This is a genomic window from Rhodanobacter sp. sgz306013 (assembly GCF_057031145.1).
The window spans coordinates 727,593-778,179 of sequence record NZ_JBXCIJ010000003.1; the positions used below are offsets into that span (position 1 = coordinate 727,593).

The following is a 50,587-nucleotide window of genomic DNA, read 5'->3' on the forward strand; positions in this document are numbered from 1 at the left end:
GTGGCGCATCACTGGGGTACCCCCGTGGCCCACGACCTGTCGGGCCGTGGCAAGCCTGACAGGGAGGCATCCCTCGGGCTGGGTCGCCTTCGAGAAAGAGCCGCCCGCCGCGAGAGGCGGTTTGGCTTTTGCCCACTGGTTTGGCTGGAAGCGAGGCGTAGTAGGCGGCAAGGTTGCGCATATCCGTGTCGCCCAGTGCTGCGGCTTGGCCGCTCATGACCAGGTCGCTGCGCTGGCCACCCTTGAAGGTTCTCAGCTGCACGTAAAGATAGGTCGCCGACTGTCCGGCCAGGTTCGGAAAGTTTGGCGCTATGGCCAGGCCTTGTGGCCCGTGGCAGGCCGCGCAGATGGTCGACTTCGCCTGGCCGGCCCGGGCGTCCCCGCTGATCGGCGGCTGCCGGCGCAGGTCGACCCACGCCGCCGGTTGGCGGGCCGACGTGCCGTCTGTCGCGACCGACGAAAACGCGGACGCCGCCAGTACGGCGGCCGCCAGTAGATGGAAAAAACGATGCATGGAAAACATCGTGATACTTCCCTCAGAGCTTCACAGTCACGAAGGCACCTACCAGCAAGACATGCCAATGCGGTTGCGGGCCGAGTTCGGTGAAGACGCGATTGCCGACAATCAGGTCGGCAGGCGTGTCGAAACCCGCGTAATGCCAGTCGGCGTAATTGCCGAACTCGTATTTCCCGTACAGGGCCAGACCCAGCTTCCGGGTCAGTGCCAGGTTCAGGCGAGCCGTGAGCGTCTGCATGCGATAAACGTTGGCGGGAAAACTGTTACCGACATCCGCCGCGGTCAGGATGGCCCGGTACACCGTGGAGATCGCCGCCAGGCTGGCGTAGTCGTAGCTGTTGAGGCCGCGCGACCAGGTGTAGTCGTAGTCGAGGTCTAGCCGGACCCGCGGCGAGAAGCTGTGCCTGAGCTGCGCGCCGGCGTCGACATCACGCTCGTTGTCAGTTGCCGTCCAGAAATTGGCGTACGGGAAAAACGGACCACCAAATTGCGGGTCTGCCTGCTGCGGTGAGGAAAAGGTCAGCGCCTCGTTGTCGTTGACGTTGCCCTGCTTGAGCCGGCTCGATGCTATGCCCGCGTAGGCACTCATCGAGGTCGCCGCACTCGGCGCCCAGTCCCAGGACAGGTCTGCGCCGGTGGTGTCGAAGGATTGCCGCCCGATGTCCGCACCGTAGCGGCTGCGATTGCCGTACAACGTGGCGCTGAAGGTTGCCGTGGTCCCCAGCGGCATGGTCAGGATCGCCTTGAGCTTGCCCGCCTCGAGGTTGCTCATGTCGTACTTGTACATCTGCGCGACGGTGAATGCGGTATAGCCGACCGCAAGCTGCACGTAGCCGGGCATGGAGGGCGAATACGCGGCGAGATACGGATCGGGGTTGTAGGCCCCTCCCGTCCGCTTCTGGTACTCGTAGCTCAGGCGCAGGGTCGCGTTGCCAAGGGCTTTCGTGTCCCAGCTCAGCTTGACGTGCTGGTCGTTGATGTAGCTGCGTTCGCGCGGACGTGGCGTCTGATAGTCGAGGAGGTAGCTCGCGCCCAGCGTGTTGTCCCAGTTTATCCGGTAGCTGCCGCCCAGTTCCGTCTTGCGGTCGTTGTAGCTGAAGGGGATGCTGGCGATCTGCGCGAAGTTCGACTGGTAGAGCGGACTGCCGGGCTGGAACAGTGCGGTCCCGCCGGTGACGAGCGGTTCCGCCCCGTTTTCGGGAACGTAGCCGTACTGCCCCGTCAACGGGTTGTACATGGTGTAGTGCGTCATGTTGTTCTCGTCGCGCTGACGCAGGCTGACATGCCAGCTGAGCTTCGCGGTGGGACGGAAATCCAGGCGAAGGTTCAACAGGCCGGCGTCGATGCGCGCGTCGCCGTCCTGCCGCGATAGCGCGGCGGTGGTGTTCCAGTCCGCGCAGGCAATGCCGGTGGTGCCGAGGTACTGCCCGCTCGGGCAGTACATGGGATTGAGCGGCGCCTGCAGCGCATCGTTCTGCCGTGTGCTGCTGTAGGCCGCCGAGACGGACAATTCGCCGCGCCACAGCTTCAGCGGATGCGACGCCTCGATCCGCACGTTGTAGTAGTTGTTGTCCGGCTCCAGCGACCAGCTGCCGCCGGTGATGGCCGAGGTGAAGCCAGGCGATACGGCGAACGGCACGGCATAGTCCAGCGTGCGCTTGTGGTTGCGGAAGAACGAGCCGGTCATGGTGAAGTTGACCAGCCAGCCCGAGGCGCCTCCCTTGTTGCGCAAGCCCAGGTTGATGTCCGTGGTGGTGAAGTCGACTGGGCGCACGGTTTCGTACTGCCCGCCGAACGTGCCTGGCAGGCTGGGCGTGCCCGCTCCGCCTGGCCCTGGGCCGACGAAGAAGTAGCTCAGGTACATCGGGCCGCCCCAGTCGCGGTCGCCCGTACGGTTTTCGCTGGTGACGCCGACGTAGCCGATCCAGTCGCGACTCAGTGCGCCCTCCCAGCTGACGCCCTCGCTCTGGCGTTTCACCGATAAGGTCCGGCGTGGCCGGTTCGCCTCCGCGGCCTGCACCTGTGCCGGCGTGCTGCCGGTGGCAAGGCCGTCGGGCAGCGTCAGGTCGGTGGAGCCCGCACCGTTCCACAGCGGATAGGCCGTCGTGCTCAGGGTATGCGGGATGTCCCGGTAGAACGCTTCGACATGATAGTCGCCGTAGCGGCCGGCGCGCAGGCGGTAGTACTGGTCTTCGCTGCTGATCCGGCTGCCGCGGAACTCGGCGTACTGGCCGGTCCGGTGGTTCAGCGCGGAGAACGCGAACATACCCAGCACGAGGCCATCCTTCCAGCCCGAATACATCCGGAAGAACTCGTTGTTGCGGTCGCCGCTGACATGGAGGTAGCCGAATTCGGCCAGCCCGGAGTATGTCCAGCCGCCGCTGTCTGGCCTGCCCTCGTCGGGTATCTGTCGCGGCCAGGGGTAGAGCACGCCGGTCGGCGTGCGCAGCTGGCCGGCGTGCAGCCAGGACATGCCGGCCGGATCCCGCGTGTCGAACATCGCCCAGCCGGTGGGGTCGAGGCTATTGCCGAACTGGCTGTTGCCCACGCGCTGGGTGTCGCTGGAATCGCTCTGCGCCAGCACCGGAGCGGGGCCTGCGACGCCGAGTGCCAATCCGAGCAGGGCAGCCAGGGGTTTGTGCTTGAGCATCGTTCTCCGCCCTTCGCCGGATGGCGGGTCACTGGTGGAACTTGGCACCGTTGGGGTTGTTCGAGCCGTGGATGTTGCTGTGACAGTTCAGGCAGCCGCGCTCCATCACGCGCTCGTCCGGAACCAGCCCGCCGCGCAGGCTCTGACGCGTCAGCAGGTCGTTGGGGTGATCGGTGTTCGTGTGGCATTGCTGGCACAGCATCGGCACCGGCAGGGCCAACAGGTTTTCCTGGTTCGAGCCGTGCGGGGCGTGGCAGTTGAGGCAGTTCTCGGCCACCGGTGCGTGCTCGAACAGGAACGGGCCGCGCTTCTCGGCGTGGCAGGTCGTGCAGGTCTCGTTGACGGTGTCGGTCTTCAGCAGCGGCTGGGTGATGGAGCCGTGCGGGTTGTGACAGTCGACGCAGGACATCTGCCCCTCCGGCAGCGGCATGTGCGAGCGACGGTTGAACTGGGCGCGGATGTCCTGGTGGCAGGTGGCGCACACCTGGTTGATGGATTCGTTCGCCAGCACACCCTCGGCCGACAGCCGCGTCATCGGGTTGTGGCAGTCGGTGCACGACAGGCCGCGCTCCTGGTGCACCGAGCCGATCCAGTGCTGGCGTGCGCCGCCGACGTGGCAACTCAGGCAGGTGCGCGTCTGTACATCGACCGGCGTCCTGGAGTCGTGCGTGAAGGCGATGATCAGGCCGGGTGCCGCGGGATTCTTCGCATGCTCCGAGCCGGGACCGTGGCAGGCCTCGCACGCAGCCTGCGGTCCCGTGTTGGCGCTGCCGGCGCGGAACGCAGCGACATGCAGGCTATGCGCGGCCTGCATGCTCTCCAGCGTATGGCAGGCTGCGCAACTCCTGGCACCGATCGCGTCCGCGTCCGGTGCCAAGGGATTCTTCGGGATCGAGGCCGCATCGAATGGGGTGGCAGGGCCGTCCTCAGACGCAAGGGCAGGGACAGCGCCGCGGTGCATCGCCGCGCCGGCGCCCATGTCGGTGGCCGGCAGCATGCGTGTGATGTCGCTCTCGGTCAGGCGGCTGGATGGCTGGTGCGCGGTGGCCTGGTCGGTGCCTGTGTCGTCACGCTGCTGCGCCTGCGCGACGGACGACCAGAGCAGCACGTTGCCGAAGCCAGCGACCACGGCCAGCAACGCCGTCAGCGACAGTGCCTTCAGGTGTACGGCTCGCCGCTCCCTCTGCAAATCCCGGATATCTTTGCGCGTCGTCGTCATCCAGCCGATCCCATGCACGTCCCCATGGCTTGCTTCCGTCGGAGCGAGGCTCAGGCGCGTGATGCTTCAGGGAGCCCTGCGATACGGAGTGCCGCTTGAACGACGAAAGGTTGCATCCGGCAACCGGCAGGTCCGGAATCGTCGATGGTCCGGTCGCGCGCTATGGCCGTGACCGGAGTCGGAGCGTCGTCACGAACGGAACCGGCACTTGGCCTCTCCCGAAGGAGGCACAACCTTTCGTCAGCCGGAAGACACTCAGGTGTCGTGGGTCATATCCATGAACGCAGGGGCGGGTCCGGTACATGGAAATCGAACGCATCCGGTTGCAGAAGCATGGTGACGATCGCGGCATGCTGATCGCCCTGGAGCAGGATCAGAACGTGCCCTTCGTGATCCGGCGCGTGTACTACCTGTTCGCCACCCATCACGGCGTGCATCGGGGCCGGCACGCGCACCGTCATCTCAACCAGCTGGCCGTGGCGGTGCGTGGCTCCGTCACCTTCCTGCTGGACGACGGCAGTGGCCCGGTGGAGGTCCTGCTCGACGATCCGTCGTACGGCCTGCACCTGGGCAGCATGGTGTGGCGCGAGCTGTACGACTTCAGCGAGGACTGCGTGCTGATGGTGCTGGCCGATCACCTCTACGACCCGGCCGACTACATCACCGACTACGACGCCTTCCTGCGCGAGGTCCGCGGTCCCGTGTACCAGGAGTGCATGGTGGCATGCCAAAGCCTCTAGTCCTCGTCGGCGCGGGCGAGTTCGCGCAGGTCGCCTGCGAGTATTTCGAACACGACAGCGGGCATGACGTAGCTGCCTTCAGCGTCGAGCGCGACTATCTCGGGCAGCCGCAACTGGCTGGCCGGCCGGTGGTGGCGTACGAAACACTAGAAGAACATTATCCGCCGGCCGAGTTCGACGTATTCGTCGCGATACCGGCCAGCCAGCTCAACCGCCTGCGCACGCGCTTCTACCGCGATGCGAAGAGCCGTGGCTACCGGCTCGCCACCTACGTCAGTTCGCGTGCCTTCGTGTGGCGTAACGCCCAGGTGGGCGAGAACACTTTCATCTTCGAGGGCAACGTGGTGCAGCCGTTCGTGCGCATCGGCAACAACTGCGTGCTGTGGAGCGGCAACCATGTGGGGCATCGCACGGTCGTGCACGACAACGTGTTCATTGCCTCGCATGCGGTCATCTCCGGCTATTGCGAGATCGGCGAGAGCAGCTTTATCGGCGTGAACAGCACCTTCAATGACCATGTGAAGATCGCCAACGACAATGTCATTGGCGCCGGCGCGCTGGTCACCCGCGATACGGAACCGGAGCGGGTCTACGTCGGCTCGCCGGCGCATGCGGTGCCCGGCCGCTCGAGTCTCGACGTGAGGCTTTGACCAACGCATGTTCACGTGGGCCAAGAAAGGGCTGGTCTTCGACACGAGGCGGCAGGGCGTCGGAGGCTGGATGTGTCATTCGGCGCTCACGCCGACGCCGTACCGGATCGGCGACGGGCTGATCCGTGTCTATGCCGGGTTCCGCGACGACGAAGGCATCAGCCGGATCGGCTATGTCGACGTGCGTGCGGACGATCCCGCGACCGTCGTGCGGGTCAGTGCCGAACCGGTGCTGGATATCGGCCGAGCGGGCTGCTTCGACGACAACGGCATGATCCTGGGCGATCTCGTCGATGCGCCCGGCGGCCTGCACCTGTTCTATGTCGGCTTCCAGCGCGTGGCCAGGGCCAAGTTCCTGGCCTTCACCGGCCTGGCCGTCTCCAGCGACGGCGGCAACAGCTTCCGGCGTACCCAGGAAACGCCCATCCTGGATCGCGCGCCCGGCCGCAGCACCATAGCCGCGGTGCATTCGGTCATGCACGAGAACGGCCGCTGGCGCCTGTGGTATGCGGTGGGCGACGACTGGGAGCGCATCGGTGCCCAGCCGTTTCCGCGCTATCACATCCGCCACGCCGAAACGGGCGATCTCGCGGCGATCCCGCGCACTGACCAAGTCTGTCTTCGTCCACAGGGCAGCGAATACCGCATCGGTCGGCCGCGCGTATACCGCCGCGACGGCGGTTATCTCATGCTCTTCACGCGCGGCAATATCACCGGCGAATACTTCCCAGGCGTCGCCACGAGCGACGATGGCATCGCCTGGGATCGCCACGACGAGGCGCTTGGCATCGCGCTGTCCAGCGACGGCTGGGATTCGCGCACGCTCTGCTATCCCGCGCTGATCCGCCAGCGTGACAAGCTACTTATGTTCTACAACGGCAACGACATGGGCGTGGACGGCTTCGGCGTGGCCGAAGCCGAACCGGCCGGGTTCGGCGGTGGCGCGCATGTTCTCAGTTAGGCCCTACGCCGCGACCGACGCGCACGCCTGGGATGCGCTGGCCGAACGGTCCCGCAACGGCAACCTGTTGCACCGACGCGGCTACATGGATTACCACGCCGACCGTTTCGTCGACCAGTCGCTGATCATCGAGCGGCATGGCGAGGCGGTGGCGGTATTCCCCGCGAACATCCACGGCAAAGTGGTGACCAGCCACAGTGGCCTCACCTATGCCGGGCTGATCGCCACGCATGACCTGCGCGCCGAATCGACGCTGGCCGTGTTCGGGCAGATCGCCGGGCACTACCGTGCGTTGGGTGTGGAGCGTGTGATCTACAAGGCGGTGCCGCACATCTTCCACGCTTATCCGTGCGAGGAGGACCTGTATGCCCTGCATCGGCTGGGCGCGCAGCTGCGGCGCCGCGACCTCTCCTCGGTCATCGCGCTACAGGAGCCATTTCACTTCACGTCCGGGCGCCGGCGTGCCGTCAACAAGGCGCGCAAGGCTGGCATCAGCCTGCAGACCGGCGCCGATCCGGCAGATTTCCACGCGTTACTGGCCGAAGTGCTTCACCAGCACAATACCCGGCCGACCCACAGCCTCGCGGAACTGCGCCTGCTGCAGGCGCGCTTCCCGCAGCACATCGTGCTGCACGAGGCACGATGCGAAGGGGTGTTGCTGGCGGGTGCGCTCGTCTACGACTTCGGTCGGACCGTCCACACCCAGTACCTGGCCGCCTCAGAGGAGGGGCGGCACGTGAACGCGCTCAGCCTGCTGCTGGCGGAGCTGATCGGCGGCGTCTATGCGAGCCGCAGCTATTTCAGTTTTGGCATCTCGACCGAGCACGAGGGCGGGGTGCTCAACGGTGGCCTGGTCACGCAGAAGGAATACTTCGGCGCGCGTGCCATCGTGCACGACTTCTACGAGTGGACGCTGTAATGGACGCCCGACGGATGGAGGTACCGTTCCTCGACCTCAAGGACGTCCATGCGGACTATGTCGACGAGCTGAAGGCGGCGGCCGCGCGGGTGATCGACTCGGGGCGTTACGTGCTCGGCGAGGAACTGGCCGCCTTTGAACGCGAGTTCGCGGCCTGGTGCGGCGTGCGCCATGCAGTGGGCGTGGGCAGCGGGCTCGATGCGCTGGCGCTGATCCTACGCGGCTACCAGGGACTGGGTGCGCTGGCCGAGGGCGATGAGGTGATCGTCCCCGGCAACACCTTCATCGCCAGTTTTCTCGCCATCAGTGGGAACCGGTTGGTGCCAGTGCCGGTGGAACCCGACCCGGCGACCTTCGACCTCGACCCGGCCTGCGTGGCGGCGGCGATAGGGCCGCGCACGCGGGCGATCATGGCCGTGCACCTGTACGGCCAGCTGGCCGACATGCAGGCGCTAGGCGGGCTGGCGCGGCGTCACGGGCTGCTACTGATCGAGGACGCCGCGCAGGCGCACGGCGCGGCTAGCGAAGGACGCAGGGCCGGCGCGTTCGGCGATGCGGCGGCCTTCAGCTTCTTCCCCGCCAAGAACCTCGGTGCACTAGGCGACGGCGGCGCCGTCGTGACCGGTGACGCACGGCTGGCAAGGCGCGTCGCGGCCCTGCGCAACTACGGCTCCGAGGTGAAGTACCACCACCTTTTCCAGGGCATCAATTCCCGCCTGGACGAGATCCAGGCCGCGCTGCTGCGGGTGAAGCTGCGCCACCTTGACGAAGACGTGGCGAAGCGCCGGTACGTGGCGCAGCGCTATCGCGAAGGCATCCGTCATCCGCAGATCGTCCTACCGAAGGTGGCGTGCGAGGAGCGGCACGCCTGGCACCTGTTCGTGGTGCGCTGTCGCCATCGCGACGCACTGAAGCAGCACCTGCAAGCACGGGGCGTGCAAAGCCAGGTGCATTATCCGGTGCCGCCGCACCATCAGCCGGCGTATGCCGAGCTGCACGAAATCCGGCTGCCCGTCACCGAGCGCCTGCACGAGGAGGTGCTGAGCCTTCCCCTTGGGCCAGCCCTCGGCGAGGTTGCGGTGGAGCGCGTGATCGACGCCTGCAACACGTTCGGATGCTCGCCATGAACATCGTCCGCGCCGGCTTCTACTCCTCGATCGCCACCGCGGCGCGCCTGCTGGCGGCGCTGGTGGTGATCAAGCTGGTGGCATGGTTCGCTGGGCCCGCGGGCGTGGGCAAGCTAGGCCAGTTCATGAGCCTGATGTCGTTGCTGGCGGTACTGGCTGGCGGCGGCATCAGTGCCGGCGTCGTGAAGTACGTCGCGGAATACCGGCACGACCCGCAACGCCTGGCGCGCCTGCTGGCCGCCGCGCTCTGGTACGCGCTGTGCGCCTCCGTGCTGATGGGGTGCCTGGCGCTGCTGTTCAGCCGGCAGCTGGCGCAATGGCTGCTGGACGACCCTGCCTATGCGGGCCTGATCCGCGTGCTCGCTGTGGCCCAGCTTGGCATCGCGCTGGTCAACTACATCCTGGCCGTGATCAACGGCTTCATGGACGTGCGCCGGCTGGCGCTGATCCAGGTGCTGGGCTCGTTGCTCGGCATCGTGGTGGCGATCTGGCTGGCGCGCTGGCTGCATCTGTACGGTGCGTTGCTGGCCCTGGTAGTGGGCCAACTGCTGTGGCTGGTGATCGGCCTACCGGCGTGGTGGCGTAGTTCGTACTTCCGGCGCAGCATGCTTCGGCTGCGTTTCGATCGCGAGATGACCTTGCGGCTGGCCGCCTTCTCGGTGATGACGCTCACCGCCGCGCTGGTCTCGCCGCTGGTGAACATCGCGGTGCGTGACCACCTCGCGCTGGAACTCGGCTGGCAGCAGGTCGGCTACTGGCAAGCGGTGAGCAAGGTGTCGGATGCCTACCTGCTGTTCCTCACCACAGCCATCAACATCTACTACCTGCCGAAGCTGGCCGCGATCCGGGAACGCGACGCGCTGGTGCGTGAGTTGCGCCATGCCTACCGATTTCTCCTGCCCACGGTGGTGGCTCTGGCCGCGGCCGTGTACCTGCTGCGGGGCTGGGTGACGCGCCTGCTGTTCAGTGCGGACTTCGCGCCGGCCAACGCGCTGTACGGGCCGCAACTGGCGGGCGACGTGGTCAAGATCGCCGCCTTCGTGCTCTCGTACGTGATGCTGGCCAAGGCGATGACGCGGCTGTTCGTGTTCTCCGAATGCGTGTTCGCGGCCAGCTACCTGGCACTGGTCTACCTGTTCACCGCGCGCTTCGGCCTGGTCGGTGCCATGTATGCCTTTGTGGCCAACTACCTCGGCTACCTCGCCTTCAACGTGCTCGTCGTACAGCGTTACCTGGAGACGGTGCGATGACGGCCCACGACACCATGCAAGGCATCGCGCCGCCGCTGGTGTCGGTGCTGATTCCCGCGTTCAACCACGAACGCTACGTGTGGCGCTGCCTGGACAGCGTGCTTGAAGACCCCTATCCGGCCAAGGAACTCATCGTCATCGACGATGGTTCGACCGACCGCACCGGCGCGCGCATCGCCGACTGGGTGGCCGCGCATTGCATGGATATCCCCATCGAGTACGTGCAGCGGGAGCACCATGGCATCGCCGCGACCCTGAACGAGTTGGCGGCGCGCGCGAACGGCGAGTTCCTGCGGCCTGGGGCGAGCGACGACTACCTGCTGCCCGGCGGTCTCGGCGCGCAGGTCCGCTACCTGCTGGAACACCCGCACAAGGTGGCGGTGATCGGTGACTCCATGGTCGTGGACGGAAACGGGCACAAGCTGCACGACAGCGGCATGTGCGACCTGCACGGCGCCGACAAGAACCTCTACCGCACCGACGATGGCATCCGCCGCGCGGTGATCCGGCAGTGGGCCATCGGCGGGCCTGTCGTGCTGATCCGCAAATGCGCGCTGGATACCGCCGACCGCTGGAGCGAGGGCCTCCGCATCGAAGACTGGGACCTGTTCCTGCGCCTAGCGGCCCGCGACGGGCTTGGTTTCATCGACGTCCACGTATGCGCCTACCGCCTGCACGAATCGAACGTGAGCAAGACGCGGCACAAGGGAACCCGCATTGCCAACCTGGCCGAGTCGCGGCAGGTGGCTGCGTTCAGGGCCAGCCTGTTCGAAGAGCCGTACCGGACCCTGCTGCGGGCGCAGTCGCATTACATCAACGCCAAGATCTCGTTCCTGGAACGACGACCCTGGCCGCTGCTGTGCCATCTGGCGGCGTACCTGACACTGGTCGCCAAGACCAGGTTGCCTTCCGCGGGACCGCATGCGGAGGGGACATGAACCGGCTGTTGCGATTGCCTTCCACCTGGCTGGGCCTCCCCATCCTGTTCGCCTGCGGCCTGACCTGGTTCACCTACGAGCTGCCGGCCGACTACCTCGAGGGCCTGGCTCTGCTGGCGGTGACCGCCTCGGCCATCGTGCTCTTCGACCTGCGGGCAGACGTGCGGATCCCGACCACGGTGCAGTTCCGTGCACGCCATTACATCGGCACACGCGATGCCTTCGTGGCACTGGTCCTCGCTGGCCTGATCCTGCTGTTCTGTCTGCTGGATCTCGCGCTGCTCCCGATCCCGTTGTTCGACAAACCTTCGGCCTACGCGTCGATGGAGGGCGGCCGCGAGCACATCCGGCACGTTTCCGACATGTGCTGGGTGTTGCCGCCGATCGGCCTGCTCTGCACCCGGCGTCGCTGGCTGCGCAACTTGCTGATGGTGGCCGGCTTCGTATTCCCGGTGCTGGTGATCGACCGCAACCGGTTGTTCGCCACGGTGTTCTCGTTCGCACTGCTGATCCTGCTGCGTCGCGACCAGCAGAAGCCGCTGCCATGGATGACCGTCGGCGCCCTGGCGCTGGCGGGCGTCAGCGTGTTCTCGATCCTCGGCATCGTGCGTTCGGGCACGCTGGACTACGTCACGCTGCCGTTTGGTGAGATGTACCGCGCCGCGCCGCAAGGCATCAAGTGGCTGCTGCTGTACGGCAGCGCTGGCCCCTACAACTTCAGCGCGATGCTGGCCAAGCACTACGTCAACGCGGACTTCCTGATCAACCAGCTGGTCCCCCTGCACGGTTCTGTGGCGACGGCCGGGACGGGTATTCCGCTCGATGCGCCGAACATCAACGTGGGTACCGAGTTCTTTCCGTTCCTGCTTGCACTGGGTCCCTACGGCGCGGTGGCTTCCGCGTTCATGCTGTACGCCATGCTGCTGTGGAGCGTGCAGCGGCTACGCCCGACGGTGCCGCTGTTTTCCCTGCTGATCTTCCTGCGCATGTCCTATGTGTGTGTGATGTCGCCGTTCGCGCCACAGGCTTTCACGTGGACGAATGCCGGCTTCATCGGCGTTTGCCTTTTCCTGCAGCTGTTCGCGGCATGGCTGCCGAACCGGAGGGCAGGGGGTGCCGCAATGGCCGCACAAGTCGCGTCTTCACGTTCTTTCCAGCGAGTACCGAACCATGGAACAAGATGAAATCTACCTGGTCGACCTGTGGCGGATCTTCGTACGCGAGTGGAAGTGGTTCGTGCTCGTGCTCGTGCTGGTCCTGGCCTGCACCTATGCGTTCGCGCATCTGGTGAAACGCCAGTGGGAGGCGACCGCCTGGATCCAGATCGGACAGGTCGGGGCGGTACCGCCAGGGCAGGATCCGAAGGTCGAACCCTTGCAGCGGGTACTGGAGCGGCTGCAGCTGGTGCCGTTCGAGAACGAGGTCCTGCAGGACGCCGGCTACGCACCGACGTCGGCCGTGGCCGGTCTCTACCGCAAGAGCCTGAAGCTGGACCCTCTGCCGTATGCGGGCCCGTTGATCCGGTTGAGCGTGCGCTCCTATTCCCGGCAGCAGGCCGGTGCGCTTGCCGACGCGACGGTGGCTCGGCTGCGCGCGATCCACCAGCCTCTCGAAGAGGTTCAGCTTGCATCGGCACGCGCGCGCCTCGCCGGGATAGAGAGCGACCTGCAGGCCGACCAGGCCGACCAGGCCCGCTACCGGAAAGCGGCTCTGCCAGACAGAGAGAGCAGTCCGAGCGGCAAGGATGTCGCCAATCCCATACTCGCGAGCCTGTTGCTGTCCGACAAGGAAAAGGATATCCGTAGCCTGCAGCAGATGAAGAACGATCTCGTCGAGCGACTCGGGCCTACCTACACCTACGAGACCTCGGCGATCTGGCCTGTCTACCTCCCCGAACATCAGGCTTTTCCGAATCCCGCACTGACGTGGGGCATTGGCCTGCTGCTGGGGATATTCCTGGGCGGGTCCGCAAGCGTTGCACGCAGCAAAGCGCGGCAATCTGCGTAGAGGTGGCACGGTTCCGCCGGGGAAGCGGGGCGCGGCCACCCGATCACGGGCGATTCGAAGGTCTGTCCGGCTGTATGAAGCCGGGCAGGGTGCAAAGGGAACCCGGGCAATACTCAGCGCCGGTCAACATAGAAGATGACTTGCTCGTCCTCGATCTTGCCCCGTCCATCGAGCCGATAGAGGCGAGCGGTCGGAAGCGTCCTCGCTGCGCCGAGGCCGAGAACTGCCTTCACAGTCACCATGATGAGTGCGTTGCGTTCGTCGCCGACGCTCGCGATCACGCGGGCGCTGGCCGGCACGACGGCCCGGGCGAAACGGACCAGGCTCGCCATGTAGTCATCGATGCCGACGAGGTTCGTCGACGGCACGGCGGGTTGCGTGCTCATTGCGGTGAAGTGGACGTCGGCTGCAAGGCTCTTTCGCGCCGTGGTGAAGTCATGGTTGCTCCATGCCTCGATATGGGCGTGGGCGATGGCGACGGCCGGTGAATCGGGCTCGGCCGATACCGCTCCCTGCCTCTCCGGTACGGGGCTGGCGGTGGATGGGTTGCGATACGCCATGGCCATTCCAGCGAATGGCAGCAGCGCGACGCCGGCCCCGACCTTTTGCAAGAACGCCCGTCGATTGAGCGGACCCACCGATCCGATTTCTGCGGCGCACCTGTCGCGCGATCCCGGCGCGGTCGGAGTCCTGGATTTCGCGGTCATTTCTTCTCCCGGATGCCTCACGAGTTGGTTTCGATGTCCGTGTCTTCCACCACGCGCCGGCTTCATGTCGCCGTGCGCATGACATGCGTGCCATCCCGTCGGCCAACGGTTGCGTCGACCCGACGCATGCGGGGAACGGCCCCGGAATTTCCGCCACCGCTCAACCAAATCCGCTCATGGCGGCACCCATCAGGCGGATCGGAACACCCATGGCCGTGACGGGCATCGCCATAGGCGACCGGCCTTGGCCGTGGTGGCAATCGACCCGCGGCACCGGACGCAATAGGGATCGACTCGATGAGTGGACAACACGGGCTTGAAACAGGGTGTCCGGTCGAATCCGGCGACGACGGCGTTCGCCGACGCCGGTCGGATGCACCCTTGAGCGAGGCGCAACTGCTTGACACGCAGCGTGCCTTCGACAGCGTGGCGGCCGACTACGACGGTCCCCGCGGCAACAACGAACTGATCCAGCGCATGCGCTCTACCCTTTGGGACACCGTGTGCAACAGATTGCCCGATGGCGGATGCCTGCTCGACCTGGGCTGCGGCACCGGCCTCGACGCGATTGAATTCGCGCGGCGCGGCTATCAGGTCGTCGCCACCGACTGGTCGCCGCAGATGGTCGCGCGGACACAGGTGCGCGCCGCCGCCGCAGGCATGGAGGCCTCTGTCGCCACCGCGCACCTCGGCATCCAGCAGCTCGACCGGCTGGACGATGCGTTCGACGGCATCTATTCGAATTTCGGTCCGCTGAACTGTGCACCGGACCTGCACGCGGTCGCAGCCGAATGTGCACGACTGCTGCGGCCAGGCGGCCAGCTGGTGTTCTCGGTGATCGGTCGCATCTGCCCGTGGGAGCTGGTGCACTACACGTTGCGCGGACGCTGGCGGCGGGCCGGCGTGCGCGCGGCCCGCGGCGCCACGGCGGTGGGCATGAACCGCCACACGATCTGGACCCATTACTACCTTCCACGCGAGTTCTATCGTGCCTTTGCCAAGCACTTCGCGCTGGCGGACTACCGCGCGCTGAGCCTGTTCTTGCCGCCGCCCTACCTGGTGGATTACTACCGTCGTCATCGCCGCCGCTGCGGAGGCCTGGGCTGGCTCGACGATCACCTCGGTGCGCTGCCGTTGTTGCGCGACATGGGCGACCATTTCCTGATCGTGATGCGACGGCGCTGAGCTCATGGACATCTTGCAGGCCGCGTTGGACATAAGCCTGTGCCGTGCGATCACGGTCGCGCCGGCCGGTGCTTCGCATGCGCCGCTGCCGGTCCGGGCTTCGCGCATCGGCGCCTCCTTGTCCGCGCGGGCCTGGCGCATCGATCTGCACGATCACCTGATCTTCCCCGGCCTGATCAACGCGCACGAGCACCTGCACGTGAACGCCGTGCCGCCCTTGCACGGGAACGCGCCGTTCGCCAACAGCTACGAGTGGATCAGGGCGTTCCGGGCACATTTCGCCGAGCCCGCTGTCGTCGCCGCGTTGCGCCTGCCGAAAGCACTGCGGCTGCGCCATGGCGCGCTCAAGAACCTGCTCGCCGGCGTCACCTGCGTGGCGCACCACGACCCGTGGCATCCGGCGCTCGATGCGCTGGATTTCCCGATAACGCTGTTGCGCGACTACGGCTGGAGCTACGCGCTGGGCTGGCCTGGTTACGGACCGCCGGTGCAGGCGAGCTTTGCCGCCACGCCCGCCGGGCGTCCCTGGATGATCCACCTGGCCGAAGGCACCGACGCGGTCGCGCAGGCGGAGTTGGCGCAGCTGGATCGGCTGGGCTGCCTTGCGGCGAACAGCGTGCTGGTGCATGGCGTCGGCTTGCGCGCGGCGGACATCGATCGCGTGATCGCCAGCGGCGCCGCGGTGGTGTGGTGTCCGACCAGCAACCGCAACCTGCTCGGACACACGCTCGACCCGCGGCGCCTGTGCGCGGCCGGCCGACTGGCGCTGGGCAGCGACTCGCGGCTCAGCGGTGCGCGCGACCTGCTCGAGGAGATGCGCGGCATCACCGCGCGCGGCGAGCTCTCGCCTGCGCAGATCCTGGCCTTGGCCACGACAGCGGCGGCGCACATCCTGCACCTGCCCAGGCGCGGCAACCTCGCACCGGGTGCGCAGGCTGACCTGGTGATCGTCGAGGACCGCGGCGGTGCGGCGCGCAGCCTGACAGGCATCGAACGCAACGAGATTCGCGCGGTCGTGCGCGACGGTGTGCCGTGCATCGCCGATCCCGACTTCGCGGAGTGGTTCGCGATCGCCGGCGTGGACGCCGTGCCCGCGGTGCTGGATGGCCGGCCGAAGCTGCTGGCCGCGCCCATCGCCGACCCGGACCTGCTAGCGCTCGAGCCAGGGCTCGAACTCGTCACCGCACACAATGCGCCCGGGTGCGAGCGCGCGTTGGAAGCGTGGTGCCAATGATGACGCACGCATTGCCATTGGAACCGGCCGAAGCCTACGCCCTATGGGCGTCCGGGTACCCGGCGCATGCCCACAACCCGGTGATGCATGCCGAGGAGCGCGCGATGCTCGGGCTGATGCCGGCCTCGCTGCGCGGGCAGGCGGTGGTCGATGCCGGTTGCGGCAGCGGGCGCTACCTGCTCCACGCATTGCGGCGCGGCGCGGAGCGCGCGATCGGTGTGGACTTGTCGTCGCAGATGCTGGAACGCGCCGGCTCGGAACTGGGCACATTGCGGGCCGGCACGCAGGTCACCCTGCTGCAGGGAAACCTGGCGGCCCTGCCGGTACCGGATGCTCACGCGGACCTGACGATCTGCGGCCTGGTCGTCGGGCATCTCCAGCATCTCGGACAGGCGCTGGCCGAGCTGTGCCGGGTGACTCGGCCTGGCGGCATCCTGTTGTGCAGCGACGTGCATCCTATCGGGCATGCCCTGGGTTGGCGTCGCGATTTCAAATTCGGAGGGCGCAGCTACGCCGTGCGGCACACGTCGCATCTGTACGGCCATTGGCATGCTGCCTGCGCCACGCTGGGGCTGCAGATCGAGCAGGTGCTGGAACCCATGCTCGACCCCGCCGACATTCCCGCCGGTGCGCATTTCGACCCGCGGGCGCTGGAGGTACCCGTCGCGCTGGTGTTCCGGTTGCGGCGCGCGCCTGTTTCCGCCGCCGCCGATCCCGCTTGCATGCAGGCCCGCCCATGACCGCCCCGCGCACCTTGCTGATCAATCCGACCGTCACCTCGCGCTCGAGCGCGCGATTTCCGCTCGGGCTGCTGCAACTGGCGGCGGCGCTTGACCGCACCGGCAGCAGCCGCATCATCGATGGCAACGTGGACCGCGACTTTGTTAACGACAGCCTGCGGGCCATGGAGCAGGAGCGCTTCGACGCCGTCGGCGTCGGCGTGATGGGTGGCCCGCAGGTAGCCACTGCGATCGCCGTGTCCAAGGCGATACGTGCGCGTTTTCCGTTGGTGCCGATCATCTGGGGCGGCTATTTCGCGACCCTGCATACGGATGCCACGCTGGCGGCGCCGTATGTGGACTACGCGATCCGCGCGCAAGGCGAGAGGACCCTGTCCGAGCTGGTCGCCGCGATCGTCGACGACGAGCCAGAACTGGGCCACATCGCCGGCCTGTCCTGGAAGCGTGCCGGCACGGTGGTGCACAACCCGGCCCGTCCCATCATGCGGCACGACCCCGCGGGGCTGCTTCCATACGGCAAGCTCGGCGATCCGCGCCGCTACTTGGCGCGCACCTACCTCGGCCAGCGGACCGTCGCCACCCAGGCGGCCATCGGCTGCCGCTACCACTGCACCTTCTGCGGGGTGGCGGCGATGTTCAACGGCGCGACCCAGCTGCCGGCGGCCGCACGGCTGGAGCACGAGCTGGGCTATTTCAAGGATGTGCTGGGCGCCGACTCGGTGCAGTACTTCGACCACAACTTCTTCGACCGCGAGGCGGACATGCTGCCGCTGCTCGAGGTGATGGCGAGGTTCGGGCTGCCGTGGTGGTGCTTCGCCCGTTCCGACGCGCTGCTCAAGCTCTCGGAGCCCGCGTGGGAACTGGTGCGCAAGAGCCGGCTGCGCATGGCCTACATCGGCGCGGAATCGCCCAGCGGCCAGATGCTGCACGACATCCGCAAGGGCACGCGGCCGGACCAGACCCTGCAGGTGGTCGAGCTGTGCCGCCGCCACGGCGTGATCCCGGAGCTGTCGTTCATGGTCGCGCCGCCGGAGAACACGGAGGAGGAGACCGAACGCACGTTCGAATTCATCCGCGAGATGAAGCGAGTCAACCCGCAGACGGAGATCGTCATCTATGTCTACACGCCGCTACCGGAGCACAGCCGCCACGAGAAGGATCGCGCCAGGCGGCCGGGTACGCCGCTGCTGGACATCGACGGCGAACCGGTGGTGTTCCCCGCGACACCGGACGAGTGGGCGCAGCCGCGCTGGGTCGATTACGCCTGCCACATGGATGCCCCTTGGCTCACCGACCGGCTGCGCCGCCGCATCAACGACTTCGTCACCGTGCTGCGCTGCCGCTACCCCACCGTGCAGGATCTGCGCGCACCGCCGTGGGCCAAGCGCAGGCTGAGTGCGATGGCGGGCTGGCGCTACCACTTCCGCAAGTACGACAGGCCGTGGGAGCTGACCCTGGCGAACCGGCTGGTGCGCCTGCGCATGCCGCAGGTGTCGGGCCTGTAGGCGGGCACCGGCCGTGCATGTGGTGCAGATCAATTTCCTGCCCGCACCCCGCGGCCTGGGCCTCGCGGCCCTGCTCGAACGCTGGCCGTCGCTGGCGGACATCGCGGAGCTGGTGGTGGGCGCCGGCGTCCAGGTCACCGTGTTGCAGGCGGCCGCGCATGCGGAGCGCCTGACGCGCGCCGGCGTGGACTATCGCTTCGTCGACATGCATGGAACGCGTGCGGCGAGTGGCCGGGGCCGCCGTTTCGCCGATGTCCTGGACGGCAGTGGCGTCGACGTGCTGCATGCGCACAGCCTGGCCTATGCCGACGATGCGTTTGCGGTGGCAGCCAACCTCGCGCCGGGTGTGCCAGTGGTTTTCCAGGATCATGCCGACCGGCTGCCACGCTGGTGGCGGCGTCCGCGCCATCGCCGGCGCTTCGCGGCGGCAGCGGGCATTGCGTTCACTTCGCTCGATCTCGCACGGCCCTTCATCGACGCCGGCGTGTTCGGCCCGGCGACACGGCTCCTCGCGATCCCCGAATCCAGCAGCCGCTTCATGCCGGGGGATCGCGCCAGTGCACGTGCGGCGACCGGAGTGCATGGCGAGCCTTGCGCGCTGTGGGTGGGACGCCTGAATCGCGGCAAGGATCCGCTGACGGTGCTCGACGGCGTTGCGCTGGCGGCAGAGCGCATGCCCGGCTTGCGCCTGTGGTGCGCCTTCGGCGAGCAGCCGATGCTGGCCGAGGTGCGGACGCGCATCGATGCCGACCGGCGGCTGGCCGGACGCGTGCACCTGCTGGGCAGGGTGGCGCATGCAGAGGTCGAGGCGCTGATGCGCGCCGCCGACCTGTTCGTCTCCGGCAGCCGCGCCGAAGGCAGCGGCTACGCGGCGATGGAGGCCATCGCTTGCGGCCTCACGCCCGTGCTCACGGACATCCCGGCATTCCGCGAGCTGACCGGCAACGGCCGCATCGGCCGCTTGTGGCCGTGCGGCGATGCGTCGGCGCTTGCCGAAGCGCTGGTCGGTGCCGCGGCGGACCTTGCTTCGCCGCGGCAGGTGCGCGCGCATTTCGACGAGACGCTCTCGTTCGACGCCGTGGGGCGGCTCTGGGCCGAGGCCTATGCGCGGGTCCTCGACGATCGCCGTGGGAACATGCCATGAAGATCGCGCTGGTGGTTCCCGGTGGAGTGGATCGCAGCGGCGAGTTCCGCGTGATCCCGGCCCTGCTGGCACTGATAGTTCGACTGGCGCGCACCCACGAAGTGCACGTGTTCGCCTTGCATCAGGAAGCAGCGCCGGACTGTTGGAAACTCGCTGGCGCGCAGATCCACAACATCGGCGAAGGCCGGACGCGGCTGCGTGCCATCGCAGCGATCCGCGTCGAGCATCGCCGCGCGCCGTTCGACGCGATCCACGCGATCTTCTCCGGCTCCTGCAGCCTGGTCGCCGTGGTCGCGGCGAAGCTGTTGCGGCGACCGAGCCTGGTGCACATCGCCGGCGGCGAGCTGATCGCGTTGCCCGGGATAGCCTACGGCGGCCGGCGCACATGGAAGGCACGGCTGCGCGAGGCGGTGGTGCTGCGCGGTGCCGATGCGATCACCGCCGCCAGCACGCCGATCCTCGATTCCCTGCGTGCGTTGGGACTGCGGGCCCGACGGGTGCCGCTGGGTGTCGACCTGATGATCTGGCCGCCCCGCGCGCCGCGCGGACGCGATGCGGGACCGGCCCGGCTGATCCACGTCGGCAGCCTCAACCGCGTCAAGGACCAGCCGACCCTGCTGCACGCGCTGGCGCTCCTGGCAGGGACAGGGGTGGACTTCGAAATGGACATCGTCGGCGTGGATACCTTGCAAGGTGAAATGCAGCGGCTCGCCAGCCGGCTCAAGCTGGATCGACGCGTACGCTTTCTCGGCTTCAGGACCCAGCGCGAACTGCGTCCGTTGATGGAGTCAGTCGACCTGCTCGTGATGTCGTCGCTGCACGAGGCCGGACCGTTGGTGGCGCTCGAGGCCGCCGCCGTGGGCGTGCCCACGGTGGGCACGGCGGTCGGACACATCGCGGAGTGGGCGCCGGCGGCGGCACTGGCTGTACCGGTCGGCGACGCTGCGGCGCTGGCGGATGCCATCTGCCGCCTGCTCGGCGACGAGGAGCTACGGCTGCGGCTGGCCGCCGGTGCGCAATTGCGCGCGTTGCGCGAGGACGCCGACCACACCGCGCGGACATTCGAGGCGCTCTACCTGCGTTTGCGTGCCGCATGAAAATGAAGGATGCCCCCGCGTCACTGGCGGCTTGGCCGGCTGGCCCAGTGGTGGCGAGCCCGGCCGGCACCCGCATTCCGTCGCTGGACGGACTTCGGGCGATCTCGATCCTGATGGTGTGCTACGGACATCTTTGCGGGACGCGGCATTTTCCCGTTTCGATCGCGGAGTACGGTCGCTGGTGCGGCGATGTCGCGCATCTCGGCGTGCTGGTGTTCTTCGTGATTTCCGGTTTTCTCATCACCTTGCTGCTGATGGGCGAGCGCGAGGCGATGGGGGATATCTCGCTGAAGCGGTTCTACCTGCGCCGGATGGTGCGCATCTTTCCCGCGTTCTACGCGTTCATCCTGGTCATGGCGATCGCAACGGGGGCGGGAGTGGTGCAGCTGACCGGGCGCGACTTTGCTTATGCGCTGACCTACACGGTCAACTTCGAGCCGGGCCGTTCCCTGCAGATCGGGCACCTCTGGTCGTTGTCGGTCGAGGAGCAGTTTTATCTCCTGTGGCCGCTGACGCTGGTGGCCCTGCGCGAACGTCGTGCCTTGGTTGTCGCGGTCGCGGCGATCTGCATGGGCCCACTGGTGCGCTTTTCCATCCGCGAGTGGATGGCCCATGTCGATCCCCGTTTCCCGGGCGGCATGCTGACGAGTTTCCCTGCAATGTTCGATTACCTGGCCGCGGGGTGTGCGTTGGCATTGCTGCGGCCATGGTTGCTGACCCGAACGTGGTACCTGCGCCTGACCGGAAGCCGTTGGCTCGTACTCGCGGTGCCCCTGGTGCTGCTGATCAACCGCATGGGCAGCCATCCCGCGGCAATAGTGCTGGGGACGCCGGTGATGAACGTGTGCCTCGCACTGCTGATCGAATCGAGTACACGCCATGCACGAAGCCTGGGGGGATCCTTCCTGAACTGGAAACCGATGGTTTATCTCGGCGTTCTCAGCTACTCGTTATACCTGTGGCAGTCGCCCTTCCTGGACCACCGCTCCGGCGCCTGGATATGCGCATTCCCGCAGAACCTGATGCTGGTCTTTGTCGCGGCGCTGGCGTCCTGGTTCCTGGTCGAGCGTCCGCTCACCCGTCTACGCCGGCGGCTGCGGCACTACAACGAAGCGTCCGCCCTCATTCGAGGGCGGTACGGCTGTCCTGCAGCGATGGACTCGACGCGATGAAAAGGGCACAGGCTGCGACCGGACTGCTAGGCGACACCCCACAGCGCGACTACGCAGAGAAGCTTCAGTTGTTCAACGCCTTCGCACAACCGGAGCTGCGCGAGGCAATAGCGGCGTTGGCGGTGCGGGCGGGGGAGCGGGTGCTCGACGCCGGCTGTGGCACAGGCGAGGCGGTTGGCTGGTTCCACGAATGCCAGGGCAATCGCGCACTGGTGGTGGGGATGGACCTTGCCACCGCGCATGTCCACATCGCCCGCCGCAGCGCGCCGACGCAGGCAACTGTCCTGCAGGCCGACATGCTGCGGCCACCGCTGGCGGACGGCAGCTTCGATCTGGTCTGGGCCGTCAACGCCGTCAATCATCTGCACGACCCGGTCGCCGGCCTGCGGGTACTGGCGAAGCTGCTGCGGCCGGGCGGCCGCCTCGCGGTGGGGCAGAGCTCGCTGGTGCCGGACATGTACTTCGCGTGGGATGCCCGCCTCGAACAACGCGTCAACGACGCGGTGCGTGCGTACTACCGCGACCGTTACGGCCGCAGCGAGCATGAGTTCACTGCGGTCCGCGCGCTGGTCGGCTGGCTGCAGGCATCGGGATTGCCACGGGTGACGGTGCACACGCGGATGATCGAGCGCACCCAGCCACTCGCCGAAGCGGACGAGCGCTACCTGCGCGAAGCGATCTTCCGGGATACCTGGGGCGAGCGCCTGCGGCCCTACCTGCAGCCGGAAGATTTCGACGCGCTGGCGCGGCTGTGCGATCCGGACGACGCGTGCTACGCGCTGCGGCGGCCGGACTTTCATTTTCTGCAGAGTCTCACCCTGGCGGTGGCAACGAAGGCCTGAGCCGGGGTTGCGCGCTCAGGCGGGCCCCACCTCCGCGAACGGCTTGCCGCGCCGGCGGCGCCAGGCCTGGTGGAAGCCCGCCGTGTGGTGCAGCTGGGCGTCCTCCACCAAGGCTTCCTCGGACACGATGCGGCCGAGAAAGAACGTGTGCGAACCCACCTCCTCGCTGTGCACGATCTCCAGTTCGCGGATGCGCAGCGCCGCAGCCACCACCGGTATGCCGAAGGCACGCGAGGGCCGCACCGGGAATGGCAACGCCGTCCAGTCCGGAAGCGGCTCCCTGTGGTGCACGCTGAGTGAGTAGACGGCGTCCTTCATCGTCGCCGGCATGCAGGAGAGGGCGACCCGGCGCGATTCGCGCATCACCGGCACGGAAACGTTGGTGCTGCGCAGCGCGAGCGCAAACAACCCGCTGCGCCCCAGCGGGCCGATCAGGTCCATCGGGAAGATGTTGCGGTGGCCGGGCGCGTCGACGGAGACAAGGATGACCGGCCGCGGGCTCAGGTAGGCGATCATCAACAGCTGGGTGGCGGCGGGTGCCATCAGGGAGTGCGGCGACGAAGTGTTCCTCTGCATGAGGCGGTTCTGCAGCCATGCGTTCCATGGGCGCAGCGGCCAGACCAGGCAGCGGTGCCCACCGACCGTGACGTGGTAGAGGGTAAGCGTGCTGCCATCGCTGCTGACCACCGCCGCGCGCGCCAGCTGCAGCATCCCGAGCAACCTGCCGCCGGCACGTTCGCGGTACTCGAGCGTCGCGCCCGGTCCGGCGTCCAGGCTGGTCGCGATGGTGAGCGGCCGGAGCGAGGCCACGGTGTGGTCGGTGGTGACATCTGCAGTAGCGCCACCCCAGCGCAGGTTGGCGACGACCGTCTGCTGCGGGGAGGCGACGGCGACTACCGACCACTGCGGCAAGGGGCGGATGAACGGCCTGATCCAGTCCTTCCACATCCTCAGACCCTCCGGAACAACAGGAACATGTAGGGCTCGGAGGCCAGCCCGAGGCCGCGGGGCGCAAGGCGTTCCAGCCGGAAGTGCGGCGTTGCCGCCCGTGCCACGACCCCTGGCGCGAAACGGTGGATGCGGCTTTCGCTCGGGATGGCGTAGCGGCCGCGGAGCACGAGATTCACCAGGTTTGCCCGCCACCAGCGGTAGCGCGCGTCGGCGAGGCAGTAGGGGTTGAGCAGGCTGGCCAGCACGAAACCGCCATTCCGGACCACGCGCGACAGTTGCCCGAACAACGCGGCATGATCGGCGAAATGGTTGAGGACCGCGAAGTTCGCCGTGACCGCCTGCACCTCGCAGGCGAGCGGCGATGCGACCGTGACGACGGCTGCGCGTGCGATCTCGTCGCGGCAGTGCCGCAGCAGGCTATCGTGCATCACCTCCGCGGGTTCGAACACGAACGTCGGATGGCCATGGGCGGCATAGGCTTTCGCATCGATGCCGGTGCCGGCACCGAAATCGAGCACGGCCGCGCCCGCAGGCAGGAGATCCAGCGCCAGCTGCTGGAACCTGGCCCGCACGGCCCGGTCCCGCGGCGAAGCCAGCATGAATTCGTGGTACTGCTCGCCGGTGTGCATGTCGTCGATGGCCCTGCGGACGCGCTACTCGCTCGCCAATGAGGTGTGTGGCTCCAGGGCCGCGCGCACCACGTACATGGTGTCCATGCGCGGCACCGGCCGGACGAGCCAGGTCAGCACGCGCCGGCACCGGGACGAGGCGACCCAGTCCTGCCCTTGCAGCCAGAGCTGGGTGCGCAGCATGTCGGCGCGCTCCTTGCGGGCCTCGTCCGTGGGCCGCACATGGCGCGCAAGGTGGCGCATGGCTTCGCCGAAGGAGCGCGACCATTCGATGCCAGCAAGTGCATGCAGCCACAGCTCGGAGCAGGACACCCGGGTCAGGGTCTGCCGTCGCGATACCGCGCGCAGCAGGGGAGGGCAATCGCGCTCGAGTCGCGCAAGCACGGTTTCGGGAATGGCATGCCGGTAGTAGCGCGCGACCAGCCGCAGTGGCGGCAACGCCCACCAGGGCGCCTCGTTACCGCACGCACCCCACAGTTCGTTCCAGTCGCGCGCGACCATGCGCGTAGCCAGCAGCGAGATGTCATGGAGGTGCATCAGGCGCAGGCTGCGGCCGCAGATGTTGCCGGCCGCATGCAGCAGCAGGTGGCTCATCAGCGCGCCGGTCGACGGATAGGGATTCAGGCCCGGCTCCGCTGCGTGTGGCCAGATCCGCCCGGTGATGTCGACGGCGGCCACCGGCAGCCGTTCCTGAATTTGCGTGTGCAGCTCGATATTCACCGGTGCGTCGCGGTGCTCACCCAACCCGGCATAGGGCCGGCCGCCGGCTGGCTTGAACACCAGGTGTTTCCATTGCGCGAACGAGGCCACGTAGCCGAGCTCCTGCAGCAGCGCGGTTGCGGCCGCCACGTCGGCTTCGCATACCAGCAGGTCGATGTCGGCCATCGGCCGCTCGCCTGGCGCGTAGATGCCCTCGGCGTGCAGCGCCGAGCCCTTCAAGGCGACGACGGGAAAACCCGTGGCGCGGGCACCGGCATCGATGCGCATGAGCAGCTCGATGATGCGGTGATGGCGCTGCTCGACGTGCGCACGCTGGCTGGCAAGGAAGCGCCGCCACGCGGGATGGTTCCAGGTCGAGTACCGGTCGAGCAGTGGCGCCACGCCGTGTGCGACAGCGGCGGCCTCGGCCAGCTCCCACTCGAGTTCGCTCCACGCGGGCGTCTCGCCGCCCGGCCGCGCCAGTGCCAGCTCGGCAGCGAGCGCTTCGGTGGTGCGGCGCAGGCCGTTCCTGACGATGGCAAGTGGCGGCAGCATGGCCAGGGATGCCCTAGCGCACTTGCAAAGCAATGCGTTGTGGCGCGGGCAGCGGCGTTGCGTCGCGGTTGCGGTGCGCGCCTTCGCAGGCGATCAGCGCATGCCAGCGCGCATCGAGGGCAGCGCTGGCCGCACGGTGCCGTTCCGGCGGCATGCCCGCCTTCGCCTGCTGCAACGCGACCTGCTCGTGCAGCAGGTCGCGCACGCTGCGGTAGAACTCCGAGTCGTAGGCACCGCGGAACATCATGGCCAGGTCGCCGCTGTCCCGCCAATGCGTTTTCCGGCCAAGCTGGGCCTTCACCAGCTCGTAGAACCGCGTGCCGGGCAACGGATAGGACACGCTCACCCCGATGTCGTCAGGTGCCGCCTGTGCGACCAGGTCGCGGGTGGCCAGCAGGTCGGCCAGCTGTTCACCCAGGTAGCCGAGCTGGATGAAGAAACACGCACGGATGCCGTGCTGACCCAGCCGTTCCCGCGCCACGATCAGTTCGGCAACCCTCGTGCCCTTGTTCATTGCGTCGAGCACGCGCTGGCTGCCACTCTCTGCGCCGAGCCACGCCTCGGCGCAGCCCGCCTGCGCCAAGGCCTCGGCCATGCGCTCGCTGATCAGGTCGGCGCGCGTCTGGATGGTGAACGGTACCGCGCCGTCGGTGGCGCGTAGGTGTTCACCAAACTCCATCACCCAGTCGACGCGGAAGCCGAAGATGTCGTCCGCCATCCAGATGTGGTCGGGTCGAAAGGCATGCTTCAGGTGGCTCATCTCCGCCGCGACATCCAGTGGGGTGCGCTGCATGTAGTGGTTGCCCCAGATCGGTTTGGCGCACCAGTTGCAACGGAACGGGCAGCCTCGCGACGCAGCCATGTTGAGGCTGAAATAGCCGTGCCGCTCCTGCCAAAAAGCGCGGTAGCGCCCGATGTCGGCCAGGTCCCAGGCCGGGTGGCCGACCAGACGCGGGTCCGGTGGCCGTGCGCCGATGCGCATCAGCTGCAACTGGCCGTCCGCCTGCGCTGCGACGCCTGCGAGGCCGGCCACCCACGCCGGGGTGGCGATGCCGGACGCGCGCTCCAGCCGTTCGGTCAACTCGGCAAGAGCCGCGACGCCCTCGCCGATCAGCACGACCTCCGCGCCCGCCGCAAGAAAAGCCTCCGGATGGTCGGAAGCATCGGAGCCGGCAACGATCACGCGGGCGCCGGCGGCACGCGCCCCGGCAATCATGTGGCAGGCCGCTTCGCGCATGCGGCCCAGGCACATCTTGGTCAGGAAGTTGAAATTGTCCTCGTACAGCACGACCAGGTCAGGGCTCGCGCCGTGCAGGGAGATGGAAAAATCCTCGACTCCGTCGGCCAGCATCGCATCGAACAGCGCAACCTCATGTCCCAGCTGCCGCAACAGGGCGGCCACCTGGATTGTGGCGAGGGGTGGATAAGGCTTGCCGCGCTCCCACTGCTTCCGGTCGTACTTCAGGTAGTAGGCGTGACCGACCAGGATCTTCAGCATCGCTATGGCCTCCGGGGGCCGGGGACGGGCTGGGGTGGCGCCACGACGGGCGACGGTTGCGTTCGGGCCTGCTGTTTCGGGAGGTGAGTGCTTCGTCGCGGAGCTTCGGTTGCCCGCGTGGCTACGAAGTTCTGCAACGCGATGCGATGCCCGATGTGCCGGCCACGGCCGTGCGTGCGCAACCTTTCCCGGCAGCAGTCGCACTCATTGGCACTTGCCACGAGCCGCGTGCGACGAGGATGGCCTTGACGATCCCCCACGGCGTTCCGGACACGGATGCCGACCCTTTCCGTGAGCGCAGCGGCCCCGTGTTCTCCGTGCGCAAGGTGATCCTGGGCGGCGACTTCCAGTTCGGCAGTGCCAGCGCGGCCCTGCTACAGGTAGTCGAGACCGCCTATGCCGATCTGCCAACACATCGGCTGCCGGTGGCTGCACCCGAGTTCCGCATCGAGTTGCGCTTGCTGCCGCGCCGTGCCTCGCTACCGGGCACCGAACCGCTGCCGGTGCGGATGCAATCCGGTGCCGGTTTGCTGTGCGGCGTGATGGACGCATCGAACTACGTGGTGCTGGCACCCGCGCAGGGGCGGGCACTGGTCGTGGCCTCGGAAGACATGCTTAATCGGCCCTACCACCTGCGCTACGAACTCGTGGAATTCGCCGTGTTCACCCTTGCGACGCGTGGACTGGGCCTGGTTCCACTGCACGGCGCCTGTGTGGGCCGGCAGGGGCGCGGCGTGCTGCTGCTTGGCGAGAGTGGTGCGGGCAAGTCGACGCTGGCCCTGCACAGCCTGCTGCACGGCCTGGATTTTCTCGCTGAGGATGCCGTCTTCGTGCAGCCGGAAACCCTGCTCGCCACCGGCGTCGCCAATTACCTGCACGTGCAGGCCGACGCGCTGCGGCATGTGGACGACCGGGCTGCCCGGCACTGGCTCGACTGCTCACCACGCATACGCCGGCGCAGCGGCGTGGAGAAGTTCGAGGCCGATCTGCGGCAGAGCCCCGGCCGACTCGCAGCGGCGCCCCTGGATCTGGTCGGGGCGGTGTTCCTGTCCGCCGAGATGGCCGATGACGCGGATGCGTTGCTGAGTCCGGTTCGTGCCAGCGACGCCGCAGTCCGATTGCGCGCCAACCAGTCGTACGCGGCGGCGCAGCCGAGCTGGGATCGTTTCGAGCAGCAACTGGTCCGGCGTGGCATCCACGAACTGCGTCGCGGGCGCCATCCACGCGATGCCGTCACCGCGCTGGACGAGCTGCTCGACGGGGTGCGGGTCGATGGTCCGGCGATGGCGGAGTCACCTTTGCCGCCCGTGACGGGTGCTGATGTTCTTGTCGATGGGAGAGGTAACCTCAGGAGTGAGTACGACGAACCACGGGAGTGGTTCGACACCAACCTGGCAGGAACCCGGCGCTGACCATTCCGTGCCGGGTCGATGCACACATGCGAGGGTCGCAGATGAAAACGCGTATGACGGGATCGATGGTCGCGGTCGTGCTACTGGCGCAGCTGGTGGCACTGCCGGCACTTGCCGCGCTCAAGCCCGGTGCCAAGGCGCCGGATTTCACTGCCGAGGCCAGCCGCGCCGGCAAGGATTTCAGCTTCTCGCTCAAGGAGGCCCTCAGGAAGGGACCGGTAGTGGTGTACTTCTACCCATCGGCGTATACCGGTGGCTGCGATCTGGAAGCGCATACCTTCGCCACTGAGAAGGCCAGGTTCGACGCAGCCGGCGCCACCATCATCGGCGTGTCCGCCGACAGCCTCGAGCGGTTGAATGCCTTCTCGTCGGATCCGAAATACTGCGCCGGCAAATTCCCGGTGGCCTCCGACCCCGACGGCAAGGTGGCGGCCGCCTATGATCTCAGGATGATGGCGGCGCAAACCGGTATCAACGACGTGCGTGGAGTGGCCATCGACCATGGCTTCATCTCGCGCACCACGTTCGTCATCGCCAGCGACGGACGGATCGTCGCCACGCTGTCGTCGGAGGCCGACCACCTGCGACCCGACCAGCACGTGGCGCGGTCGTTGGCCATCGTGCAGGGCATGCGGACGGGCAGGATGCCCGCGACGGGCGACCACTGAACAGGCCGACCCGCCGAACCGGTGGACAGCGGATGTTCCGGGTGGATTTCATCAAGCGAAACACGCCGGCCATGCACAACTTCCTGTCCGGTGGCCCGCACTCACCGGCATGCGAAGTCCGACCAGGGAGCAGCGTCGCACCGAATCGTCGGGTAGCGTCTCCGGTACCGCGGCTGCCGACAGGCCCCGCGATCCCGCGGCGGTGCCCGACGAACCTTCGATGATGCATGTCCGGTCGCTGGACTTGTTGCGTGCGCTGCTGCGCACGCTCGCGCACAGGGATCTGGCGGAAACCGCAGCGTACGTCGCGTTGTCACTGGGCGCAGCCGTCGCCGGCAGCCTGGCGGCGCTGCTGCTGGTGCCGCTGGTGCAGCCGGGCCACGCGTTGCCGTTGAGCGATGGCCTGCTCGATGCGCGCCGCAGCGTCGTTGTGCAGGCAGGGACCTTTGCAGCGGCCAGTGGTGCGTTCGCGCTGCTGCGCTGGCAGGCTGCGCGGCTAGGCGCGCGGCTGGTCGGCCGCTACGGCATGAACCTGCGCCAAGAGGTGCATGCACGGCTGATCGACGCGCCGCTGGCCGCACTGGCCGATGCGACGTCCGCGGAAATCGCCAACGTGCTCACCCACAACGTCGAGATCCTCGTGCAGGGCTTCAGCGCCCTGCAGCAGCTGCTGGTGGTCGGTCTCACCGCGGCGGTCAGCCTGGGTTTCGCATTCTGGGTCGCGCCGCCGCTGTTGCTGGCCGTGCCGCTGCTGGCGGGCCTCGGGCTGGCCGCTTCGCGCGCCTATGGCCGCGAGCAGGCACTGGTCGCGCGTCGCTACGTGGCCGACATGACGCAGCTGTTCTGGCACAGCGAAGACTTTCCGCGCCGCCTGCGCCATGTGCGCTCGTTCGAACGCGAAGCTGCAGAGAAGGCGAGCTGCGGCGCGATTGCCGCCCGGCTCGGCCATGGCTATCGCCGCCAGCTGGAACTGGTGGCCACCGGAAGGCTGGTGCTTGAACTGCTGGCGATGCTCGGGATCACGTCGCTGTTCCTGCTCGCCGATCGCTGGCGAGGCGTGGACCGGGCCTCGCTCATCGCCGTATGCCTGCTCCTCGGGCGCCTGCTGCCCTATCTGGTGGCCACGCGGCAGAGCTTCCAGCAACTGCGTTCGGCTGCCCCGGCCTTCGAACTGTGGCATCGCTACATGGACCTGGACGCTGATCGACCGACGGCGCCTACGGCGTCGCCGCGGCCAGCGGTGGGGGAGGGGATCCTCCGCATCGAACGGATGCGGCTGACGCCGCCGCCGACGGGTCTTGAGGTTGGTGAACTGGTGCTGGCACCCGGCGAGCTCACGCTGATTTCCGGCGACTCCGGGATCGGCAAGAGCAGCCTGGTCGACGTGCTGGCCGGCATGGCTACGCCCGAGGTCTTCGTAGCGCGTCTCGACCAGCGGCCGATCGGTTTCGACGCCTATCGCGAGCTGGTGCGTCATGGCGCTTACGTCAGCCAGAACGTGCGGCCGTGGCAACGTTCGGTGCGCGAGTGCCTGCGCTGGGCGGCGCCCGACGCCACGGATGCACTGCTGCGCAGCGCACTGGCCGACGTCGGCCTCGACCGGTGCGTGGCTGAGTCGTCGCACGGACTCGACACCGCGCTTCACAGCGCCTCCAGCCGCTTGTCCGGTGGTGAACTGCAGCGGCTGCTGCTGGCCCAGGTGATCCTGCGGCGACCACGCCTGGCTGTGCTGGATGAGGCCACCAGCGCGTTGGATGCAGCCGCAGAGCTGGCCGTCCTCGCCACGCTGAAGCGGCGCCTGCCACAAACCACCCTGGTTGTCGTGTCGCACCGGCCCGGTGTTGCAGCGCTGGCAGACCAATGCCTGACGATCGAAAGCGGCTTCTCGGCGTCGATGGCCGGGAACGCCGCCCTGCGCTGCACGGCGACAGGCCTGCAGCGCCTGAACCAACCATCAAATTGCACGCCCCCCCTACCTGAGCAAGCCGACGCAGATGGGTGATTAGGGCTGGTTGTCGGGGGTAGACGAGGTCCGCGTGCCAGACGTACTTGTCTTGGCTGTTGCTGGAACAGATGAGGGTTGGGCAGGGGCGTGTGCATGCTGTCGCGCGAGGTGGCGTTCGCGCAGTCCAAGGTGAAGCAGTTGGCGAGCGATCGCCTGAAGATGCTGGCGGCGCAGCAGCAGTCGCTGCTGGATGAGCACCGCAAGCCGTTGGCCGCCGAGGTGTAGGCTTTCCAGCAGAAGGCCGCCACGCTTTCCGAAGCACAGCGCAAGGAGCAGGGCCAAGCCCTGCAGGCGCGCATGCTGGGTTTCCAGGCCCAGGTAAGCCAGCTCGACGAGCGCATACAGCTTACCCGCGGCAAGGTGATGCAGTAGATCGATGGGCAGGCCGATACCTCGGCATCGCGTGCCGCGCCGACCCCATTCCGTGTGCCGCGCGCCACCCAGTCGCTCGATCATGCTGAAAGAAATTTCAGAAAGAATTAAGTCTGCCTAAAGAATGGCGACCTAAGCTCGCCCACAGCCATACAGCCGGGGTCTGAGGGGGACCGGCATTCATGTGATGTGCCTGTCGGGGAGGGGAAAATGTCATTCCGTCGTTTCAACCTGATCGCAGTTTCAATCGCGGCGGCGCTTTCCGCCGCAACAGCGCAGGCTCATTCACCGCTGCCGCCAGATCAGCCGTCCGGCAGCACTGGGCAAGCGGCGGTGAATGGCAAGCCATCGTCACAATCGTCGCCCAAGAAGGTCGTCACGCTGAAGGGCGTATCGGTCAAGGGACACTTCATTTCCGCCAAGGGGCACAGTGCGCTGAAAATGGACGTGCCTGCGCGGGATACGCCGTTCTCCATCTCCACCTATACCGGCGCCTTCATGCATGCGGTCGAGGCGGCTAAGGTCGACGAATTGTATCCCTACATGACCGGCATCCAGAGCGCTGGCATCACCGGTTACGACCTGGTTTTCCGTGGCTTCCAGAGCGGCGCCAACGACCAGAACTCCATCCTTGTGGATGGGCTGCCGGGGCTGGCGACGCGATTCGGCTCGCCGGTCACCATCGGCATCTCGCGTATCGATGTGGTGCGAGGACCCTCATCGGTGCTCAACGGCGAAGAGCAGCCGGGCGGCTTCGTCAACCTGATCACCAAGAAGCCCGAGGCTTACCCGCTGTACGAGTTGAGCACCAGCGTGACCACCTACGATGGCGCGGGTATCGGCATCAGCGACAAGCCTGGCCTCGACTTCGCGGCGGACCTGACCGGGCCGCTGGACAAGGACAAGCGCTTTCTCTACCGGCTGATCATGGACGACTCGAACAAGGACACCTATCGCTACGCCAGCTACGACCGCGACGTCTATGTCGCCCCCAGCCTGACGTGGAACATCTCGGACAGGACCAGCCTCACCGCTGCCTACCAGTACCAGCGGCTGCATTACAGCTATGACACCTACCTCGTCGCGCCCGATAGCAACATCAATCTCGCGGCACCGATCACCACGCGTTACCAGGAGCCGAGCGACTATGAGAAGGAACACGGCAGCGTGCTGTCGCTGTTCTTCAACCACAACTTCGACAACGGCGTCAGCTGGAACATCGACACCCGCGACGTCTGGCATACCGACGAGGCGCATGGCTTCGACGTCACCGCGATCCGCCCGGACCTGCTCCACGTCGGCCGCCGTGCGCGCGGCCAGCTCAACAAGCGCCGCTACGACTACCTTGATACCAATCTGCACATTCCCTTCGACACCTTCGGTATCGGCCACAAGGCGGTGGTCGGCCTTACCGCGGGGCGCGACACGTCGGACGCCGACCGGCTGCAGTTCTTCAATGGCCCGGCCAAGGGCGCCGATTCGCTGGACATCGCCATCTACGACCCGGTCTACGGCGCGGTGCCGCCGCTGGCGGACCTGCCCCTGGTCGCCAAGGGCAGCACCAAGCTGCTGAGCGACCGCTACTCGGTAACCGAAACCTACGGTGCCTACTTCGCCGATATGATGACTCTGTCCGAGCACTGGAAGGCCACGCTTGGCTTGCGCTACGCGCGCGACCACCAGTCGATCGTCGAGCGGAAAGTTCCCGGCGTTCCCAGGAACAGCAAGACCAACAGCAAATTCCTGCCGATGTACGGCCTGGTCTACCAGCCGGATAAGCACTGGAGCTACTACGCAAGCTACAGCACCTCGTACGTGCCGCCCGCCGCCAACGCGATCGACATCAATGGGGTGAACAGCTTCGTGCCGACCTGGGCCAGCCAGGTCGAAGTAGGCAGCAAGGCCAACTTCATGCACGGCCACTTGTCGGCCACGCTGGCGCTGTTCCGCATCGACGAGAAGAACACCTTCAGCCATTTCCCCTGCGCCTACGGCACCTGCTATCAGCAGCTGGGCAAAGCGCGCTCGCAGGGCGCGGAGTTCGAGATCAACGCGCGCCCCCTGGACAATTGGCAGCTGACAGCCGGCTACAGCTATACCGACGCGCGAATCACCGCGTCGGATACGCCGGCGCAGGTGAACAGCCGTCTACCCAATGTGCCCTACGACAGCGCGCACCTGTGGTCGCGCTACGACTTCACCGGCGCCTCGCTGGAAGGGTTGGGTTTCGGGCTAGGCCTGATCTACAACGGCGAGCGCCAGGGCTTCAGTCCGACCAAGATTGGGGCCCCCATGCTGCGGCTTCCGACCTACACCCGGGTGGATGCGGCGCTGTACTACAGCCGTGGGCCGTACGTCGTGACGTTCAAGGTCGAGAACCTGTTTGACAAGACCTACTACCAGAGCGCCGGCTTCAATGGCGACATCAACCTGCTGCCAGGTAATCCCCGCCTGTTCACCCTTTCGGTCAGGGCCTACTTCGAATGAAACGTCGTTGCGAACGTCATGCGGGGTCGCTGCGACCCATTGGCTTGGGGTTGCTGGCCGCGGCTCTCGCCGTACCGGCGGTGGCCGTGGCGCAGCAGCAGGTGGAATGGCTGCGGCCGGCGGAGGTCACGCATCCGGCGCAGACCAAGGCCCAGGATGAAGCGGGCATGCGGGTGGGCCGGCCGTTGCCCACGGCCGAGCCTTTGCAGCCGACGCTGGACGCGTCGCTGCCGTCGTTCGTGCCCGCGCACGGCGCCGACCTAGGTGGCTCGATCAACATCGGCTGCTCCGACGTCCTGCCTGGGCTGGTGAGAGCCTGGATCGGCGCGTTCCACAAGTTCTACCCCAAGGTGCAGGTCGATTTCGGCCCACCCTACGAAGGCACCCATGCGGCCGGCGAGATGGACGCCGGCAGGCTCGACATCGCCTTCGTCTCGCGCGAGCTCAAGCCCACCGACGTGAGCGCGTTCCGCGCGCATCACGGCTATCCGCCATTGAGCGTGCCGGTTTCGGGAGGCTCGTACCGGCAGTTCGGCTTCCTGGACGCAGTGGCGTTCTTCGTCAACCGGCAGAATCCACTCGGGCACCTGAGCCTGGCGCAGCTGGATGGGGTGCTCTCGCGCACGCATCTGCGCGGCGGGCAAGCCGCCGCCACCTGGGGCGACCTCGGCGCTACCGGCGCCTGGGCGAAGCGGCCGATCCACGTGTATGCGATCAAGCCCTGGAATGGTTTCGAGGAGTTCGTGCGCCAGCGCGTGCTCGATGCCAGCGGACAGCGCGGGGAATGGCGCACCGACCTGCATTTCGATCCCACGGTGTTCCCGATCGCCAAACGCGTCGCCGCCGATCCGGACGGCATCGGCTACGCCGGCCTGGCCTTCATCGACGCGCCGGTGAAGATGCTGGCGATCGGCAGCGGCGGCCACTACGTGGAGCCAACGTACACGAACGTCGCCATGGCGACCTATCCGCTGAGCCGGCTGGTCTACGCCAACGTGAACCGGAAGCCGGGCGCCAGCCTGCCGCCTGCGGATCAGGAGTTCCTGCGCTTCGTGCTCAGCCGGCAGGGGCAGCAGCAGGTGCTGGACGAAGCAATCTTCCTGCCGCTGCGCGGCGCCCAGGCGGCAAGCGCGCGTGCGCTAATCGGTGCCTCGGCGCAAGGGGAGGGCAGTCGATGAGGAGGCAACGATCGAGCGGGCCTGGCCTGGCCGGACTCGCCTTGGCGTCGCTGTGCGGCGTCTGTTTCGCCGGTACGTCGGGGCCGCAACTCGGCAAGCGCTTTGCGTTGCCGGTCGGCGCACCGGTGCAGGCGCTGGCATTCGGCCCCGGCGACCATCATGCCTACCTTGCCCGCGGCAGCGAACTGCTCGCCTATGATGCGGCCACCGCGCAGCCGGCGGGGACATTGACCCTGCCGGGTTCCGTCGTCGACATGGCGATCGATCCGGCGCACGCCACCGGCTACGCCCTGTTGGCCGCGCCGGCCCGGCTGGCGAGCTTCGGCCTGCACCCGCTGCGCCTGTTGCGGCAGCAGGCGCTCGGCGGCGGCACGCCATCGGCCCTGCTCTACGATGGCGGCGCCGGAGCGGTGTTCGTCGAGGATGTGCAGGGCGCCACGCTGACCAAGGTCGACGCGGCCAGCGGGCGCTCGCTGGGCACGCTGAGCCTGTCCGGCAAATTGGGGCAGATGGCGATCGACCAGCGCGGCACGCTCTATGTCACCGACGGCGCGCACGACGCCATCGACGCAGTGGACGAGGCACACATGAGCACGCTGGGCAGCATTCCGCTGTCGGGCTGCAAGGGGCCGGACGGAATGGCGATGGACCCGGTCGGGCGTCGCCTGTTCGTGGCGTGTGCCGACGGCATGCGCGCGGTGGTCGATACCGACATGGGTTTCACCTTCGAGCAACTGCCTTCTTCCATGCGCGGTGCCTCGCGCATGTTGTTCGCTGTCCACCCCTTCGGCGCGGACGGCTGGAAGGGCGCCGCGATCGGCGTGGGCGCCAACGACCGGATGGCGCTGATCCGCATGCTGGCCTTCGTGAAATACGTCGATGGTGGCGGCGATGTGCTGCCTGGGCGTTGCGAGGCGATGGCGATGAATCCGGATACGCACCAGCTCTGGCTGGCGGTCGGCGACAAGTCCGCCACCTCGAACGGGACGGTCGAGCTGTGGACATCGGGCCAGGGGGCAGCACCATGAGTCGACGGATGCGTTCCTTCTTCGCCGCCGGCAGCATGTTGCTGGGGCTCGCGCTGTGCGGACCGTCCGCTGGCGCCGCGATGCTGCCGTGGTCGGCGTTGCACGGCAAGACCGTGCTGATGGTGACCGGCGCCACCGAGCCTGGCGAGCCCAACGACGATGCGCTGGTACGGCAGCACCTGGAGTCGCTGGGCTTCAAGGTCAGGACGGTCGATGACAAGGCGCCCGAGAGTTCCGCCAGGGGAGCCAGCCTGATCGTGATCTCCTCGACCGCCGACGCCAATCGCCTGGGCGACCGCTACGCAGATGTCGCGGTGCCGATCTTCACCTGGAACGCCTTCGACTATCCCAACCTGGGCATGACCAGCCCGGAGCTGCACCGGGATTTCGGGGTGGTGGATCCGGTCCAGCATTTCGCCGACAGCTTCATGATCCTCTACGGCTATGGTGCGGGCACGACTTCGGAGATCGGCCAGGCAGTTGGGCTCAAGCCGCAGCTGTTCGGCACGCTGTACCTGGAGCCGGGCCATGCCGGCTGGGGCCGGCCGGGGCCGGGCGCCACCGTGGTTGCCGACTACGACGGCAGCCCTGACATGGCGGCGGTGTTCGCCTACGAACGCAACGCCAGCATGCTGCAACGGCGGGTGGCGCCGGCGCGCCGGGTCGGTTTCTTCCTGGGCGACGGCAATTTCCACTTGCTCACCGACGTGCACGGTCCGGCTGCGCGTGATCCGCAGATGCGCAGCTGGGCGATAGGCCTGAAGCTGTTCGATGCCGCGCTCCGCTGGGCGGTGAGCCCGCCGGCACCGGTGGCGCCCTACGATCCCGCCGTGCTGGACGCCCGGCTCGGCAAGGCGGCGCACGGCAAGCGGGTGCTGTACGTGGAGCGCGTGAATGGCGGTGAAGGTCGCGAGGCGGACGATCACATCGTTGCGCACCTGCGCAGCCTGGGTTTCCAGGTGGAAGTAGCCGACCAGACGGAGCCGCAGTCGCGCGCCGATGGCAAGAACCTGGTGTTCATTTCCTCGACCTGCTCGAAGTACAAGCTGGCCAACAAGTACGTCGACGTTGCGGTGCCGGTGATTTCGATGGAAGGCCTGGACGCGGATGCGATGCACTTGGCAGGCCGTCACCGCTACGTGGACTACGGCGAGCACGGCGAGGAGCACGAGAGCGACGATCCGCCCGAGGATTACCTGGACATCGTCGGTGCCGGCAGTCCGATGGCGGCGGGCCTGCCACCGGGCCTGGTGCAGTTCAGCCAGCATCCCGGCGTGCTGAAGTGGGCCCGGCCAACACCCGACGCCGTGGTGATCGCGACCCTGCCCAATGCGCCCGACCAGCGCGCGATCTTCGGCTATCCCAAGGGCTCGGTGATGGCCGACGGCTTCGTCGCACCGGCCCGCCGAGCGCAACTGCCGCTGGACAACCCGACCTACGACGACCTCACCGCCCAGGGCCATGCGCTGTTCGACGCCGTGGTGCTGTGGTCGATCGGCGGGTGAGTGCATGTTTCCCCACCTGCCGGCGCTGGAGGGTGCCTCGTCGGGCACGTCCCCTCTCCAGCGCTCTGGCAGGGTCTTGCGACGGCGTTCCTGCGGGCAGCAACTGCCTAGGCGGTTCCCCGTGCATGTGAGTGCGAAAAAAAAAGCCGGCCGGTCGGCTGGCACAGGTGACGAACGGCACAACCATGGCCGGCCCGCGCCATGAAGCGTGCATTCCGCCCCCTGCTGCTACAGGTCCATCGCTGGTCCGGCCTGACCGTCGGACTGGTGATCTGCCTCATGGCCGCGACGGGGGCGGCCCTGGTGTTTCGCCCGGCACTCGAGCCGGTGGTGAACCGCGGTCTGCTGACCGTTCCGGTCTGCATAGCACGCGTGCCCCTGGATATGCTCGCCGCGAACGCTGCCGGTTCGCGGCCGGGGGCCAGCCTCGACTATATCCGCATCGTTGCCGCCAAGCCCGCCGAGCCGCGCATGCCGGCGGCGATGGTTCGCTTCAGGGATGAGGTTTTCGTGTATCTCGATCCTTGTACCGGGAAGGTGCTGGGCCAGCGGGCGCGCTACGGCGGCATCCTCGGCACCATCGAGCAAATCCATCGCTTTCTGTTCATGAAGCACGGCGACCTGGTTGCCGGCACGAGCGCGATGGTTTTCGGCCTTGTGCTCATCATCGGTGGCGTCGTGCTCTGGTGGCCGCGCGCGGGCAGCGGTTGGCGGCTCGCGTTCGCGGTCAAGGCCGGCTCGCCCGCACGAGTGTCGACGTTCCGTCTGCACCGCGTGGTGGGTGTGTGTGCGGGCGCGGTGTTGCTTTCGCTGGTCCTTACCGGGCTGCCCTTCGCGTTCGCCTGGTACAAGCAGGGCATATTCGTGGTCACCGGCTCGCCGCGGCCGGGGCCACCGGTATCGGGGGTACCGGCCGATGGCGCCGCACGCCTGTCGCTCGAAACATTCTGGCGTACCGCGCTGTCGCACGTGCCCGATCCGCAGGATGCGCTCATGCACATTCCGCGCAAGCCGCGCGATCCGGTCGAGATATACCTGATTGCCCGCAACGCGCCGCATCCGAACGCGCGCACGATGCTGTACCTCGACGCCTACAGCGGCAAGGTGCTGCGCTTCGTGCCGTATGCGAAGAACAGCCTCGGTTTTCGCCTGTATTTCTGGATGTTGTCTTGGCACACGGGACAATACGGTGGGTTGTTCGCGCAGCTTCTGCTGTTCTTCGGCGCGCTGTCGGTGCCGGTTCTCGGGTACACGGGCATCCGCAACTTCGTGCGTCGCGCCCGTGGCACGGTGTCTGGTAATACCCGGTTGGAAGTGCGTGTCGCGGCGAGGACTGTCGAGGCCGACGGCGTGTGCGCGTTCGAACTGGTTGCACGAAAGGGGGGAAAGCTGCCCGCGTTTACAGTGGGCTCGCACATTGACGTCTACGTAGGCGGCTTTGTACGCCAGTACTCGTTATGTAGCGATCCTCGAGATCGTCGCCGCTACTTGATCGCAGTGCTGTGCGCGCCGGAATCGCGCGGAGCGTCTGTGATGCTGCACAAGCGCGTTGAAAAGGGCGACCTGCTGGAAATCGGCGCACCGCGCAACCACTTCGCGCTGGACGAATCCGCCCCGCACTCGCTGCTGCTCGCCGGCGGCATCGGCATCACGCCGATCCTGGGAATGGCCGAGAGGCTCGCGCGCCGCGGCGCCGACTTCGAAATGCACTACTGCGCGCGCTCGCGCTCGCGTGCCGCGTTCCTGCAACGAATCGCAGGCTCGTCCTGGGCACAGCGCGTGTCCTGCCACTTCAGTGACGAGCAGTCCGGGCAGCGGCTCGACATCGACCGCGTACTCAGCCGGCAGCCGACGGGCACGCACCTGTACGTGTGCGGCCCGGCCGGGTTCACGGACGCGGCGTTGGAAGCCGCGCGGCGGCATGGTTGGGTCGGGGAGCGGCTGCACAGCGAGCGGTTCGCGGCCCAGGTGAAGCAACCGGTGATGACGCACGCATTCGGCGTCCGGGCGGCGAGCACCGGGAAAACCTACCAGATTGCCGAGCACGTGAGCATTGCGACGGCGCTGGCCGAGCACGGCATCGAGATCCCGGTGTCGTGCGGGCAGGGAATCTGCGGGACGTGCGTAATGCGGGTGATATCAGGCGAGGTCGAGCACCTGGACTCGGTGTTGACGGAGGCACAGCGGGACCGCGGGTATTTCACGCCGTGCTGTTCGCGGGCCAAGGGGGAACGCCTGGTGCTGGATCTTTGAGCTCAGAGCAGGGTACCGGTGAATCGATGCAACAGGCGAAATGCCACTGGAGAGGTTCATGATCAAGAATGCGATGATTGCGCTGATGGTTCCGCTGGCTGGTCTGTTCCATGCGGGGGCAGTGCGTGCCTCAGGTGCCGCGCCGCCATCGGACAACCAGGGGCTGTCGCTGGTCGTCGAGTACCAAACCGCGCCCGCGAACCGGCCTTTGTTGCGGCACGAGCTTGTGCAGTCGACCGCCGGCAAGCTCGCGCAGTGGGAGCGCGACGGCCGGCTCACGCAATACAAGCTGCTGTTCAGCCGCTACGCGGATTCTGGCAACTGGGATGCGATGGCCATCCTCACGTTCGCCACGCCCGCCGACCTCTACTGCTGGCGCCGTGTCGAGGCGACGGATCCCGGCGCGCTTTCCGCTAAGGCTCTGGCGGCGGCGACGGCCATCCGCACGACGCCGGTCGACCTGAAGCGCTCGGCTGCCGGTGCAACGGTCGCGACGGATTCCGTCTACGTGGCCATTCCGTACAAGACCGAGGTGTCGGCCAGCGACTACCTTAAATATGCGAATGCCTATGTGATACCGCAGTTCAAGGGCTGGATGGACGAGGGAGTACTGGCGGGCTATTCGATCTACATGAGCCAGTTCCCGGCCGGACGCGCGTGGAACGTGATTGCGATCCTGCAATACAAGGACGAGGCGGCGCTGAGCAGGCGCGAGGCTGTCGTGGACAAGGTGCGCGCACGCCTGATGTCGAATCCGGAGTGGGAAGCGATCAGCGTCAGCAAGCAGCACGTGCGTGCCGAGGAGCAGGTCGTTGTCGCTGATCCCGTTGCGGCAGGCCATTGAGCGTCCCTGTAAGGAGCATTCATGAAAAAGCTTGCTGTTTCCTTTGCTGCGGCCTTGATCGCGAGTGGCATTGCCGTAGCCAGCGATAGTGGCGCGCAGGTGGCTTCGCACGCCTGCATGACCACGTACTCGCACCACATCGTGTTGCTGGTCGACGAGATCGGGAAGATCCGCAATTTTCCCGTCGTGCTCGCCGAACGCCTGGGCTACTTCGACGAGGGGAAGATGATCGTGACGGTCATGAACACACGTCACGATGTGTCGAGCGTGGACCTGCTCAAGGATGGCCGGGTCGACGCGGTAATGGCCTATTACCACCACAACGTGGTCAACCAGTCGAAGGACATCGACACCGAAGCGATCGTCACGCTGGGCGTGACGCCAGGTGCGAAGGTCTATGTGGCCAACCAGGTGCGCGACAAGTATCGGAGCGTGGAGGATCTAAAGGGCGCGCGCATCATCACGGGCGGGGCTGGTTCCTCGAAGACGACGATTGCAAACGCGCTCATGCTATCGGGAGGACACGGTCTCGGCGACTACACGCAGTTGCCGACGATGTATGCGAAGAACGTGGGCACGCTCCGCAACGGCGGGGCGGACCTGGTCGTAGCGCCGACCCCGGAGGGCGACCTGTACGAATCGCAGGAGGTGGGGACGGTCTTCGCGGATCTGACGACGGTACAAGGCACGAAGAAGGCGCTGGGTGCGCTGTTTCCGTCGAGCACGGTGTACATGATGAGTGCGCAGGTGCAGGCACACCCGGAGATCGCGCAGCATCTGGCGGATGCCTTCGTGCGCACGCTGCATTACATCCACACGCATACGCCAGAGCAGATCATGGCGGTGATCCCACCGCAGATCGTAGGCAAGGATCGTGCGGCGTACCTGAAGGAACTGAAGGAGGAAATCCCGATGTTCGACAACGACGGGAGGATGCCGGCGGCGGGTGCGACCAAGGAGTGGCAGGTGCTGACCGCGGCCAATCCGTCGTATCGGAGAGTGAAGGTAGGCCGGACGTATACCAATACGTTCGTTGACAAGGCGCTGAAGACCTTGCAATGACGGGTTGGCGCACGCCAGGACTTTGGGCGTGGCTAGCGGTGTCCTGGCTGCTTGCACCGGCTGCGACGGGCGGGCCGGCGAGTGTCGTTCCACCAGGCTCGCCGCGGGCGGGCGCCGCGCTGCATTGCCTGGGCGCCGACACCATGCAGATGCTGCTGTCGGGCTGGGCCCGGAGTTTCAATGTGCAAGCGCATGAAGAGCAGGTCGAGGTCGGCACCGGTACCCGCTACTCCGCCGCTGGCGTGGCCGCCGCGCTGGCAGGCACGGTCAACTGCGTCAGCTTCGCGCGCGAGCCGTTCCCGGCTGAGCGGACGGCCTTCGAGCACAGCTTGGGGCGAAGGTTGGTTGTCGTCCCGGTCGCGGGCGGTAGCTACGCTACACCGCATGGCAGCTTCGCGCTGGCCATTTACGTCAACCGCGCCAATCCGCTGCGCGGCCTCGAGCTGGCGCAGCTCGCTGCGGTGTTCTCGGGCCGGCCGGCGCCAGGGCAGGTCAAGCCGCTGCTCACCTGGGACCAGCTTGGACTGCGAGGGGCCTGGGCCGGGCGGTCCATCCACCTGTACGGGATGACGCCGCTGCGCAGCACCGGCAACCCGCCCGGCATCGTCAATTTTCTCGACGGACGCGTGTTGCGCGGACGCCGCTGGCGCGCCGATCTGCGGGTGCAGACGGATGCTCCCGGCTCCACCGCGCTGGCGGCGATCGTGCGCCAGGTCGGACGCGATCCGGACGGCATCGGCTACAGTGGCTTCGGCTACGCGACTGGGGCGGTGCGCGCACTGCGGTTGTCGTTGCATACGGGTGCAGCTTATGTGGCAGGCAGTCCCGCTGCGCTTGCCGTCGGCCGCTATGCGCTCGCGCGCGAGATCTACCTGGGTTTTCCGGCCACGGCCGCGGGCAGCCTTTCGCTGCCGGCCTGCCGGTTCCTTGCCTATGTGCTTGGTCCGCGCGGTCAGCGCCAGGTGGCGCGGGATCACATGCGCTTTATGCCGCTGACGCCGGCGCAGCGGCGCGATGCGCGCCAGCGACTGGCGCGCGATTGCGACACTGCACGGCCCGCCCACCTCGACCGGGATGGCGCGGTGCGCATCTTCGGCTACAACGACATGCTATGGATGCTGCAAGCGATCGACCGGCGCTACGCGCAGCAGTATCCGGGCACCCGCTTCACGCTGATCTTGAAAGGCACGCGCACTGCGCCGGCTGCACTGGCCGACGGCAGCAGCCTGTTCGCGCCGATGGGCGCGGAGTTCCTGCCCGACGCGCTCGCCGCCTACCGGCGGCAGGCCGGTGGCGATCCGCTGCAGTTCCGCGTGGCGCAGGCCGCGCTCGATCCGCGCGCACGCTCGTCGCCGCTGGCGATCTACGTTCATCCGGACAATCCGCTTTCCAGCATCGATCTGGCCCAACTACGCCGCAGCTTCACAGGCGCAGAGCCGCTGACGACCTGGGGGCAACTGGGGTTGGGCGGCGCCTGGGCGCGGCGCCCCATCCATCCCTGTGGCCTGGCCCCGGACACAGCGCTGGGGAGCTACATGCGCCGGCATCACTTTGCTGACAAGGACTATGCCGCCGACTACACCGGCTATCGCGAGTCCGTGCAGGTGATCCGGCGGGTGGCCTCCGATCCCGATGCCCTGTGCTTCGCAGACCTCAACCAGGCCAATCCCTCGGTGCGCATGTTGGGCATCCGGCTTGGCGCGGAGCAGGGTGTCTCGACGGGGTCACGCGCAGACATCGTCTCCGGCCGCTATCCGCTGGACCGCTATCTCTACGTCTATACCCGCGCACCGCGGGCCGGCCATCGCGACCTCCTGCTCTGCCGCTACCTGCAGTTGCTGCTATCCAGGCAGGGCCAGCAGCTGCTGGCCGCGTCCAGGCCGGGCTATCTGCCGTTGAGTCGCGCGCAACGGACGTTGGAACGAGCGCGGGCCAAGCGTCTGCTGTGCAGCCCGGCCGCTTGGCGGTGAGGGCATGCGCAGGATGAGGACACCGGCGAGGCGGAAACCGTGATGAACCCTCGCGGCGTCTTCAAGCTCAATCCCGACGGCACCGCTATACCACCCCAAAAAGCGATGGCTCGGCCAGCGGCTGGGATCGGGAGGATGAAGGTCGGTAATGACCCAGCGGCTCCTGCGCGGGTCAAACCGAAAATCCCATTAAGATGCGTTTGCAAGCGACCGCTCCTGGAAGCGGACGTGGCGCGGGGCGGTTAGCCCGTGTTATCGGGGGTAGGGTAAGCACCTTGCGCCTCGACACAACGTCCGCCGTGCTCTCCGATGTCACTAGGCGCAGCGTCCTGGAGCAGGCCGAGCACGTGACCACGAGGGAGGTCGGCCGCGTACGAACCCGCATGCTCGCACCCTGCCAGCTGGACGAAGCAGCCGCCTGGATCGAACAGCATCGCCAACTTTAGAGCGCGAGTTTCGACGCGTCGGACGAGATAGTCGAGAACGGATGCTAGGCCTTTCCCGTTGCGTGTATCGCTTCGACCTGCGCCTTCAGGCCGGTCAATCCCCTGTCGAATTCGTTGCCCACCATCTTTTCGGGGTTAAGCCGAGATACATGTAATTTTGATAAGTAGAAGTACGATTTACTTTGGGAATTAACGAGTTGGCGTACTTTTTGCCCGGCATTTCCCTGCCTGTTTTTGCTCAACCCGGGGTTTGGGGAGCAACGGAACGGAAAACCAGGATAAGGGCGAAAAGCCTTTATGAATCATAGTATCCAATACCGGTGCTGCCCTCATTTTTGCTTGGATAGACGGCGTTTGTGAGCCACGGCCAACTGGTTCTCTGCGGTCACTGCGCGGGCTTCCGCTGATTGATGTGCCGCAGTCAGCCCGGTGACCTGTCCCCGTGTGGCCGCCAGCTCCAAAGCCAGCTGGTCGCGCTCGCCCGTGACGCTGGCCATCGCCGCCAAACGCGCTTCCCCTTGAGCCAATTCCCGACGCAGGCGCGCCATGTCCAGTCGCAATTCGGTGAGGCTGGTCTGCTGCTCTTCGCTACGTTGCCGCAGCTTGGCCAATTGCTGCTCCGCGTGCCGCTGTCCTTCACGCGCGGCATCGGTTTCTTGCAACATGCGGGTCTGAGCGGCCTCCACACGCTCGTTGGCCTTATCCCGTTCGGCCTGGAAGGCGGCTTCGCGTGCTGCGAGGGTCGCCTGGAACTCGGTGGTCAATCGATCATGGGCATTCCGTGCAGCTTCGAGTTGCTGCGCCATGTCGGTGCGAACGGCCGCCACCTCGTGCTGCAACGCTTGAGCCTGGCCAAGGGCATCACGCTTGGCCTCGGCTTCCTGGATGAGCTGCTGCCGCACCTCGATGCCTTGCTCGCGAAGCTGACTGACCTCGTGCTGCAGCTGGTGAACCGCTGCCTGCGCCGCGTCTCGTTCGACAACTACGTCATCGAGCGCACGCTTCTGCGTTTCCAGATCGGACTCCAGCGCTTGGCGATGTTCGTTGAAGACGTGCTCCCCTTGTTCCACGGCCGCCACCCAAAGTGAGCGCATGGCATCGGCGATCGCCGGCGGGAGATCGGCGCCAAGGGCGTCGGCCTTGGCCTGCTCATCCTTCCACAGCTTCAACTCGTCGTTGATTGTGGTGCGGCTGCCTTGCTGTATGGCGGCATAGATCAGGTCGACGGTGAGTTCGTGGGGGCGTTTACCGTCCGCGACCAAGACAGCGGCGGCTTCGCGGGTCCGTTGACGGGTATCACTGACACGACTCATGGCTGCTCCAGTCGCTCGGAAGATCAATTTCGTCAAATGAATTCTGTGTATATCACAGTATTACGTTATATATGTAACGATTAGATCAAGAAATTTACGATAACTCCCATAATCGAATGTCTTTTGGCTGTACGCTACGTTTCCCATGGCGTCAGACATCGGAAAGCATGACGGAGCCTGCAGCGAACCTTCTAGCGTTGCCCCAAGCCTTGCCGCCCACCCTGTCGGGATGCGCTGGCGCCAATCGCGCCTCTGCCAGCGTGGCGCGGCAGATCGCCGCCAACGACGACGTGGCCGCGATCGGCCTGTGGCTGGCGGAATATCACGACTCGCCGCATACCTTCCGCAGCTATCGCAAAGAGGCCGAACGCTTGCTGCTTTGGGCCACGCAAATCCGTGGCAAGCCGGTGTCGAGTCTCACCCGCGAGGATGTGATCGCTTATGAGGCGTTTCTTGCTCAGCCCCCTGCGACTTGGTGCGACGCCGGTCTCGCCCGTCGCGGCGAGCATCGGCGACTGTTGGTCGGTCCGTTGGCCGAGCGCAGCCGTCGCCAGGCCTTGGGCATTCTTGCGGGACTGTTCAATTACCTCGTGCGTGCCGGCTATCTCGCGGGCAGTCCGTTCGTCCTGCAGCGACAACGGGCACGCCGAGGCACTCGACGCACGATCGAACGCTACTTGGACCGTGCCATCTGGGAAGAGGTGTTACGCGTCGTCGACGATTGGCCGCAGGACTCCATGCGGGAACGGCAACGCTACGAACGCGCTCGCTGGGTGCTTCGCTTCCTCTATGAAACCGCACTACGAGCCGCCGAAGCCGCGGCCGCCAACGAAAACGATTTCCAACCTATCCGTGGGCGGTGGTGGTTGCACACCGTGGGGAAAGGTGGCGTCGAAGGCACCGTCCCCCTGAGCGACGGTCTCATGGACGACTTCGCACGCTATCGGCGCTTCCACGGCTTGCCCGCGTTGCCTTCGGGCGACGGCAACATCCCGGCCATTCTTGGCATCGCCGGACGATCGTCCCCGCTGACGCCCACGGCGGTCTACCAGATCGTCAAGGACACCTTCCGGCGCGTAGCCGAGACACTGCAACAGCAGGATGAGGTCAAGGCCACACGAGTGCGCCGCGCCTCGACGCATTGGCTGCGGCATACGGCCGCCACGCACCAGGCCGAGGATGGCACTCCGATCCACCACATCCAGCAGAACCTGCGTCATAGCTCCATCGGCACGACGTCGATCTATGTTCATGCAGAAGAAGATGCACGACATGCCAGTACTACGAAAACACGCATCGGGACCTCGGTGCTTCGCGGAGAGATGCCATGACTGACCCCGGCGATCGCTTTGGCATGCCGGTGAGCGCATTGAAGTTTGCTCTCTGACACGACTGCCAGCTGCAATCGACCGCGCCGTTAGCCGAACGGCATCACCCAAATCTTCCCTTCCCGGGCAATGATTCCATCGCCGTGACACAAATATCGTTGACTTCAACGTCAAGGGCAATTAGCGTACGCGCGCCCGGCGGATCGCCCGCGGGCATTTATTTGCTGCATCCGAGACCCATGGACATCTATCCGAGTACCAACGCAGTGATCGCGCCATCGGCGCCGGTTGCTGCCGAGGTTCAGCCCAACGTGTACACATCCCGCGCACCGGTCGCGGGCGGGCACTCCTGACGTCCCGCTCGCCCCCCGGTCTGCGGACTGGAGGCGAGCCATGCTCCTGCTTACCCTTCTACTGCCATCCTCGCGCGCACCGCGCGCTGCGCCGGCTCGTCCGCCGCTGCACCCGGCGGGCGTGCCCCCGCGTCCGCTGCTCATCCAACACTGGCAGCGTCTGCCCGGCGAGACGCGTCTGCGCGCCCGCTGGCTGACCTCGCGCTGACATTCCCTTCCCCCACGCTGGCGCCCGCGGCCGTCGCTGCTGGCGCTCTTGCCAAAGATCGATCGCATGACGCGTTTGCCTACATCCAAACTGTTCGTACTTCTGCTACTGGGCCTCGGCGCCCTGGTCACGCGCGCGCATGCCGACAGCGGAAGCGCGCCACCGCTATTCGTGCCGCAGTTGCTGGATGCTCAGGTCAGCTACGTGGCGCAGAAGCTCGACCGCATGCATTCCGCCTATACCGGCCCGCTCAGCCTGCCGGCTGGCGGTGACCAAGCGCTCTCGCGCACGTTCGGTGCCTATCTGGGCATGCGGCTGCCGGCGCATCTGGCCTTCTATCTGGATGGCGAGCTGTTCACCGGTGGCGGCATCAACAAGGGCACCGGCCTGGCCGGTTACGTCAACGGAGATGTGGTGCGCGCAGGTCCCGGCTCGGGCGGCAAGCAGCGGCCGTACATCGCGCGCGCCTACCTCGATTGGAATCTGCCTTTGGGCACCAACAGCGCTCCGATGGCGCGGGCGCAGGATCAGCTTCCCGGCACGCTGGCCACCCAGCGGATCGAGCTCAAGCTGGGGCGGCTGGCGCTGGCCGATGACTTCGACAAAAACCGCTACGCCAACGATACCCGCCACCAGTTCATGAACTGGGATTTCATCAACGCGGCGTCCTATGACTATGCCGCCGATACCCGCGGCTACACCGACGGCTTCATCGTCGCGTGGGTCCAGCACCACTGGACGTTGCGTTACGGCGTGTACCAGATGCCGCTGCAGGCCAACGGTCAGGCGCTGGCCGGGCCACTGGACCGAGCCCGTGCCGAGCAGGTGCAGCTGTCGCTGCACCCGTTCGGCAGTGACGGCTTCGCGTTGCGCCTGCTGGCCTTCCGCAACATCGCCAAGATGGGCAACTACGCGCAGGCGCTGGCGCTCGCCGCCGCCAGTGGCGCTACGCCGGACATCGCCGCCGACGGTCGCTACGGCCGCCGCAAGCACGGCTACGTGATCAATGCCGAGCTGCCACTGGCCGACGACGGCGACACCGGGCTGTTCGCGCGTTGGGGCTGGAACGACGGCCACACTCAGTCGTTCGCCTACACGGAGGCCGAGCGCGCGCTGAGCGCGGGGGCGCAGCTGTCCGGCGCGCACTGGCGCCGCTCCGAGGACCGTATCGGCATCGCGTTCGACCTCAACGGCCTAGCCAGCGCGCATCGCGCCTACCTCGCCGCAGGCGGCTGCGGCTTCCTGCTGTGCGACGGCGCGTTGGACTACGGCCGCGAACGGGTGATCGAAGCCTACTACCGCCTACAACTCGGTCACTACTTGCAGCTGAGCCCGGACCTGCAGTGGATCGCCAACCCCGGCTACAACCGCGCGCGCGGCCCGGCGCGGGTGGTCGGCCTGCGCCTGCACCTGAGCCTCTGATACTTCTTCGATACCCACAGGAAGCCTGACCATGTCTGTGCCAGATATCTCCGTACCACACGCCAGCGCCGCGGCCCGCGCAGGCCTGCAGCAGCGTATCCGCGACCGCCTGCACCTGGCGACACTGCGCCGGCGCCCTGCCACGCCGTGGAACCGGCTGGTACTGGCCTTCGCCCTGATCGGCCCCGGCCTGCTGGTGATGCTGGGCGACAACGACGCCGGTGGCGTGCTGACCTACGCGCAGACCGGCGCAGCCTATGGGCTGGGCCTGTTTCTGCCGCTGATGTTAGTGCTCGGCTTCGTCGCCTACGTGGTGCAGGAGATGACCATCCGCCTGGGCGCTGTGACGCGGCGCGGCCACGCCGAGCTGATCTGGAAGCGCTACGGCCCGTTCTGGGGCATCTTCTCGCTGGTCGACCTAGTACTAGCCAACATCCTGACCTTGGTCACCGAGTTTCTGGGCATCCGCATCGGCGGCGAGGCGTTCGGCATTCCGTATGGGCTGAGCGTGCCGCTGACGCTGGGCTTCGTGGTGATGACGCTGGTGTTCCTGCGCTACTGGGCGTGGGAGCGCATCGCGCTGTTCATCGCCGCGCTCAACCTGGTGTTCGTGCCGCTGGTGCTGATGGCACACCCGCATTGGGATGCTGTGGCGCGTGCGTTCGCAGGCTCGGGCTGGGTGCTGCCCGGCGGCGTGCTGTCGGCGACCTTCCTGATCCTGCTGTCAGCCAACATCGGAACCAGCATCGCGCCGTGGCAGCTCTTCTTCCAGCAGTCCTGCGTGGTCGACAAGGGTCTGCTACCGAAGGACATCCCGGCCAGCCGACGCGACCTGATGCTCGGTGTGGGCGGCATGGTACTGGTGGCGATCGCGGTGATCGTGCTCGGCGCGGTAGCGCTGTCGGGACTTCCCGATGCGAAGAACCTTACGACCGAGGCAGTGCTGTCCGCGCTGCAGCAGCGCTTAGGCGAGACGGCTATGAAGCTGTTCGCGCTGGGCCTGATCGAAGCCGGGCTGATCGCCACCATCGTGATCACCGCCAGTACCGGCTGGGCGATCGGCGAGGCGCTGGATCTACCACGCTCGCTCAACGCGTCACCCGGCCAGGCATGGCGCTTTTATGCCCCGGCGGTGATGGGCACGGTGGTCGCAGCCGGCGTGGTGCTGTTCCCGAACCTGCCGATCGGCTTCCTCAACCTCAGCGTGCAGGTGATCGCCACGGTGTTCATGCCGGCGGCGATGCTGTTCCTGCTGATGCTGCTCAACGATCGTGAGCTGATGGGTGAGCATGCCAACGGGCCGGTGCGCAACGCACTGTCAGTCGCGATCATGCTCGGGCTGATCGCCTGCAACGTCCTGTATGGCCTGGTCACCGTATTTCCGCATATCTTTGGAGGCAACCCATGAAAGACCTTAACGAGTACACGCCCGAGCAGGTGCAGGCGCTGCTGGCCGAGGAAGGCTGGCATGACGAGCTGCCGCCGGTGCATCGCTTGCAGCTGACGCCGTGGCAGCAGTGGGTGTTCTGGGGGTTGCGCATCTACGTGGTGGTGATGTGCGTCATTGTGCTGTGGGCGTTCACCGCCGGCGTGCACGCCTGAGAGTGGTCGGCATGCCAGTACGACGCGGGCACGCGCTTCGTTGACCCCGCCCGACAATCACTCATGATGCCCTAGCAGGCTGTCGAGAAACCTCCGCGCATCGCCGCGGTCATAGACGCTCTCAATCACTGACCGCTTGATCCGATGCGCAGCCCCGACGTCCAACAGCTTGGCATGTTTTCGTACGTATCGGTC

At 66.7% G+C, this 50,587-nt stretch carries 42 protein-coding genes (1 of these 42 running past the window's edge); 33 read left to right on the forward strand and 9 right to left on the reverse strand.

What is annotated here, in order from left to right; genetic code table 11:
* The 3 genes in view from AC2EWF_RS12860 to AC2EWF_RS12870 are tightly spaced (at most 28 nt apart) and all read right to left on the reverse strand, a layout consistent with a single transcriptional unit that may run on beyond the window.
* Window positions 1-523, reverse strand: the 5' portion of a protein-coding gene (locus tag AC2EWF_RS12860; RefSeq protein WP_483639757.1) for a c-type cytochrome. It extends 185 nt beyond the left edge of the window; 523 of the gene's 708 nt are visible here — the first part of the coding sequence; it begins with the start codon at window positions 521-523; its stop codon lies off the left edge, out of view.
* Between the two features lie 13 nt (window positions 524-536).
* On the reverse strand, window positions 537-3,167 hold the full coding sequence (locus tag AC2EWF_RS12865; RefSeq protein WP_483639758.1) for an MtrB/PioB family outer membrane beta-barrel protein: 2,631 nt from the start codon (window positions 3,165-3,167) through the stop codon (window positions 537-539).
* A gap of 28 nt (window positions 3,168-3,195) precedes the next feature.
* Window positions 3,196-4,386 (reverse strand): DmsE family decaheme c-type cytochrome, encoded by a 1,191-nt coding sequence (locus AC2EWF_RS12870; RefSeq protein WP_483639759.1) that lies wholly within the window; start codon window positions 4,384-4,386, stop codon window positions 3,196-3,198.
* A gap of 302 nt (window positions 4,387-4,688) precedes the next feature.
* On the opposite strand from AC2EWF_RS12870, the gene AC2EWF_RS12875 reads away from it, so the two are divergent.
* The 9 genes from AC2EWF_RS12875 to AC2EWF_RS12915 are packed head-to-tail and all read left to right on the forward strand — an operon-like array spanning window position 4,689 to window position 12,978.
* Window positions 4,689-5,126, forward strand: a complete 438-nt coding sequence (locus AC2EWF_RS12875; protein WP_483639760.1) for a sugar 3,4-ketoisomerase — start codon at window positions 4,689-4,691, stop codon at window positions 5,124-5,126.
* On the forward strand, window positions 5,111-5,776 hold the full coding sequence (locus AC2EWF_RS12880) for an acetyltransferase (RefSeq protein ID WP_483639761.1): 666 nt from the start codon (window positions 5,111-5,113) through the stop codon (window positions 5,774-5,776). Before AC2EWF_RS12875 ends, AC2EWF_RS12880 begins: the two co-directional genes overlap by 16 nt.
* A 7-nt stretch (window positions 5,777-5,783) precedes the next feature.
* Window positions 5,784-6,737 (forward strand): hypothetical protein, encoded by a 954-nt coding sequence (locus AC2EWF_RS12885; RefSeq protein ID WP_483639762.1) that lies wholly within the window; start codon window positions 5,784-5,786, stop codon window positions 6,735-6,737.
* Window positions 6,724-7,656, forward strand: a complete 933-nt coding sequence (locus tag AC2EWF_RS12890; RefSeq protein WP_483639763.1) for a GNAT family N-acetyltransferase — start codon at window positions 6,724-6,726, stop codon at window positions 7,654-7,656. The genes AC2EWF_RS12885 and AC2EWF_RS12890 overlap by 14 nt, the downstream gene beginning before the upstream one ends.
* Window positions 7,657-7,670: 14 nt before the next feature.
* Window positions 7,671-8,783, forward strand: coding sequence for a DegT/DnrJ/EryC1/StrS family aminotransferase (locus tag AC2EWF_RS12895; RefSeq protein WP_483639817.1), 1,113 nt, complete (start codon window positions 7,671-7,673; stop codon window positions 8,781-8,783).
* The gene (locus tag AC2EWF_RS12900) at window positions 8,780-10,033 is read left to right on the forward strand and encodes an O-antigen translocase (protein WP_483639764.1); all 1,254 of its coding nucleotides are present in this window, start codon (window positions 8,780-8,782) and stop codon (window positions 10,031-10,033) included. The genes AC2EWF_RS12895 and AC2EWF_RS12900 overlap by 4 nt, the downstream gene beginning before the upstream one ends.
* Before the next feature lie 14 nt (window positions 10,034-10,047).
* Window positions 10,048-10,971, forward strand: coding sequence for a glycosyltransferase family 2 protein (locus AC2EWF_RS12905; RefSeq protein ID WP_483639765.1), 924 nt, complete (start codon window positions 10,048-10,050; stop codon window positions 10,969-10,971).
* Window positions 10,968-12,155, forward strand: a complete 1,188-nt coding sequence (locus AC2EWF_RS12910) for a hypothetical protein (protein WP_483639766.1) — start codon at window positions 10,968-10,970, stop codon at window positions 12,153-12,155. The genes AC2EWF_RS12905 and AC2EWF_RS12910 overlap by 4 nt, the downstream gene beginning before the upstream one ends.
* Window positions 12,142-12,978 (forward strand): Wzz/FepE/Etk N-terminal domain-containing protein, encoded by an 837-nt coding sequence (locus AC2EWF_RS12915; RefSeq protein WP_483639767.1) that lies wholly within the window; start codon window positions 12,142-12,144, stop codon window positions 12,976-12,978. Before AC2EWF_RS12910 ends, AC2EWF_RS12915 begins: the two co-directional genes overlap by 14 nt.
* A 113-nt stretch (window positions 12,979-13,091) precedes the next feature.
* Here AC2EWF_RS12915 and AC2EWF_RS12920 read toward each other — a convergent pair whose 3' ends face one another.
* On the reverse strand, window positions 13,092-13,685 hold the full coding sequence (locus AC2EWF_RS12920) for a nuclear transport factor 2 family protein (RefSeq protein WP_483639768.1): 594 nt from the start codon (window positions 13,683-13,685) through the stop codon (window positions 13,092-13,094).
* A gap of 381 nt (window positions 13,686-14,066) precedes the next feature.
* On the opposite strand from AC2EWF_RS12920, the gene AC2EWF_RS12925 reads away from it, so the two are divergent.
* From AC2EWF_RS12925 to AC2EWF_RS12960, 8 genes are read left to right on the forward strand one after another with little or no spacing between them, the layout of a single operon-like run.
* Entirely contained in the window at window positions 14,067-14,870 is an 804-nt protein-coding gene (locus AC2EWF_RS12925; RefSeq protein ID WP_483639769.1) for a class I SAM-dependent methyltransferase, read from the forward strand.
* A 4-nt stretch (window positions 14,871-14,874) separates the two neighbouring features.
* The gene (locus AC2EWF_RS12930; RefSeq protein ID WP_483639770.1) at window positions 14,875-16,104 is read left to right on the forward strand and encodes an amidohydrolase family protein; all 1,230 of its coding nucleotides are present in this window, start codon (window positions 14,875-14,877) and stop codon (window positions 16,102-16,104) included.
* A complete protein-coding gene (locus tag AC2EWF_RS12935) occupies window positions 16,104-16,844 on the forward strand; it encodes a class I SAM-dependent methyltransferase (protein ID WP_483639771.1) in 741 nt (246 codons plus the stop codon). Before AC2EWF_RS12930 ends, AC2EWF_RS12935 begins: the two co-directional genes overlap by 1 nt.
* Window positions 16,841-18,349 carry a B12-binding domain-containing radical SAM protein gene (locus AC2EWF_RS12940; protein ID WP_483639772.1) on the forward strand — a complete coding sequence of 503 codons (1,509 nt, stop codon included), beginning with the start codon at window positions 16,841-16,843 and terminating at the stop codon, window positions 18,347-18,349. The genes AC2EWF_RS12935 and AC2EWF_RS12940 overlap by 4 nt, the downstream gene beginning before the upstream one ends.
* A 13-nt stretch (window positions 18,350-18,362) precedes the next feature.
* A complete protein-coding gene (locus AC2EWF_RS12945; RefSeq protein WP_483639773.1) occupies window positions 18,363-19,493 on the forward strand; it encodes a glycosyltransferase family 4 protein in 1,131 nt (376 codons plus the stop codon).
* Complete coding sequence (locus AC2EWF_RS12950) at window positions 19,490-20,590, forward strand: glycosyltransferase family 4 protein (protein ID WP_483639774.1); 1,101 nt, start codon at window positions 19,490-19,492, stop codon at window positions 20,588-20,590. Before AC2EWF_RS12945 ends, AC2EWF_RS12950 begins: the two co-directional genes overlap by 4 nt.
* The gene (locus AC2EWF_RS12955) at window positions 20,587-21,762 is read left to right on the forward strand and encodes an acyltransferase family protein (RefSeq protein ID WP_483639775.1); all 1,176 of its coding nucleotides are present in this window, start codon (window positions 20,587-20,589) and stop codon (window positions 21,760-21,762) included. The genes AC2EWF_RS12950 and AC2EWF_RS12955 overlap by 4 nt, the downstream gene beginning before the upstream one ends.
* Window positions 21,759-22,604 (forward strand): class I SAM-dependent methyltransferase, encoded by an 846-nt coding sequence (locus AC2EWF_RS12960; protein WP_483639776.1) that lies wholly within the window; start codon window positions 21,759-21,761, stop codon window positions 22,602-22,604. The genes AC2EWF_RS12955 and AC2EWF_RS12960 overlap by 4 nt, the downstream gene beginning before the upstream one ends.
* A gap of 15 nt (window positions 22,605-22,619) precedes the next feature.
* On the opposite strand, the gene AC2EWF_RS12965 is transcribed toward AC2EWF_RS12960, so the two are convergent.
* From AC2EWF_RS12965 to AC2EWF_RS12980, 4 genes are read right to left on the reverse strand one after another with little or no spacing between them, the layout of a single operon-like run.
* Complete coding sequence (locus AC2EWF_RS12965) at window positions 22,620-23,552, reverse strand: flavin reductase (protein WP_483639777.1); 933 nt, start codon at window positions 23,550-23,552, stop codon at window positions 22,620-22,622.
* Between the two features lie 2 nt (window positions 23,553-23,554).
* A complete protein-coding gene (locus AC2EWF_RS12970) occupies window positions 23,555-24,154 on the reverse strand; it encodes a class I SAM-dependent methyltransferase (protein WP_483639778.1) in 600 nt (199 codons plus the stop codon).
* A gap of 54 nt (window positions 24,155-24,208) precedes the next feature.
* Complete coding sequence (locus AC2EWF_RS12975) at window positions 24,209-25,438, reverse strand: nucleotidyltransferase family protein (protein ID WP_483639779.1); 1,230 nt, start codon at window positions 25,436-25,438, stop codon at window positions 24,209-24,211.
* A gap of 13 nt (window positions 25,439-25,451) precedes the next feature.
* Window positions 25,452-26,936: a B12-binding domain-containing radical SAM protein gene (locus AC2EWF_RS12980; RefSeq protein ID WP_483639818.1), complete on the reverse strand. Its 1,485-nt coding sequence runs from the start codon at window positions 26,934-26,936 to the stop codon at window positions 25,452-25,454.
* A gap of 239 nt (window positions 26,937-27,175) precedes the next feature.
* On the opposite strand from AC2EWF_RS12980, the gene AC2EWF_RS12985 reads away from it, so the two are divergent.
* The 12 genes from AC2EWF_RS12985 (at window position 27,176) to AC2EWF_RS13040 (ending at window position 43,720) form a co-directional block, all read left to right on the forward strand.
* A complete protein-coding gene (locus tag AC2EWF_RS12985; RefSeq protein WP_483639780.1) occupies window positions 27,176-28,348 on the forward strand; it encodes a phosphoenolpyruvate carboxykinase (ATP) in 1,173 nt (390 codons plus the stop codon).
* 65 nt (window positions 28,349-28,413) lie between these two features.
* Window positions 28,414-29,016: a peroxiredoxin gene (locus AC2EWF_RS12990; protein ID WP_483639781.1), complete on the forward strand. Its 603-nt coding sequence runs from the start codon at window positions 28,414-28,416 to the stop codon at window positions 29,014-29,016.
* Window positions 29,017-29,236: 220 nt separating this feature from the next.
* The gene (locus AC2EWF_RS12995; RefSeq protein WP_483639819.1) at window positions 29,237-31,018 is read left to right on the forward strand and encodes an ATP-binding cassette domain-containing protein; all 1,782 of its coding nucleotides are present in this window, start codon (window positions 29,237-29,239) and stop codon (window positions 31,016-31,018) included.
* Between the two features lie 96 nt (window positions 31,019-31,114).
* Entirely contained in the window at window positions 31,115-31,246 is a 132-nt protein-coding gene (locus tag AC2EWF_RS13000; RefSeq protein WP_483639782.1) for a hypothetical protein, read from the forward strand.
* 480 nt (window positions 31,247-31,726) lie between these two features.
* The gene (locus tag AC2EWF_RS13005) at window positions 31,727-33,880 is read left to right on the forward strand and encodes a TonB-dependent siderophore receptor (RefSeq protein WP_483639783.1); all 2,154 of its coding nucleotides are present in this window, start codon (window positions 31,727-31,729) and stop codon (window positions 33,878-33,880) included.
* A complete protein-coding gene (locus tag AC2EWF_RS13010; protein ID WP_483639784.1) occupies window positions 33,877-35,058 on the forward strand; it encodes a PstS family phosphate ABC transporter substrate-binding protein in 1,182 nt (393 codons plus the stop codon). The genes AC2EWF_RS13005 and AC2EWF_RS13010 overlap by 4 nt, the downstream gene beginning before the upstream one ends.
* Window positions 35,055-36,086, forward strand: coding sequence for a YncE family protein (locus AC2EWF_RS13015; RefSeq protein ID WP_483639785.1), 1,032 nt, complete (start codon window positions 35,055-35,057; stop codon window positions 36,084-36,086). Before AC2EWF_RS13010 ends, AC2EWF_RS13015 begins: the two co-directional genes overlap by 4 nt.
* 8 nt (window positions 36,087-36,094) lie before the next feature.
* Window positions 36,095-37,591: a hypothetical protein gene (locus AC2EWF_RS13020; RefSeq protein ID WP_483639786.1), complete on the forward strand. Its 1,497-nt coding sequence runs from the start codon at window positions 36,095-36,097 to the stop codon at window positions 37,589-37,591.
* Window positions 37,592-37,792: 201 nt separating this feature from the next.
* Window positions 37,793-39,844 (forward strand): PepSY domain-containing protein, encoded by a 2,052-nt coding sequence (locus tag AC2EWF_RS13025; RefSeq protein WP_483639787.1) that lies wholly within the window; start codon window positions 37,793-37,795, stop codon window positions 39,842-39,844.
* Window positions 39,845-39,902: 58 nt separating this feature from the next.
* Complete coding sequence (locus AC2EWF_RS13030; RefSeq protein WP_483639788.1) at window positions 39,903-40,688, forward strand: hypothetical protein; 786 nt, start codon at window positions 39,903-39,905, stop codon at window positions 40,686-40,688.
* Between the two features lie 21 nt (window positions 40,689-40,709).
* Window positions 40,710-41,750 (forward strand): ABC transporter substrate-binding protein, encoded by a 1,041-nt coding sequence (locus tag AC2EWF_RS13035; RefSeq protein ID WP_483639789.1) that lies wholly within the window; start codon window positions 40,710-40,712, stop codon window positions 41,748-41,750.
* A 143-nt stretch (window positions 41,751-41,893) separates the two neighbouring features.
* Window positions 41,894-43,720 carry a PstS family phosphate ABC transporter substrate-binding protein gene (locus tag AC2EWF_RS13040; RefSeq protein ID WP_483639790.1) on the forward strand — a complete coding sequence of 609 codons (1,827 nt, stop codon included), beginning with the start codon at window positions 41,894-41,896 and terminating at the stop codon, window positions 43,718-43,720.
* Window positions 43,721-44,495: 775 nt separating this feature from the next.
* Here AC2EWF_RS13040 and AC2EWF_RS13045 read toward each other — a convergent pair.
* Window positions 44,496-45,479, reverse strand: a complete 984-nt coding sequence (locus AC2EWF_RS13045) for a DNA-binding protein (RefSeq protein ID WP_483639791.1) — start codon at window positions 45,477-45,479, stop codon at window positions 44,496-44,498.
* Window positions 45,480-45,646: 167 nt separating this feature from the next.
* Here AC2EWF_RS13045 and AC2EWF_RS13050 point away from each other — a divergent pair, with 167 nt between their 5' ends.
* The 4 genes from AC2EWF_RS13050 (at window position 45,647) to AC2EWF_RS13065 (ending at window position 50,392) form a co-directional block, all read left to right on the forward strand.
* The gene (locus tag AC2EWF_RS13050) at window positions 45,647-46,810 is read left to right on the forward strand and encodes a site-specific integrase (protein ID WP_027483923.1); all 1,164 of its coding nucleotides are present in this window, start codon (window positions 45,647-45,649) and stop codon (window positions 46,808-46,810) included.
* A gap of 624 nt (window positions 46,811-47,434) precedes the next feature.
* Window positions 47,435-48,790 carry a carbohydrate porin gene (locus tag AC2EWF_RS13055; RefSeq protein WP_231381685.1) on the forward strand — a complete coding sequence of 452 codons (1,356 nt, stop codon included), beginning with the start codon at window positions 47,435-47,437 and terminating at the stop codon, window positions 48,788-48,790.
* Between the two features lie 31 nt (window positions 48,791-48,821).
* The gene (locus AC2EWF_RS13060; protein WP_027483921.1) at window positions 48,822-50,198 is read left to right on the forward strand and encodes an NRAMP family divalent metal transporter; all 1,377 of its coding nucleotides are present in this window, start codon (window positions 48,822-48,824) and stop codon (window positions 50,196-50,198) included.
* Window positions 50,195-50,392 carry a hypothetical protein gene (locus tag AC2EWF_RS13065; protein WP_043795149.1) on the forward strand — a complete coding sequence of 66 codons (198 nt, stop codon included), beginning with the start codon at window positions 50,195-50,197 and terminating at the stop codon, window positions 50,390-50,392. Before AC2EWF_RS13060 ends, AC2EWF_RS13065 begins: the two co-directional genes overlap by 4 nt.
* Window positions 50,393-50,587 lie beyond the last annotated feature (195 nt).

What these genes read in the sequence shown, in the direction of transcription:
- AC2EWF_RS12910 (WP_483639766.1), top strand. Translation starts at nt 10,968, where the DNA reads ATGAACCGGCTGTTGCGATTGCCTTCCACCTGGCTGGGCCTCCCCATC.
- AC2EWF_RS13015 (WP_483639785.1), top strand. Translation starts at nt 35,055, where the DNA reads ATGAGGAGGCAACGATCGAGCGGGCCTGGCCTGGCCGGACTCGCCTTG.
- AC2EWF_RS12960 (WP_483639776.1), top strand. Translation starts at nt 21,759, where the DNA reads ATGAAAAGGGCACAGGCTGCGACCGGACTGCTAGGCGACACCCCACAG.
- AC2EWF_RS12865 (WP_483639758.1), bottom strand. Translation starts at nt 3,167, where the DNA reads ATGCTCAAGCACAAACCCCTGGCTGCCCTGCTCGGATTGGCACTCGGC.
- AC2EWF_RS12940 (WP_483639772.1), top strand. Translation starts at nt 16,841, where the DNA reads ATGACCGCCCCGCGCACCTTGCTGATCAATCCGACCGTCACCTCGCGC.
- AC2EWF_RS12965 (WP_483639777.1), bottom strand. Translation starts at nt 23,552, where the DNA reads ATGTGGAAGGACTGGATCAGGCCGTTCATCCGCCCCTTGCCGCAGTGG.
- AC2EWF_RS12930 (WP_483639770.1), top strand. Translation starts at nt 14,875, where the DNA reads ATGGACATCTTGCAGGCCGCGTTGGACATAAGCCTGTGCCGTGCGATC.
- AC2EWF_RS12950 (WP_483639774.1), top strand. Translation starts at nt 19,490, where the DNA reads ATGAAGATCGCGCTGGTGGTTCCCGGTGGAGTGGATCGCAGCGGCGAG.
- AC2EWF_RS12900 (WP_483639764.1), top strand. Translation starts at nt 8,780, where the DNA reads ATGAACATCGTCCGCGCCGGCTTCTACTCCTCGATCGCCACCGCGGCG.
- AC2EWF_RS12905 (WP_483639765.1), top strand. Translation starts at nt 10,048, where the DNA reads ATGCAAGGCATCGCGCCGCCGCTGGTGTCGGTGCTGATTCCCGCGTTC.
- AC2EWF_RS12920 (WP_483639768.1), bottom strand. Translation starts at nt 13,685, where the DNA reads ATGACCGCGAAATCCAGGACTCCGACCGCGCCGGGATCGCGCGACAGG.
- AC2EWF_RS13000 (WP_483639782.1), top strand. Translation starts at nt 31,115, where the DNA reads ATGCTGTCGCGCGAGGTGGCGTTCGCGCAGTCCAAGGTGAAGCAGTTG.
- AC2EWF_RS12975 (WP_483639779.1), bottom strand. Translation starts at nt 25,438, where the DNA reads ATGCTGCCGCCACTTGCCATCGTCAGGAACGGCCTGCGCCGCACCACC.
- AC2EWF_RS12935 (WP_483639771.1), top strand. Translation starts at nt 16,104, where the DNA reads ATGACGCACGCATTGCCATTGGAACCGGCCGAAGCCTACGCCCTATGG.
- AC2EWF_RS13020 (WP_483639786.1), top strand. Translation starts at nt 36,095, where the DNA reads ATGCGTTCCTTCTTCGCCGCCGGCAGCATGTTGCTGGGGCTCGCGCTG.
- AC2EWF_RS12895 (WP_483639817.1), top strand. Translation starts at nt 7,671, where the DNA reads ATGGAGGTACCGTTCCTCGACCTCAAGGACGTCCATGCGGACTATGTC.
- AC2EWF_RS12915 (WP_483639767.1), top strand. Translation starts at nt 12,142, where the DNA reads ATGGAACAAGATGAAATCTACCTGGTCGACCTGTGGCGGATCTTCGTA.
- AC2EWF_RS12990 (WP_483639781.1), top strand. Translation starts at nt 28,414, where the DNA reads ATGGTCGCGGTCGTGCTACTGGCGCAGCTGGTGGCACTGCCGGCACTT.
- AC2EWF_RS13035 (WP_483639789.1), top strand. Translation starts at nt 40,710, where the DNA reads ATGAAAAAGCTTGCTGTTTCCTTTGCTGCGGCCTTGATCGCGAGTGGC.
- AC2EWF_RS13060 (WP_027483921.1), top strand. Translation starts at nt 48,822, where the DNA reads ATGTCTGTGCCAGATATCTCCGTACCACACGCCAGCGCCGCGGCCCGC.
- AC2EWF_RS13040 (WP_483639790.1), top strand. Translation starts at nt 41,894, where the DNA reads ATGCAGATGCTGCTGTCGGGCTGGGCCCGGAGTTTCAATGTGCAAGCG.
- AC2EWF_RS12980 (WP_483639818.1), bottom strand. Translation starts at nt 26,936, where the DNA reads ATGCTGAAGATCCTGGTCGGTCACGCCTACTACCTGAAGTACGACCGG.
- AC2EWF_RS12970 (WP_483639778.1), bottom strand. Translation starts at nt 24,154, where the DNA reads ATGCTGGCTTCGCCGCGGGACCGGGCCGTGCGGGCCAGGTTCCAGCAG.
- AC2EWF_RS12995 (WP_483639819.1), top strand. Translation starts at nt 29,237, where the DNA reads ATGATGCATGTCCGGTCGCTGGACTTGTTGCGTGCGCTGCTGCGCACG.
- AC2EWF_RS13010 (WP_483639784.1), top strand. Translation starts at nt 33,877, where the DNA reads ATGAAACGTCGTTGCGAACGTCATGCGGGGTCGCTGCGACCCATTGGC.
- AC2EWF_RS13025 (WP_483639787.1), top strand. Translation starts at nt 37,793, where the DNA reads ATGAAGCGTGCATTCCGCCCCCTGCTGCTACAGGTCCATCGCTGGTCC.
- AC2EWF_RS13055 (WP_231381685.1), top strand. Translation starts at nt 47,435, where the DNA reads ATGACGCGTTTGCCTACATCCAAACTGTTCGTACTTCTGCTACTGGGC.
- AC2EWF_RS13030 (WP_483639788.1), top strand. Translation starts at nt 39,903, where the DNA reads ATGATCAAGAATGCGATGATTGCGCTGATGGTTCCGCTGGCTGGTCTG.
- AC2EWF_RS12880 (WP_483639761.1), top strand. Translation starts at nt 5,111, where the DNA reads ATGCCAAAGCCTCTAGTCCTCGTCGGCGCGGGCGAGTTCGCGCAGGTC.
- AC2EWF_RS12870 (WP_483639759.1), bottom strand. Translation starts at nt 4,386, where the DNA reads ATGACGACGACGCGCAAAGATATCCGGGATTTGCAGAGGGAGCGGCGA.
- AC2EWF_RS12985 (WP_483639780.1), top strand. Translation starts at nt 27,176, where the DNA reads ATGGCCTTGACGATCCCCCACGGCGTTCCGGACACGGATGCCGACCCT.
- AC2EWF_RS13050 (WP_027483923.1), top strand. Translation starts at nt 45,647, where the DNA reads ATGACGGAGCCTGCAGCGAACCTTCTAGCGTTGCCCCAAGCCTTGCCG.
- AC2EWF_RS12890 (WP_483639763.1), top strand. Translation starts at nt 6,724, where the DNA reads ATGTTCTCAGTTAGGCCCTACGCCGCGACCGACGCGCACGCCTGGGAT.
- AC2EWF_RS13065 (WP_043795149.1), top strand. Translation starts at nt 50,195, where the DNA reads ATGAAAGACCTTAACGAGTACACGCCCGAGCAGGTGCAGGCGCTGCTG.
- AC2EWF_RS12955 (WP_483639775.1), top strand. Translation starts at nt 20,587, where the DNA reads ATGAAAATGAAGGATGCCCCCGCGTCACTGGCGGCTTGGCCGGCTGGC.
- AC2EWF_RS13045 (WP_483639791.1), bottom strand. Translation starts at nt 45,479, where the DNA reads ATGAGTCGTGTCAGTGATACCCGTCAACGGACCCGCGAAGCCGCCGCT.
- AC2EWF_RS12885 (WP_483639762.1), top strand. Translation starts at nt 5,784, where the DNA reads ATGTTCACGTGGGCCAAGAAAGGGCTGGTCTTCGACACGAGGCGGCAG.
- AC2EWF_RS12875 (WP_483639760.1), top strand. Translation starts at nt 4,689, where the DNA reads ATGGAAATCGAACGCATCCGGTTGCAGAAGCATGGTGACGATCGCGGC.